This is a genomic window from Youxingia wuxianensis (genome assembly GCF_014385085.1).
In the GTDB taxonomy this organism is placed as follows: domain Bacteria; phylum Bacillota; class Clostridia; order Oscillospirales; family Ruminococcaceae; genus Youxingia; species Youxingia wuxianensis.
In genome coordinates this window covers 1-40,838 of the sequence record NZ_JACRTD010000012.1, presented here as the reverse complement: position 1 = coordinate 40,838, position 40,838 = coordinate 1, and the positions used below count along the sequence as shown (strand labels likewise).

The 40,838-nt window shown below is 52.4% G+C and carries 25 protein-coding genes, 2 tRNA genes and 1 pseudogene; 12 read left to right on the top strand and 16 right to left on the bottom strand.

Annotated features, from left to right (window positions below; all coding sequences use genetic code 11):
- Positions 1-332: 332 nt before the first annotated feature.
- The 6 genes from H8705_RS12885 to H8705_RS12860 all read left to right on the top strand — a co-directional run bounded on the left by H8705_RS12885 (position 333) and on the right by H8705_RS12860 (position 8,095).
- Complete coding sequence (locus H8705_RS12885) at positions 333-491, top strand: hypothetical protein (RefSeq protein WP_262396198.1); 159 nt, start codon at positions 333-335, stop codon at positions 489-491.
- Between the two features lies 1 nt (position 492).
- The gene (locus H8705_RS12880; protein ID WP_262396197.1) at positions 493-1,758 is read left to right on the top strand and encodes a DUF1015 domain-containing protein; all 1,266 of its coding nucleotides are present in this window, start codon (positions 493-495) and stop codon (positions 1,756-1,758) included.
- 17 nt (positions 1,759-1,775) lie between these two features.
- Entirely contained in the window at positions 1,776-2,843 is a 1,068-nt protein-coding gene (locus tag H8705_RS12875; RefSeq protein WP_262396196.1) for a Gfo/Idh/MocA family protein, read from the top strand.
- Positions 2,844-3,490: 647 nt separating this feature from the next.
- Positions 3,491-5,200 (top strand): adenine deaminase, encoded by a 1,710-nt coding sequence (ade, locus tag H8705_RS12870; protein ID WP_262396195.1) that lies wholly within the window; start codon positions 3,491-3,493, stop codon positions 5,198-5,200.
- Positions 5,201-5,655: 455 nt separating this feature from the next.
- Positions 5,656-6,729, top strand: a complete 1,074-nt coding sequence (locus H8705_RS12865; protein ID WP_262396194.1) for an FkbM family methyltransferase — start codon at positions 5,656-5,658, stop codon at positions 6,727-6,729.
- A gap of 424 nt (positions 6,730-7,153) precedes the next feature.
- A complete protein-coding gene (locus tag H8705_RS12860; RefSeq protein ID WP_262396193.1) occupies positions 7,154-8,095 on the top strand; it encodes a TIGR01212 family radical SAM protein in 942 nt (313 codons plus the stop codon).
- Between the two features lie 897 nt (positions 8,096-8,992).
- Here H8705_RS12860 and H8705_RS12855 read toward each other — a convergent pair.
- The 9 genes from H8705_RS12855 to H8705_RS12815 form a co-directional block, all read right to left on the bottom strand.
- Positions 8,993-14,320: an Ig-like domain-containing alpha-2-macroglobulin family protein gene (locus H8705_RS12855; protein WP_262396192.1), complete on the bottom strand. Its 5,328-nt coding sequence runs from the start codon at positions 14,318-14,320 to the stop codon at positions 8,993-8,995.
- 366 nt (positions 14,321-14,686) lie between these two features.
- The gene (locus H8705_RS12850; RefSeq protein WP_262396191.1) at positions 14,687-15,040 is read right to left on the bottom strand and encodes a hypothetical protein; all 354 of its coding nucleotides are present in this window, start codon (positions 15,038-15,040) and stop codon (positions 14,687-14,689) included.
- An 18-nt stretch (positions 15,041-15,058) separates the two neighbouring features.
- Entirely contained in the window at positions 15,059-15,493 is a 435-nt protein-coding gene (locus H8705_RS12845) for a cell wall hydrolase (RefSeq protein ID WP_262396190.1), read from the bottom strand.
- 799 nt (positions 15,494-16,292) lie between these two features.
- Positions 16,293-16,369 (bottom strand) — tRNA-Val (locus H8705_RS12840).
- A gap of 111 nt (positions 16,370-16,480) precedes the next feature.
- Positions 16,481-16,554 (bottom strand) — tRNA-Gly (locus H8705_RS12835).
- 174 nt (positions 16,555-16,728) lie between these two features.
- A complete protein-coding gene (locus H8705_RS12830; RefSeq protein ID WP_262396189.1) occupies positions 16,729-17,886 on the bottom strand; it encodes a hypothetical protein in 1,158 nt (385 codons plus the stop codon).
- Between the two features lie 308 nt (positions 17,887-18,194).
- A complete protein-coding gene (locus tag H8705_RS12825; RefSeq protein WP_262396188.1) occupies positions 18,195-18,791 on the bottom strand; it encodes a hypothetical protein in 597 nt (198 codons plus the stop codon).
- 527 nt (positions 18,792-19,318) lie between these two features.
- Complete coding sequence (locus H8705_RS12820; RefSeq protein ID WP_262396187.1) at positions 19,319-20,452, bottom strand: hypothetical protein; 1,134 nt, start codon at positions 20,450-20,452, stop codon at positions 19,319-19,321.
- Between the two features lie 1,098 nt (positions 20,453-21,550).
- Positions 21,551-23,482 carry a DnaB-like helicase C-terminal domain-containing protein gene (locus H8705_RS12815; RefSeq protein ID WP_262396186.1) on the bottom strand — a complete coding sequence of 644 codons (1,932 nt, stop codon included), beginning with the start codon at positions 23,480-23,482 and terminating at the stop codon, positions 21,551-21,553.
- A gap of 250 nt (positions 23,483-23,732) precedes the next feature.
- Between H8705_RS12815 and H8705_RS12810 the strand changes: the two genes are divergently transcribed.
- From H8705_RS12810 to H8705_RS12795, 4 genes are all read left to right on the top strand, one after another.
- Positions 23,733-24,545, top strand: a complete 813-nt coding sequence (locus H8705_RS12810) for a ParA family protein (protein WP_262396185.1) — start codon at positions 23,733-23,735, stop codon at positions 24,543-24,545.
- Positions 24,546-24,631: 86 nt separating this feature from the next.
- The gene (locus tag H8705_RS12805; RefSeq protein ID WP_262396184.1) at positions 24,632-25,045 is read left to right on the top strand and encodes a hypothetical protein; all 414 of its coding nucleotides are present in this window, start codon (positions 24,632-24,634) and stop codon (positions 25,043-25,045) included.
- A 1,572-nt stretch (positions 25,046-26,617) separates the two neighbouring features.
- Positions 26,618-27,907 (top strand): DNA recombination protein RmuC, encoded by a 1,290-nt coding sequence (gene rmuC, locus H8705_RS12800; RefSeq protein ID WP_262396183.1) that lies wholly within the window; start codon positions 26,618-26,620, stop codon positions 27,905-27,907.
- Between the two features lie 293 nt (positions 27,908-28,200).
- The gene (locus H8705_RS12795; RefSeq protein ID WP_262396182.1) at positions 28,201-30,147 is read left to right on the top strand and encodes an ABC-F family ATP-binding cassette domain-containing protein; all 1,947 of its coding nucleotides are present in this window, start codon (positions 28,201-28,203) and stop codon (positions 30,145-30,147) included.
- A gap of 60 nt (positions 30,148-30,207) precedes the next feature.
- On the opposite strand, the gene H8705_RS12790 is transcribed toward H8705_RS12795, so the two are convergent.
- The 4 genes from H8705_RS12790 to H8705_RS12775 all read right to left on the bottom strand — a co-directional run bounded on the left by H8705_RS12790 (position 30,208) and on the right by H8705_RS12775 (position 37,720).
- Positions 30,208-30,498 carry a hypothetical protein gene (locus H8705_RS12790; protein ID WP_262396181.1) on the bottom strand — a complete coding sequence of 97 codons (291 nt, stop codon included), beginning with the start codon at positions 30,496-30,498 and terminating at the stop codon, positions 30,208-30,210.
- A 693-nt stretch (positions 30,499-31,191) separates the two neighbouring features.
- Positions 31,192-33,438: a bifunctional diguanylate cyclase/phosphodiesterase gene (locus tag H8705_RS12785; protein WP_262396180.1), complete on the bottom strand. Its 2,247-nt coding sequence runs from the start codon at positions 33,436-33,438 to the stop codon at positions 31,192-31,194.
- 939 nt (positions 33,439-34,377) lie between these two features.
- Positions 34,378-35,697 carry a patatin-like phospholipase family protein gene (locus H8705_RS12780; RefSeq protein WP_262396179.1) on the bottom strand — a complete coding sequence of 440 codons (1,320 nt, stop codon included), beginning with the start codon at positions 35,695-35,697 and terminating at the stop codon, positions 34,378-34,380.
- Between the two features lie 757 nt (positions 35,698-36,454).
- Positions 36,455-37,720 carry a hypothetical protein gene (locus H8705_RS12775; RefSeq protein ID WP_262396178.1) on the bottom strand — a complete coding sequence of 422 codons (1,266 nt, stop codon included), beginning with the start codon at positions 37,718-37,720 and terminating at the stop codon, positions 36,455-36,457.
- Positions 37,721-38,111: 391 nt separating this feature from the next.
- Here H8705_RS12775 and H8705_RS12770 point away from each other — a divergent pair, with 391 nt between their 5' ends.
- A complete protein-coding gene (locus H8705_RS12770) occupies positions 38,112-38,972 on the top strand; it encodes a hypothetical protein (protein ID WP_262396177.1) in 861 nt (286 codons plus the stop codon).
- Between the two features lie 52 nt (positions 38,973-39,024).
- Here the strand turns inward: H8705_RS12770 and H8705_RS12765 are convergent, their stop codons facing one another.
- The 3 genes from H8705_RS12765 to H8705_RS12755 all read right to left on the bottom strand — a co-directional run bounded on the left by H8705_RS12765 (position 39,025) and on the right by H8705_RS12755 (position 40,544).
- Complete coding sequence (locus tag H8705_RS12765) at positions 39,025-39,468, bottom strand: bactofilin family protein (RefSeq protein WP_262396199.1); 444 nt, start codon at positions 39,466-39,468, stop codon at positions 39,025-39,027.
- A gap of 117 nt (positions 39,469-39,585) precedes the next feature.
- Entirely contained in the window at positions 39,586-39,711 is a 126-nt protein-coding gene (locus tag H8705_RS12760) for a hypothetical protein (protein WP_262396176.1), read from the bottom strand.
- A gap of 197 nt (positions 39,712-39,908) precedes the next feature.
- Positions 39,909-40,544 carry a manganese efflux pump gene (locus tag H8705_RS12755; protein ID WP_262396175.1) on the bottom strand — a complete coding sequence of 212 codons (636 nt, stop codon included), beginning with the start codon at positions 40,542-40,544 and terminating at the stop codon, positions 39,909-39,911.
- 55 nt (positions 40,545-40,599) lie between these two features.
- On the opposite strand from H8705_RS12755, the pseudogene H8705_RS12750 reads away from it, so the two are divergent.
- A pseudogene (locus H8705_RS12750) lies at positions 40,600-40,838 on the top strand (hypothetical protein); the annotation flags it as partial.

Genomic DNA, 40,838 nt, shown 5'->3' with positions numbered 1-40,838 from the left:
GCGCAGGGCCCCCGGCGGGGGGAAGAAGGTGCAGCGCAGGGCCCCCGGCGGGGGGAAGAAGGTGCAGCGCAGGGCCCCCGGCGGGGGGAAGAAGGTGCAGCGCAGGGCCCCCGGCGGGGGGAAGAAGGTGCAGCGCAGGGCCCCCGGCGGCCGCTTCGCGGCCGGCCCGGCCTTTGGCCGGGTGCGGCGCAGCCGCCCGGGGGCCCGGGCGGGCTTGGGGCGGCAGGGAGTGTAAGGCGGGGGCGGACTGCCCCGCGGGAGCCGCCGGGAACCGCCGGAAGGAGCACCCGCCGAAGACTCGCGGGAACTGCCCGTAGGAGCGGCGAAGCCGAATGAAAGTTTTTTGGCCAAGCCTTTTTTTCAAAAAAGGCGGGAATGAAAGTTTTTGCCGAAGCTTTTTTCAAAAAGCTGGAAGGCGAAGCCGAATGAAAGTTTTTTGGCTAAGCCTTTTTTCCAAAAAAGGCGGAGAGGGAATGGAAGGAGATAAATAACATGAGAAAGATTGGATTTTCCCCAGCGGATATTTTGCTTCCCAAAGGGGTGGATATGAGCCGCTGGAGCGTAGTGGCGTGCGATCAGTATACCTCGGAGCCGGAATATTGGGAACGGGTGGAAAACTATGTAGGGGACGCGCCGTCCACACTGCATATGGTATTGCCGGAGGCCTATTTGGGTTCTCAAAAAGAAGCCCAGCGGATAAAGCAGGCCAATGAGTGGATGGAGCGGTATTTAAACGAAGGTTTATTGGAAACGCTGCCGGAAAGCTACCTTTATGTACAGCGCACGCTGCCCAGCGGCGCTGTGCGTCATGGGCTGATTGGAAAAGTGGATTTGGAGGAATATGACTATACCGCGCACAGTCAGTCGCTGATCCGGGCGACGGAAGGCACCGTATTGGACCGGCTGCCCCCCAGGATCCGGGTGCGGGAACATGCCCGGCTGGAACTGCCGCATATTATGCTTTTGCTGGACGACATGAACCGTACGGTGATTGAACCTTTGGAGGAAGCGGCGGGACAGATGCAGGTGGTATATGATTTTCCTCTGATGGAAAACGGCGGGAAAATAAAAGGCTGGCAGTTAACGCCGGCTTTGGCCCGGCAGGTGGAGCAGGGGCTGGAAACCTTGCTGGCGCAAATGACAGCTTATGGGGATCACCGGCCAGGCGGCCAGGCTCCGCTGCTTTTTGCCGTAGGGGATGGAAATCATTCCCTGGCTACAGCAAAAGCCTGCTTTGAAAAATTAAAAGAAACTATGCCCGCCTCCCAATGGGAAAATCATCCGGCCAGATACGCTTTGGTGGAGCTGGTCAACGTCCATGACCAGGCGCTGGAATTTGAACCGATCCATCGGGTGGTGTTTGGGGTGGATCCTTCCCATGTGTTAAAAGAATTTGAAAAGTATTATGAAATATGTATTGGAGATAACGGGGGACAAAAATTATGGTGTGTCACCCAGCAGGAAGAACGGCCGCTGTATATCAGCAATCCAGCATCTCAGCTGGCGGTCGGCTCGCTGCAGAAATTTTTAGACGACTATTTGAAAAAATACGGCGGAAAAGCGGATTATATCCATGGGGACGAGACGGCCCGCCATTTGGGAAGTCAGCCGGGGAATATCGCCTTTTTGTTTGCGCCTATGGCAAAATCTCAGTTGTTTCCTACAGTAATCGCAGACGGGGCCCTTCCCAGAAAAACATTTTCTATGGGGCATGCCTATGAAAAACGGTATTATTTGGAAAGCCGCAGGATAAGATAAGAGGAAGGAAATCGGCTATGAAAGAAAAAAAGCGGGTTTGTATCGCTGGTTTGGGGCATATTGGAAAAGCTCATTTAGAAGCGCTGCGCCGGCTGGGGCAGACGGAGGTTGTGGGTATTTCCTGCCGGGAAAACGCCCAGCAGCGGGCAGAGGAACTTTTTGTTCCAAATGGCTTTTGTGACTGGCGGGAAATGATAGATACTTTAAAGCCGGACGCGGTGCATGTGTGCACCCCCAATGAAAGCCATTTGGAAATCGGATTGTACGCGCTGGAAAGAAAAATCCATGTCCTTTGTGAAAAACCGCTGGCTGCCAATAAGCGGGACGCGCAGCGGCTGGCAGCCGCCGCGAAAAAAGCGGGAGTGGTTCACGCGGTTTGTTTTCATAACCGGTTTTATCCTACGATCCGTTATCTGCGGCGGTGGATTGCCAGCGGAGAATTGGGAGAAATTATTTCCATTCATGGGGGTTATCTTCAAAATTGGCTGCTGTCTTTGGAGGATTTTAACTGGCGGGTATTGTCCAGCCAGGCGGGAAATACCCGGGTAATGGGAGATATTGGTTCCCATTGGCTGGATTTGGCGGAATTTGTGACAGGACAAAAAATTGAGAACCTTACAGTAAAGAAAAAACAGGTTTATCCTGCGCGTCGGGGACCGGATGGAAAAATTTCTCCGGTGGATACGCAGGATATGGCCAGCGTGTGTTTTTCTTTGACACAAGGCGGATTGGGCTGCGGATTTTTTTCCCAAACATTCGCGGGAGAAAAAAACCGTATTTCTTTAAAAATAGGCGGAACAAAAAAATCCGCTGAATGGGAAAACATTTCCAGCGATCTATTGACCATTGGGGACCGACAGGAAGGGACGCGTCTTTTAGGCAGAGATCCCAGACAGTTAAAACCGGTCCTGACACAAGGGATTTTAACCCCGGGGGACGCTTTGGCGGCCAGCCATGGGGACGCGTTTACCATGATGTTCGCCCAGGTGTATCAGAGGATGGACGATCCCCATGTTCAGGGGGAGTTCGCGGACTTTGACGACGGGGTTCACAGTATGGAGCTGCTCCTGCTGCCGGAAGAATAACCGGCGGGAGAGAAGGTTTTTTGGGAGAAGGAAAGCGGGCGCCGGGAAGCTGCCGGGAAGCAAGGGCCTGGAGGGGGCCCGAGGAACGTGCCCGCCGGGAAGCGAGGGCTGGACCAAGTTCCGGGAGGAACGGCTCGCCGGGGAGACTGTGCGGGGACGGCGGGCCCCCGGACGGCTTCGCCGTTCCCGGCGGGCGGCCGGGCCGGCCGCGAAACGCGGCCGCCGGGGGCCCGAGCGGGCTTCGAGCTGGAGGGCGGCAGGGAGCGTAAGGCGGGGGAGGGCCTGCCCCGCAGGAACTGCCGGGAACCACCGGAAAGAAGGGCCCGAGCCGAGACCCCGCGGGAACCACCCGGAGTCGACCAGGAAGAAGCACCCGCCAAAGCCCCGCGGGAACTGCCCGTAGAGGCGGCGAAGCCGAATGAAAGTTTCTTGGCCAAGCCTTCTTTTCAAAGAAGGCGGAGACGAGGCTTTTTTCAAAAAGCCGGAGCGGGAACCACCGGGAACCGCCCGGGAAGAAGCACCCGCCCGGAACCCCGCGGGAACTGCCCGTAGAGGCGGCGAAGCCGAATGAAAGTTTTTGCCAAGCCTTTTTTTCAAAAAAGGCGGAAAAAAGCCGGGAGGCGGGAATGGGAGGAAAGGAGAAAAAGATGAAAAGACAAGAGCTGATCAAAACGGCGCTGGGGGAAAACCAGCCGGATTTGGTGTTAAAAAATGGAAAGATTATCAATGTATTTACCGGGGAGATCCTTACGGGGGATATTGCGATCAAAGGGAATAAAATCGCGGGGATCGGCAGTTATCAGGCCCGGCGGGAAGTGGATTTGGATGGAATGTTTGTACTGCCCGGACTGATTGACGCTCATCTTCATGTGGAATCGTCTATGGTGACTCCTGGGGTGTACGCTCAGGAGGTTTTGCGGTGGGGCACCACGACCCTTATTACAGATCCCCATGAGATTGCCAATGTATGCGGAGGAGATGGGATCCGTTTTATGCTGGAAGCTTCCAAGGATCTGCCGGTGAATTATTATGTGCAGCTTCCCTCGTGTGTTCCGGCAACCCCTTTTGAACATACGGGAGAAGTGTTTACCAGCGATAAGATGAAACCTTTTCTATCGGACGACCGAGTTACCGGCCTGGCGGAAATGATGAATTATCCTGGGGTATATTCCTGCGATGAACAGGTTATGGAAAAATTAAACCTGTTTGAAGATAAAATTATCGACGGACATGCCCCCGGCGCGGACGGCAGACAGCTTCAGGCATACGCGGCGGCGGGAATACGTACAGACCATGAAAGCACCACCTACCGGGAAGCCAGAAATAAACTTCGGGCAGGAATTTCTGTTTTAGTAAGAGAAGGGTCCGCTTCTAAAAATTTAACGGATATTATTGACGGAGTATTGAAAAATCAGATTGATACCCATTTTATGGCGTTTTGCACAGATGATAAACATTTGGCGGATATTGGAAAAGAAGGAACGATTGCTCATAATATCCGGCTTGCTATTAAGCAAGGGATGCATCCGGTGACCGCAATTCAAATGGCTACTTTGCATCCTGCAAGAATTTACCGGCTGTGGGATCTGGGGGCGGTGGCCGCCGGATACCGGGCGGATCTTGTTGTGGTAAAACATTTGGAAGAAATGGATGTGCAGGCGGTTTATAAAGACGGACAATGTGTATTCGGCGGCGATATTGTTCCGCAAGCGCCCCAGATTACAATTCCCGACGCTATTTCTAATACTGTGCATATCGCTCCGTTTACCCAAAATCCATTTGCGCTGCCGGATTGGAAAACCTTGCCGGTTATTCGGCTGGTGGCGGGACAGATTATTACAGAAAAAGGTGAAATTCCTGCAAGTGAGCTGGAAAATGCCTTTAAGGAAGGCCGGATCTGTAAAGCGGCGGTCATTGAACGGCATCATGCTACGGGAAATATCGGCGTGGGGCTGCTGGAGGGCTATGGCCTTACCCGGGGCGCTATCGCTACTACAGTAGCCCATGACTCCCATAATTTAATTGTTGTGGGAGACAATGATGAAGATATGCTGGCCGCGGTAAAAGAAATCCAGCGTATTCATGGGGGATATGCGATTATCCGGGACGGCAAGGTATTCGACAGCCTGCCGCTGCCAGTGGCGGGGCTGATGAGCGAACTGCCGGCAAAAGAACTGATTTGCCGGCTGGATCATATGATCGCCGCCGCCTATGAATGCGGTGTGAATAAAGGAATAGATCCGTTTATTACGTTATCTTTTATTGCGCTTCCTGTGATCCCTCAGCTTCGGCTGACGGATATGGGCGTGTTTGATGTGGAAAATTTCACGTTCTGCCAGGAAAAGAAACTGCCGTAAGACCGAAAGGATGGTCTGGGGACTTTCAAGGGAGGTTTTTTGGCCTTTTGGGAGCGGTTTTGTCCCTGGAGGGGGCGGGTACGGGCCCCCCGGGGGCCGCTTCGCGGCTGACCCGGCTTTGGGCCGGGGGCGGCGCAGCCGTCCGGGGGGCCCTGGCGGGATTCGGGCTGGAGGGCGGCAGGGAGCGTAAGGCGGGGGGAGGACTGCCCCGCAGAAACTGCCGGGAAACACCCGGAACCGACCAGGAGGAACCGCTCGCCAAAACCCCGCAGAAACCACCGGAAGGAACCGCCGAGCCAAAACTCCCGCGGGAACCACCCGCGGAGGCGGCGAAGCCGAGTGAAAGTTTTTTGGCCAAGCCTTTTTTCCAAAAAAGGCGGGAATGAAAGTTTTTGCCGAGGCTTTTTTCCAAAAAAGGCGGGAAGGCGGAGAGCGCAGGGAAGGAGAAAACCCATTTGATTATTACAGAAAAAGAAAGCGTATGGGAACGGTTGGCCCGAAGCAAAAAACCTATCGTTTTATATGGCATGGGATTAGGCGCTCAAAAAATTATGAGGGCGATGGAGAAGTATCAAATTCCCATCGCCGCTGTTTTTGCCAGCGATGAATTTGTTCGGGGACAATCCTTTTGCGGATATCCAGTAAAAACATTCCAGCAAATAAAGGAACTGTTTTCGGATTTTTTTATTGTCGTTTCGTTTGCCTTCTGGCAGCAGGAATTGATTGATAAAGTAACTGGGTTGTCGGAACAATATGAATTGGTAGCGCCCCATGTTCCAGTGGCGGGAGAGGATTTAGTTACCCTGGACTGGCTGAAACAATGGGAAGTATCCATCCGTGAGGCATATGAACTTATGGGGGATGAACAAAGTCAAAAAGTATTTGCGGCAACGCTTAATTATAAGCTTTCCGGAAAAATTTCCTATATTTTATCTGTAACTACCCCAAAATCCCAAGCATATGAAAGGATTATAAAACCAACACAGGAGGATATCTATTTGGATTTGGGGGCGTATGACGGGGATACCATCCGGGAAGTATTGGCATATGCTCCTTTAAAAAAGATTATCGCTGTGGAACCAGACCCTAAAAACTTTAGAAAGCTATTGGCCTTTACACAGACCCGGCAGGAAGAAATCCTTCCTTTGAATGTAGGAATTTATCAGGAAGATACTCAATTGGCGTTTGCGGCCCGGGCGGGACGTCATTCCAGTTTGTCCCGGGATGGAAGCGGAAAACTAACTGCTATGCGCAGTGTTGACAGTATCCTGGAAGGCGGGCCGGTTACCTTAATTAAAATGGATGTGGAAGGAGAAGAAGGTCCGGCGCTGGCAGGGGCAAAAAATACGATCGCTCGTTATCGGCCCCGTTTGATTGTTTCTGCGTATCACCGCAGTGAAGATACTTTTATCCTGCCTTTGCAGATTGCCAGGCTGTGTCCGGAATATCGAATTTATCTTCGGCAGCATCCGTATATTCCTGCGTGGGAAAATAATATCTACGCATTAGCCCCGGCGAAGGGGTTTTAAAACCCCTTCGCTTCGCAAACTTTTTTGTTCCCCGGGAGGCGGGGCCCCCGGCAGCCGCTTCGCGGCTGACCCGGCCTTTGGGCCGGGGGCGGCGCAGCCGTCCGGGGGCTCGGGCGGGCTTCGGGCTGGAGCGGAGCTGGGAGCATAAGGCGGGGGAGGACTGCCCCGCAGCGGCTGCCGGGAACCGCCCGGAACCGACCAGGAGGAACTGCCCGGAACCCACCGGGAGGAAGCGCCGGGCCAAGCCCCCGCAGGGACCACCCGTAGAGGCGGCGAAGCCGAATGAAAGTTTTTTGGCCAAGCCTTTTTTCAAAAAAAGGCGGGGACGAAGCTTTTTTCAAAAAGCTGGAAGGCGGCGAAGCCGAAGGAAAGTTTTTTGGCTAAGCCTTTTTTCCAAAAAAGGCGGGAGGCGGGAAGGAGAAAAATGAACACCCCATTTTTGTATTCACTGGACAACAAACGATACCATACCTACAATTATTATTTAACCAGCCGGTTTGGTGAAAAAGTTTCCCGGATCAGTTTAAACGGGGGATTTACCTGTCCGAATATTGATGGAACAAAAGGGACAGGAGGCTGTATTTATTGTTCTTCGGCAGGCAGCGGAGAATTTGCCGGAAACAAAAACCGAGAGATTTCCGAGCAGTTTGAAGAGATCAGCCGAAAAATGGGAGAAAAATGGGATACCCCGAAACACATCGCGTATTTTCAAGCGAATACCAATACTTATGCTCCTTTGGAAAAATTAAAGAGGCTTTATACACAGGCTCTGGCTTGTCCGGGGGTCGTGGGGCTGAGTATCGCTACCCGTCCGGATTGTTTGCCGGAAGAGGTATGCGATTATCTTCAGGAACTGTCCCAGCAAACCTATGTAACGGTAGAATTGGGATTGCAGACAATTCATAACGCCACAGGAGAAAAAATTAACCGATGCCATACCTATGAAGAATTTTTAAATGGATATGAAAAACTGCGCCGGCGTAATATTCCTATCGGAGTGCATTTAATCAACGGCCTGCCGGGAGAAACCCCGGAAATGATGGTGGCTTCCGCGAAGGCTGTGGGACAATTACAGCCCCATCTTATAAAAATTCATCTGCTTCATGTGCTGGAAGGCACTAGGCTGGCACAAATGTATCGGGAGGGAAAAGTTCCTCTTTTAAGCTTATCCCAGTATGTCCAGATCGTATGCGATCAGTTGGAATGGCTGCCGCCGGAAACGGTTCTCGGCCGGCTGACGGGGGATGGGGACCCGAAGGCGTTGCTCGGCCCTTTCTGGAGTTTGAAAAAACTGGTGGTTCTCAACGAAATTGACAAGGAGCTGCTTCGGCGGGACAGCTGGCAAGGGAAAAAGCTTTCCAGCTAGAACCCGCCCCTGCCGGGGATTTTTCCGGGACCGCCGCTTCTTTGCAGGCGGGCCTTACCCCCGCGCCCTGGCCGTTGGCGGGCTTACCCCGCTTTCCGGCCCGTCACAGGCAGGCTTTTTGGGCTTTCCCCATCGCCAGCGTTGTCAGCGGTTTTTACCCGCGTTCCGCCCCCGCGACAGCGACAGCGGCGGGGCAAAACGGCGGGGGCGTTTTGCCTTACGGTTTTTCCTTACGTTTTGGTCGTATGGTTTTCTCCTCCCTTAATTTCGCTAAACTTTTCTTTAACGAAATTATCTTTATTCCCCTTCGCCGCCCCTGCGGGCGGTCCTGCGGGGGCTTTGGCCCGACGCTTCCTCCCGGCCGACTCCGGGCGGTCCTGCGGGGGCTTTGGCCCGACGCTTCCTCCCGGCCGACTCCGGGCGGTTCCTGCGAGAGTTTTGCCCTGGCGCTTCCCTCCGGTGATTTCCCGGGAGGTTCCCGCGGGGCTTTGGTTCGGGTGCTTCTTCCTGGGTCGGTTCCGAGCGTTTCCCGGCAGTCGCTGCGGGGCAGGCCCCCCGCCTTACGCTCTCTGCCGCCCTCCAGCCCGAAGCCCGCCCGGGCCCCCGGACGGCTTTGCCGTTCCCGGCGGGCGGCCGGGTCAGCCGCGAAGCGGCCGCCGGGGGCCCGTCGTCCCCGCACATTCTTTCCGGCGAGCGCTCCCCCGGGGGTTCGGTTCGGGGGCTTTTTTCCGGCGGCTTCCCGGCACAAAGGCCCCGGCTCTTTCACCGCCAGCCCCTCAGCCCCGCCAGCCCCGGGCCCTCCTGAAAGCTTCCCCTTCGCCCCCTTCCCCTCCTGAAAAACACACCGGCCCCGGCTCCCAACAAAATCTTGGGAGCCGGGGCCGAAGCTTTTTTTCCTTACAGGGAAGGCAGTATGGTAACCGTGCCGCCCTCCGATTTTGCCGCAATTCCATTGACGTAAGGGGTCCCGTACGCCCCTTCCAGTACAAATTCTCCCGGCAGAACACAGTTCATATAGTAGGACAAGGTATATTCGGAAACGTCCGTATATCCCGCGTTTTCCTTGGCTTCCTCCAAGCTCATCCCGCTGTCCAGCCAGCGCTGGACACGCTCGTCGATCTCAAATTCAGTGTCTCTGTCCAAAAATACATACCCGCTTATCTGCTGGGCGTCGTTTTCCAAATATCCCCAGCAGTTTTCAAACCAAGGCTGTCCGTCGGCGGGAACCGGCAGATACCGCATCCCCGCGGGAACCAGATCCTGGATTACATAACATCCGGAAGGCGCGTCCTCTCCAAAATGCAAAGTCAGATCCACCCGAACCTTTTTCGCCACCTGATAATTGTCTCCCCCCACTGGTGTCAGGGTTTTGGTAATGCTCAGGGCGTCCTGGCCGGCAAGGGTTTGCGGAACATAATCCACATAATGAATACAAGCCATCACTTCCCCGGAAAGCGCCTGGAAGTTGGCGTTTTCAAACTCTTCCCCAGACAATGCGATGGGTTTTACTCCCAGCTCTCCTAAGGTCACTTCCTGGGTTTTTCCCTCCCGTACATAGGAAAACTTGGCTTTCATCTCCCCTTTGGGCGGGGTAAAGTTCTCAAGATAGGCGAGCATTTCCAAATTAACCAGCCCGTCGAAAGCATGCTGTGACCGGCCTTCTCCCTGTTCACACAGATAAAGCATCAGTCCGTCTGCGTCCTCATGGGAAATCAGCGAGGTAAGCATCAGCGCCGCCCCAGTGGTTTCCAGCATCTCTTCCCCGCTGCCCAGGGACATATATTTTAACTGGCCTTCTGTTTTCAGGGAAACCTGGGCCACTTGGGTATAGATATTGTTGGCCCCGGTAAAATCTCCCAGCATCGCCAGCCCCGCTCCTAAATACAGCTTTTGAGCGTCTGAAAGGCCGTCCTTCGCAAGCAGCCGGTTAATATCCAACAACACCGGTTCCCGTACCGCCGCCAGTCCCATATACGTCATAACACGATCGTCCGGCGTCGCCGCTGGATCCCGCTGCATCTGCATCAGATACGACCGGGCGCTGGCGCTGTCTATCAGCTGAGGAGCGGCTGCGAGCATTTTCGCGGTAATGGCCGCCGCCCCGTCTGAGGCCCCTAAGATCCGAACGCCTCCTTCGTCTGTCTGGATATTGTTCAGCCGGTAATCCTTGCTGACTATTTTTTGATCCTCTTCCTCCAGCAGCCGGTTATACAGCACCTGCGCCTGATACGCCGCGGCAGTCACTTCCGTGCGCTCTCCCCGCTGGGAAGAAAGCTTCTGTATTCCCTTCATATAAGGGGCCAGCCGCTGATCGTACACCTGGATGGCGACTGGATAGTTCAGCGTCTGCACCTGGCTGATTTCTTCCAGAGGAATATTTTTAATCACCGGCGCGCTCAAGCCCTGTTCCAGCACAGAAAAAGCACATTCCATTCCATCGCGGGCGTCTCCCAGCGCCGCCTCCACAGACAGCCGGTACTGCCCTGGCTGCCTTTTCCCAAAGGAAAACGCCGCTGGGGAGGAAATTTCTCCCTGCCGGGTGATCTGTTCTATTTCATTTCCGTTCATATCCAGCAGTTTGGCGGTATATTCCACCTGGCCGCCGGTTTTTGGCTGGGCGAGGACTGGCTGGGCGCTAAAGACAATATCATCCCCCGCCAGATAGTTTTCCGTATACAGCACCCGCACAGAAAACGGCAGGGTTGCCGGGACGGATGCGGTGGTGCTGCCCGCCCGCAGATCCTGGGTCACCGCCGCCGCGGTGATCCGCCAGGAAGTAATTTGGTCTTTTAGTACTAGTTCTATAGTGCTAATCCCACTCTCGTCAATACTCACAGGAGCGAAATAAGCTGTATCCGCGAAGTCTTTGCGCAGTTCTCCGCCGCCGCCTCCCATACCGCCGGTTTCCGGCTGGGCGGCCTGCAGATTATACTGAGTATAGGACACATTTTGTACAATCTCCGGGTAGAAAACCCCTTTGTACAGCTGGTTTGCCAGGTCCAGCTCCTGGGGAGCCAAAGCGAATACCGCTTCGTCCACCACGCCGATACACGCCTGGGCCGCCACTGGATTTCCCTGTAAATCGCTGGCGGTGACAGTGACTTTCGCCGTTTCCCCCGGCTGATAGCTTTCTTTATCCAATTGGACTTTTAGTACTAGTTCTTTGGTGCTAAAATCAAACTGTCGGTCGATTTTGGGGAGCCGGTACACATGCCGGCCGTCAAAATACGCCCCCGCAATCGTCACATTGGGAATATATTCCTCATCAAAGGTCAGTTCCTGCTCTGGGCCAGTGTAAAATCCGGTTTCCAAAATATTTTTCTGGAGCAGGGAATACAGCACTTTCCCTTGGTTTGGCACCGGCACGCCGTTGTCATACAGTCCCAGAGTAAATTTTTCTCCCGCTTTTTTCGGCAGGGGATTTCGTTCTTCGCTGTAGCCATAATCCCCGTGATTGGTTACCGGAACAAAGGAATAGCTGTGCAGGGCGGTATTCCGGTAATCATACCGGCCGGTATAATAAAGGCTTTCCCTCACCATTTCTCCCGCCTTGCCGTCGGTGGCCGCCGCAATCCAGTAATAGGTGTCCGCTGTGTTTTCATAAGGCAGGTTTTTCAGTTCCAGTATTCCGTTTTGGGTGGTGCGCTGGATAACGTCCGCGATGGTTTCCACCCGCTGGGCCCGATACCGTTTGATGGTCTTTTTGTTCACCGGGTCATAATAGCTGCCGATCTCAATCTGCTGATACTGGACTTTGGAAACAATCACAGTAACCGGCACATCCACCGGCGCGCCCGAAACGGTGTCATAGATGGTTTTTCCTTCCTCCAGGGCATAAAAATCCTTGGGAAGCTTGGAGGTATCCAACTCATTGGTATATACCGTCAGCTGGGAGGGATCCTCGCTTTCCAGCTTCATGGCCACTTTGGAATAGAGAACCGGCACCTGGATGCTTTTGTAAAAGTACACATCCTCCGGATCCCCGTTCCCTAAGGAGGCGTACTCCCGGGAAGGAGCCCAGGACGGCGCGTACCGCAGGTTTTCCGGGTCCATCGGGTCCCAGCCGTCCTCCCGGCGGTCATTCCCCCGCCGCAGGGTCAAAACCCCTTTCCCCTGGCCGTCCAGGGTGACGCTGGGAACCGCGGGCTCCTGGAGCGGTTCCTCCTGGGCCGGTTCCTCCTGGGCCTGCTGCTGGGTCTGCCCGTCCGCCGGTTCGTCCGTGCCGGGGTTTTGTTTCTCCGACGGGTCGGTCTGGGCCTGCTCCTCGGTCAGGGGGGCTTTTTCCTCCCCGTCCGCCGGTTCGTCCGTGCCGGGGTTTTGTTTCTCCGACGGGTCGGTCTGGGCCTGCTCCTCGGTCAGGGGGGCTTTTTCCTCCCCGGCAAGGGTCCAGCCGCCGTTTATTTCCACGCGGATGCCCGCCGCGGGAGTGCCGTCGAAATAATCCGCGGAAATATGAAAGTCAATGGGGTCGTTTGCGTAATAATAAGGCTTTTCATGGTCCACAGAGATAACGTAAGAGGGCTTGGTATAGTTTTGAATATTCATCCCCTTGGAGTAATAGGTATTGCTTCCGGCGTCATACCAGCCGTCTTTGTCCTTTTGGGGGAAACTGCCGTCGGTCAGTTCCAGGGAATACCAGCTGCTGCGCAGGCCGGAAATTTTCAGTTCTCCCTGGAAGGTTCCGTCCTTTTCTACCGGCACCCGCACCTTGTACGCCGGGTTCTCACTGGACCCGATCAGGGCGGTAATGCTGGAAGGCAGGGGGAAGATATCCTTTCGGGGTTTGACTACCCCCCAAAAGGCGATGGTATCGTCCGGCTGATAAATTTCCCGGTCGGTATACACCGCCGTATAATATTTTTCCGTCAGCGGCTGTTTTCTTGCAGAGGACAGCTGAACCTTATCCACCCAGCCAGCGGCGCTTTCTCCGGGAAGCTGGATGGACAAATATCCCTCTTCCATCTCCCCGCTGATCAAACGGACCGTTCCGTCCCCTAAGCTCTGCCCCTGCAGGCTGGCTTTTCCATCCAGACTTTCAAGACGGATCTTGGCGTCTGGCACCGGCTGTCCGGTCAGAGGATCGTTGATCCACAAGAGGGTTTCTCCGTTGGCGCTTTGGGTATATACCGACAGGTTTTGAATTTGGATCAGTTTTTGAACAAACTGTTCCCGGCCGTTTCCGGCGTCGCCGGAAATAGTGGCCACATAATATCCCTGGGCCATATTTTCCGGCAGGACCGCATATAAACTACTCCAGTAGCTGTCCCCCTGCCCCAGCAAGCGGGCGTCAAATTCCGCCGCCGCCGGCAGGTTCTCGGTTTCTACCAGATAATCTTTGATCTCTCCATACCGGTTGTTGGCGTATTCGGTATAGCTGCGCAGTTCCTGTTCATATTCCTTCACCGAAGGAAATTGATGCAGGGTAATATGGAAATTGGCGTCTAAAATATCCTCATATCCGCAGCGCAGTTCTACCGCCAGCGGGTCCCCTGTCAAAAAGCTTTCGCTGAACGGGCCGTTTAACCGCAGACGCTGATATTCTTCTTTGCCGGAGCTTCTGCTTTGGGTGGTGAACGAGAAAATATAATCCTCTTTCAGCTCCATCCCATTGGGGGCTTTCAGTCCCGCTTTCACCCTCACCCGATACGCGGTATTTTCCTCCAACGCCTGGGCGGGCTGAAAAATACAGGTGTATTCCGCTGTTTGAAACTCCCCGTCCACAGGGGGTAAAATTTCAAAATATTCCCCTAATTCCACCCCGGCGGCATTAAAGGTAATTTCAATTCCGCTGTCCGGGTCCACATAAGAAGCTCCCCCATAAGGGTAACAATCGCTTACAAGCAGATCGCTTTTGGTCTGGAAAGCAAACGACTGTACCGCTTTTTCCTCCTGTCCCATCAGCTGGAAGGTATATACTGTATTTTCCGCCAAAGGCTGGGCAGGGGTCAGGGTCCATGTTTTTCCCGCCCCGGTAAGTTCATATTCCACCAAAGGCGAAATTTGCAGCATTTGGCGCAGCTGCTGCTGGGATACCCGGTAGCCGCTGGTAATTTCAAAAGCGCTTTCCGGCAAAACGCCTGTTTCCTCCTGAGAAAGAGGGGTGATGTGAATAGAGGCGGGCAGTTGGTCTCCTGTAGGCCGGCTGTGCAGATAGAAAAGCACGCCGCCGGCAAGGATCGCCGCCGCGAAGATCAGTAGTAAGATAGAGAATGATTTCTTTTTCATTTTTCCTCCTTCTTCCCTGTTTGGTTTAAAAAGGGAAACACAAGCTCATTTTTTTAAAACGGGCAGTTTGCCTCACTCTGGTTATATAGTTGCCTTTCTTCGGCAATTTACTGCGTTTTTTCCTGTTTTTCGGGGTTTTTCGGGGGATTTCGCCCTTTTTTTACCGGAGAGTTTGTCAAAAAAAACAAAAGTTTGTCAAAAAAAGGGGTATATTGTTATTATACTATCTTTTCACAAATTTGTCACTTTTCTTAAAAAGGGAAAAGCCGGAGGATCTCACCTTCGGCTTTTGCTTTTTATGGTCATTTTTGGGGGCTTTCCCCCGGCGGGAGGGTTGGCTGAGCCCGGCGGGTTTTTTGGCCGGGGTTACCCGTTCCACCGCCCGCCCCCAGAAGGGATATTTCCACCCATCCCCGGGCGCTGCTGAGGCAGATTTTCCGGACGGCTTCTCGTTTCATATATAGTGGCGAATTTTAAGCTGTAAATATCGCAGATAGTAACATTCCCTGTATCCGGGTCCTCCAGACTGATAAAGTTGTTTCCCACCACATAGATAATCCCGGATTTTACGACCAAATTACTGGTCCCGATTAAAAATTCACAGGTGACATAATAGCCGACCGCTTCCTGCAAAGCATGAGAAAAAGATTCCCGATAAAATTCATTCATATTTTCCGGCTGGGAACTGCCGGTAGCTGTATTCATTGTTTCCTGCGGCATAAAAAAACTATTCTCCTTTCAGGTATCAGCATACGCTGATGTGGGATTATAAAAGCAATGATCTCCAATCCGTGTTACAAAATAGCCGATACTGCTTGGGAAATTCGCTCGGCAGTTGGGAGAAAAAGGATTATAAAACCATAGCGCTTCCCCTAAATTCATCAGCCGGTTTCCGGCAGTCGCCCAATCCGCAATATCAAAATGGATCTGCTCCGGGGACATATTATAGATGTTCTGCGGATTATAACGTCCCCGCTCGGTTTCAGATGCACATACAAACTGCCCCGGCTGCAGGATAATTTTTCGGATACTTCCCTGACCTACCCGGGCATATTCTCCATACGGCACCACTACCCGGTTCATAACCACACTGGCTACCGCTTTCATTCCGTTGTCCCCTTCTCCTCCGGCTTCACATTGGATCAGCCGGGCGAAAAGTTCTCTGTCCGTCATCCGTTTTCATCCCTCCTCCCTTCCTACTTATTTATATGAACCCCTTTTTCTCCCTATTACTTTTCATAAAAAAAGCCCCCAGGGAATAATAATGTTCCCTGGGGGTATTTTTCCTTCCGCCTTCTTTGAAAAGAAGGCTTGGCCAAGAAACTTTCACTCGGCTGCGCCGCCCTCCGCGGGTGGTTCCCGCGGGGTTTTGGCCCGGCGGCTCCTCCCGGTGGGTTCCCTCTCCGCCTTCTTTGAAAAGAAGGCTTGGCCAAGAAATTTTCACTCGGCTGCGCCGCCCTCCGCGGGTGGTTCCCGCGGGGTTTTGGCCCGGCGGCTCCTCCCGGTGGGTTCCCTCTCCGGCTTTTTGAAAAAAGCCTCGTCTCCGGCTTCTTTGAAAAGAAGGCTTGGCCAAGAAACTTTCACTCGGCTGCGCCGCCTCTACGGGCAGTTTCCCCGGAGGTTTGGCGGGTGCTTCTTTCCGAGCGATTCCCGCGGAGGTTCGGCGGGCCCTCCTTCCGGTAGGTTCCGAGCGGCCCCCGGCAGTTTCTGCGGGGCGGGTCCTCCCCCGCCTTACGCTTCCCGCCGCCCTCCAGCCCAAATCCCGCCCCGCGCCCGGGCCCCCGGCGGCCGTGTTTCGCGGCCGGCCCGGCCGCCCTCCGGGAACGGCGAAGCCGTCCGGGGGCCCTTCGTCCCCGCACATTCCTCCCGGCGGGCGGGTCCTCCCCGGTTCCTCCCCGCCGCCCTCCGGTTCTGATCCCGTCCTCCACCGCAAAAAAAAATCGGAGCAAGCGATCTATCGCTTACTCCGACGTGGTGGAGACAGAGGGGCTCGAACCCACGACCTTACGGATGTGAACCGTACGCTCTAACCAGCTGAGCTACGCCTCCTTATTTTTCCCCCTGCCGCAAAGGGGAACCATATGCTTTTTCTCTAGGAAAACACACGGCAAACGCCCCGGCAAAAGCGAGGCGTTTGTCCCCGGCGCCGCTGACGCGGTATGGAGCAGGCAACGGGAATCGAACCCGCGTCGTATGCTTGGGAAGCACAAGTGTTACCATTACACCATGCCTGCTTATCCAGTTTTTCTACGCTTAGATATTATACCTCCCTCAAGAAAAATTGTCAACTCACACCCGGCTTTTTTTCCATGAAAGAAACCTGTCCCTTTCAAAAATACACCCCCGGCGTGGAGAGACGCCGGGGGCGCGAATCATTTTTTTAAAGAAACCCGAAGTTTACTTTTAGATTAGAATCTGCCAGTGCCCGGATTTTCTTTTTCAGGAACAGGAGTACCATCTACCAGAGCGGTTTCTTCTACTGCTTTTTCACAGATAACATATACGCCCAGGGTACGGGTTCTGGTCAGGAAACCATCGATGTCGTTGCCGTCTTCGTCGGTTTCTACATACTCAAATTTGCTGGTTACGTCAACAAATTCGTTGTCTTTTACTTCGTAGATAGCTACGTCGGCAGGATCTACGTCATCGCCGAACTCTGCTGGCATATACAGATAGAAGCTTGCACGGCTGGTGCAGGGAATTTCTACCGGAGCCGCACGGAAAGCGCGTACTACTGCGTCAGTGCCTTCGAAGTTTTTGTTGTTGATGCTGTCGCCGATGGCCAGTTCCCAAGAAGTGGTCATTCTCGGATAGAAAGCGTCCGGATCATCGTTGGCGGAGAACTCCAGCTTAGCGATGGTGTTGTTGTTGTCTTCCCATTCCAGGCTGTTGTCTTCGTTCTTTTCTGCTTTCGCATAGTAACCGGAAGCGCCCACAGTAGCGGTATCGTCCAGTCTCATTTCGCCGTTTTCAACATAGAAAACAACGTCGCCGGTCAATTTCGCGCCTTTTTTGATCGCGTAGCCAGTTTTACCTTCAATGTTTTCTTTGGTGGTGAAGGTGTACTTCAGCTCTACTTTGGTTTCTTCGTCGGTCAAATCTTCGTTAAGTTTGATTTCGATGTAGTAAGCACGGCCAGTACCAGTACCTTCCGCGGTAGCTACTTTTTCTTCTACCCATTTAACGGATTTAACTGCTTTGCCGCCTTCTTCAAATTTCTTGGAGAAGCGAACCAAGTCTCCGTCGGACAGGATATCAGCCAATTTCGCGGTAACGCCGGTTCCGGTAAGCGCGCTGTCATCCGCCGCTACAAAGCTAGCGGTAATTTGGGATACCGGGATGTACAGGGTGATATCGGAAGTCGCATTCTGGGTGCCGCTGGCTAAAACGTCATCCTGGGTGCCTTTTACATACAGTTTACCAGTCGTCAGATCGCCTTCTACAGCTAATTTGTCATTGGTAATGGCAGAGATATCATCCATGGTATCGCCGTCAGCTGCGAACGCTACTACGCCCAAAGAAAGAACCATAACTGCGGCAAGAACAACCGCGAGTAACTTTTTCATGGGAATTTCCTCCTCATAATTTGAAATTTCATCATCTTTGAAAACCAAGGTAGGCCTCTCCAACTTCTACCTTAATTTATTCATAATTATACCATCTTTCTTTCACTTGTCAATAACTTTTGAAACTTTTTTGTAATCATTTTGTAACTTCTTTTGGTGATTTTACACATTGTAATATTTTGGAAATTTCTGGAAATTAACTTTTCTTCCAAAAATTTCCATTTCTCCCCCTTTCCCCTTTATTCATTCCTTTGTATATAAAAACAAGCCGGCAAAAGGGAAACACCCTTCGCCGGCCTTTTTCTTTTTTACGCGGGGATCTCTGTAGTGACCTCGCCGTCTATGAAATATAATAAAATCGTATTCCCGAAAATTTCTCCTCCCTGGGGCAGCACATACTCCCCGTTTCCGCAGATATTTTCCAATGCGGTAAAGGTAAAATCAAACTCAATCGCCGCTTCCTGCTCTATGTCCCTTCCAAGGCTTACTTTAATATACCACCCCGGCAGGCCCTCCGGCCCCTGGCTGACTATAGAAATATCTTCTGTCAGGTACTCCCCTAAGATAATATCCGCTTGAAATTCCATCAAGCTCTCATCCCGCAAAATCTTTGCCAATACCCAAGGACTGAACAGTTCCGTCCCTGGATACACCAGTCTCCCCTGCTCATCCGATCCATTGGCCGCCGGCAAATTGTCCTCCAAACTGGAAATGGGCACATAAACCGCCCCGTCTGTATACACCGCTTTCTCCGGCTGGGCAAATTCCCGGCCTAAAAAAATGCTGTCAATTTCAATATCCTCCCGGGGAATTTTTTCAATCGTTTCCCCCGGCGCTGCCGCCGCGCCTACCGATAGTCCCAGCAGCAAAACTGCGGCCATCACCGCCGCTAACACTCTTTTCATTTTTCTGCGCTCTCCTTTCCGCCTTCTTCCGCCTTCTTTGAAAAGAAGGCTTGGCCAAGAAACTTCCATTCGGCTTCGCCGCTTCTACGGGCGGTTTCTGCGGGGTTCCGGCGGGCCCTCCTCCCGGTAACTTTCCAGTCGGCTCCCCTCCGGCTTTTTGAAAAAAGCCTCGGCAAAAACTTCCACTCGGCTGCGCCGCTTCTACGGGCGGCTTCTGCAGGGTTCCGGCGGGTGCTTCTTCCTGGTCGCTTCCCCGGCGGACTCCCGGTTCCGGGCAGTTCCCCCTTGCCGCCGCCAAGTCTTTGGTTTTAAAAAAACTCTTTCTGATAATTATATCTCCTTTTAAAATCCCCGTCAATTCTCCCCGCCAATCTTCCACACTTCTCCCCTTTTTGTTGCTCATTCAACGGAAAAAGGCGAGCCGTGGAGAGACGGCTCGCCTTTTTCAGGTTTCTTTAAAAAAATGATTAAAACTAATTAAACCGCTAATAAGGAAGGATCCCTATTAATGGATTAATCCAGAAAAATTACCGGCCAGTGCCCGGATTTTCTTTTTCAGGAACAGGAGTACCGTCTACCAGAGCGGTTTCTTCTACTGCTTTTTCACAGATAACATATACGCCCAGGGTACGGGTTCTGGTCAGGAAACCGTCAACGTCGTTGCCGTCTTCGTCGGTTTCTACATACTCAAATTTGCTGGTTACGTCAACAAATTCGTTGTCTTTTACTTCGTAGATAGCTACGTCGGCAGGATCTACATCATCGCCGAACTCTGCTGGCATATACAGATAGAAGCTTGCACGGCTGGTGCAAGGAATTTCTACCGGAGCCGCACGGAAAGCGCGTACTACTGCGTCAGTGCCTTCAAAGTTTTTGTTGTTGATGGTGTCGCCGATAGCCAGTTCCCAAGAAGTGGTCATTCTCGGATAGAATGCATCCGGATCATCGTTGGCGGAGAACTCCAACTTAGCGATGGTGTTGTTGTTGTCTTCCCATTCCAAGCTGTTGTCTTCGTTCTTTTCTGCTTTGGCATATACGCCGGAAGTACCTACGGTAGCGGTATCGTCCAGTCTCATTTCGCCGTTTTCAACGTAGAACACCAGGGTAGCGGTGGCTTTGGTGCCTTTTTCAATCGCTGAACTATTTGCGAGATTCATGCTGACATTCTTTCTGAAGTTGAACCTTAATTCTACTTCTACTTTGGTTTCTTCGTCGGTCAGGTCTTCTTTTAACGCGATTTCGATAGCGTCGGTACGAACGCCATTAATTTTGTATTCGTCGCGTTTAATGGAAGCAACCGCTTTGCCGCCTTCTTCATATTTTTTGGAGAAGGTAGTGATGTCGCTGTCCGCCAAAGCCGCCTGAATTACAGCAGCGGTGCCCGCAGACACAGCGCCCCCGTTTTCAAGGGTTATCGTATCAAAGGCGGTCATGGGGATATAGAAGGTGTTGTCGGACGCAATATTTGAGGTAGCGTTTAAAGCTTGAGTAATACCGTCATCATAAACAACGTCCGCCTCCGTAATTTCCATATCAAGTGAAGGCGTATAACTAGCAACGCCAGTCATGTCGTCCAGCACATCGCCTTTAGCGGCAAAAGACACTACGCCCAGGGAAAGAACCATAACTGCGGCAAGAACAACCGCGAGTAACTTTTTCATGGGACTTTCCTCCTCATAATTTGAAATTTCATCATCTTAATTAAAAAAACTAGCTCTCCTCTAATTTCCTTAATTTACCATATTATACCTAATATTCCCAGCCCTGTCAATGGGGTTTGTGATGTTTTTGATACGGTTTTGTAACCACTTTGTAATTATTACCCCACATTTTACACACTGTAATATTCTACCGATTTTCTCCCCTGCCCCGGCCCCCTCTTTTAGTGAAACTGCGCAAAAAATCCCCGGCAGTGAGAACACCGCCAGGGATACACGACCGCCGGAGGATGCGCGGGGGGCCCCCGGCGGCCGCGAAGCGGCCGGCCCGGCCAAAGGCCGGGAACGGCGAAGCCGTCCGGGGGCCCGGGCGGGGGCGGGATACGGGCTGGAGCGGGGCGGGGAGCGTAAGGCGGGGGACGGCCTGCCCCGCAGAAACTGCCGGGCGCCGGCCGGGGAGCTGCCGGAAGGAGAGCCCCGTCGGAACCTTGCGGAAACCGACCAGAAAGAAGTTCCCGCCAAGCCTCCGCGGAAACCACCGGGAACCGCCCGGGAAAAAGCACCCGCCCGGAACCCCCGCAGGAACCACCCGTAGAGGCGGCGCAGCCGAATGAAGGTTTTTGCCGAGACTTTTTTCAAAAAGCTGGAAGGGGAACCAGCGGGAACCGCCCGGGAGGAACCGCCCGGGAAGGAGGGCCCCGCCGAACCCCCGCAGGAACCACCCGCAGAGGCGGCGAAGCCGAATGAAAGTTTTTGCCGAAGCTTTTTTCAAAAAGCTGGAAGGGGAACCAGCGGGAACCGCCCGTAGAGGCGGCGAAGCCGAGTGGAAGTTTTTGCCGAAGCTTTTTTCAAAAAGCTGGAAGGCGGCGCAGCCGAATGAAAGTTTCTTGGCCAAGCCTTCTTTTCAAAGAAGGCGGAGACGAGGCTTTTTTCAAAAAGCTGGAGAGGGAACCCACCGGGAGGAGCCGCCGGGCCAAAACCCCGCGGGAACCACCCGCGGAGGCGGCGAAGCCGAATGAAAGTTTCTTGGCCAAGCCTTCTTTTCAAAGAAGGCGGGAATGGAAGTTTTTGCCGAAGCTTTTTTCAAAAAGCTGGAAGGCGTCACATCTCCTTAAAAAAGCTGAATTTCGGGTGATAGGCATACTCTATTTTCGCGTAAGGGATACCGTTTCGGTTTTTCAGCAGCACCAGCTCCACTGAACGGGGCGTTTTATTTTTCGCGGCGTTGACGTCAAACCCGTTCTCCCCTGTTCCATACAACTGAAGCCCCAGCAGCACGTCAGAGGAATATTCCACCGCCCCGGATTCCTTAAACGCTTCCATGGTGACGGCGCTTTTATAATTTTCCCGGTTGAAGCTGGAAATCGCAATCACTGGGATATCAAAATCACGGCTGATCCGTTTGAGTTCCACTACCGACCGGTCGGTATTCTGTTTGTCTGTGGATTTTAAATCCGCAGGCTTTAAAATCTGCAGATAATCCACCACTACCACCGGCCGGACTTTGCGCAGACGAATATGCTGGGCAACCGCTTCCCGGATCTCCCCTACCCCAATATCAGAGATCCCTTCCCGCAGATAAAGCCCCTTCCCTACCTGTTCATATTCCTCTAACGCCCTTTTCAGCAGAGCGGTTTTTTCCTGACTTCTTCCCTGCTCCGCTTTTAATACCTGCCGGGCGGTAAAGGCAAAATGACGTTCGGCCGACGGGTCCTGCTGGTAACTGATCCGGGAAACGCTTTTTGCCATCAGTTCCAATTTTCCCATCTCCAGAGAAAAATACAGGACGTCTGTTTCCTGCCGGGCAATATAATCCGCTATCTGTAAAATATAAGACGTCTTTCCCAAACTGGAAATCGCTCCTATAATATACAGCCCAGCGTACAACCCTCCGTCCAAAAGCTCGTCCAGCCGGGGAAACCCAGTGGACACGGCTTCCCTGGAGGCCCGGCGCAAAGAGGCGTCCATCAGCTCGCTGATAGCGTTGGCCGCATTGGTTTTTTCATATTCCCGCAGTTTTTCATCCCCGGCGGACAGGGCCGCCTGACGCAGGGCTTCCGGGTCCTGAAGAAAAAGCTCGTTGCAATCCTTTGCTCCCAAAGGCAAAATCAATTCTCCGCAGGGGATGCCCAGCTCCTGCAGCTGCTCTTTTAACTGGGCGTTCATCCGGCGGCCGCTTTCATCATTGTCCCCGGCGGCAATCATTTCATAACTGCCGGCGGCGGCGGGATTTTCTTTGCACCGCTGGATAAATTTCCCTACGTTGGCCACTCCGCACAGGGCCATGGCCTGAAATCCCATCTGTTCCAGGCTTAAGGCGTCAAAGATAGCTTCCGTAATAAACAGCCAGCCTCCCCTGCCCTCTCCCCGCAGATAATCCCCGCCGAAAATTCCCATAGGACCTTTGCTGTTTTTATACCGGGGCTGGAGGTCCTGGGCGATGGCCCGGGCGCAGTAGCTGACGCATCTGTCCCCGTCGTACACCGGCAGCCAGGCCCGGCCTTCCTTTTGGAACAGATGGTATTTTTCGCACATCTCCTGGGTGATCCCCCGACGGGAAAAATAGCTCCCGCCGACGCCTACCTGCTGTATGTATTCTTCGATGGTTCCAGTAAAATCGGCCGCGGGCGCGGCCGCCTCGGCGGCCGGGGCCCGGCGCCGCACCGGCGCCGGGACAGCGGCAATTTTATTGCCGCCGCCCGCGGGCAGGCTGCCCCTCTCCCCCATACCGAAGTCAGCGGGAAAGATTTCCCCGAACAAATCGCAGGCTTTTTTCACCTGGCGGGGGAAGGTATCGCAGTCGGGATAATCCCACGCGATGAGATTAAAAAGGTCGTAGCTTTGAGCGCAGCGGAAGCAGTAAACGGACATCGACTGCTCATAAAAGTGCATACTGGCGTTTTTATCCTCATGGGCGGGATTGAGGCAGCGAAAATTTTTCTTCAGGCTTCCCACCTGTTTTTCCCGCAGGTACTGGGGCAGGCAGGCGCGCAGGCGCTGGATGAGGGGCACAAACTCCTTAAAATCGGACAAGATATTTCCTCCTTTTGTGAGAGAATGGGGCCGGGGGATTTTCCGGGCCCGGTATATTAGATTATATATTAGAAAATATATTAGCCAACTTATTAATTAATATATTATAAATTCCAATGGTTAATATAATTTGATTTCTATTAATTAATCTATTTTAAAATAGACTATTGCATCTATCTTTTAATGTATGCTATAATGTATAAAACAATATGCCTTCTAATCTATTCCTTATTATGAAAGGAGCGTCCCTATGGGAAAAATTATTACCTTCGGCACCCTCAAGGGCGGCGTGGGCAAAACCATGCTCTGCTTTAATATCGGCGGGATCCTCTCCCAGCTGGAGCGCCGGGTGCTGGTGGTGGACGGCGACCTGCAAGGAAACCTTACCAATAATATGGGGATCGACCGCACCAACCCCGATCTGTTTACCACCTATGATATTTATAACATCGAAACCCCCCAGCCCGCTCCCCAGCAGCTGATCTTACAAAAACCCATCGACCGGCTGCCTAATCTGGACATGATCGCCGGATCCATCTTTTTACATAAAGCGGAACTGAAAATCGCTTCTGTGGCGGGCAGGGAACAGATCCTTTCCAATTATCTGCGGGATCATCAGGAGTTTTTCGATCAATACGATTATATCCTCATCGATACCAATCCCAGCATGTCCATTGTCAACCAAAACGCCTTTTTAGCCAGCGACGCCATTCTGCTGGTCAGCGATGTGTCCATGAACGCTATCGAAGGAGCCCAGCTGTTTATTGCCTTATGGGAGGACGCCCGCCGCCGCCTGCGCAAAGAGGATAATATCAAAGGATTTATTGTCAATGACTTTGACTCCCGCAACCGGCTTTCTTCTGACTTTTTGGAATACCTGCGCACTGCCCAGGATGTGGAAGATGTGCGGTCTTTGATGTTTCATACGGTGATCCCCAGAAATATTAAAATTACCGAGTCCGAATTAGCCGCCGTCCCCATCAGCATCTATGATCTTCGTTCCAAAGGCTGCGACGCTATCGCCGCTTTGGTGGATGAAATGTTTGAACGGGAGATTTTGTAGTTTCGACAAATTTCTAATAGAAGTTCTATTACTATTTCTATTAGCTGATCTATTCGTTTTATTCTTAGAAAAAAGGAGAGCTGGCCATGCCATCCAAAGTAGAAAATAAGTTTACCAAAGGAATTTTAGAGCGTCAGGCCAAGGAAGCGAAAGCCGGAAAGTCCGCCGCGGCGGGTTTGGCGCAAAGCGCCAAACTGCCGCAGGCGCCCGTTCAGACTCCTGCCCCTGAAACCAGCCCCGCCGTTTCGGGCGCCTACGGCGACAGCGGCGAAGCCGCTGCCGCCGCGGCGGTGCAGGAGAAGAAACCCTCCCGCAAGAAAACGGCTCCCGCGGTAGATCTAACGGAATATATCGTCCGGGAACCGGGGCGCACGGCGAAGAACAAAACCTTTTATCTGGACACCGCCGTCATCGAAGGGATACAGCAGGCGGCCAAGGCCCAGCAGGTAACGGAAAGCAAACTGGTCAACGATATTTTAAAGAAGATTTTGGGCCTTTAGTGTAAAGTGTTTTCCTTTTACAGAGGTCCGGGTCCCCGTTGGTTCCCAACTAACCGAAAGTGAGTACCTCTTTGAATTTCAAAAGAAGATTACCGGTACTTTTCTTTGTTTTTCTCTGTTATTCTTCTGTTATCTCTTGTTTTCATTTTTCAGGAAAATGCCGGTAAAAATCCCTGTTGGGGAAGAGGGGATTTTCCCCCTGGTACCAGCTAACCGAAACTGCGTACCCTTTTCTTTTAAAACTCGCGCGTACGCTGATTTTCTTTGTTTTTCGCTGGATTTCTCGTTTTTTCTTTCCTTCCTCCCCCAGGGGAGGGAAACTAGATATAGTGTAAAGGCGTTCGCTTGCATCCACAAGTTCTAGTGGGGGCTTTCAGAAGGTACCCACTTTTTGAAAGGGAAGGGGCTTTCCCGGGGAAGGGGAGCGCCTCCCAGGGAAAAACGGGACCTTTCAGCGCCCGGCCGCCGGGGGACTCCAGCGCCCGAAGCGCCAGCAACCAAAGGGCCGAACCCTCGAAACCGCCCCGCCGAGCACCCGGAGAACCGGAGGCCAAACGCCCATCCCCAAACACGGAAGGCCCAGCCCCCGGAGGCCACAGCGGAAAGAACCAAAGGGGCCAAACGCCAAAAGGCCGAAGGGGCGGCCCAAAAAAGCCGGAAGCCCTGGAAACACAGCGACCAAGCACCAGAAGTCCAAAGGGCCGAGCCCCGAAATCGCCCCGCTCCAAAATAGACTCCCAAGCCAGGTCCCCTGTTTTGGGAGAGGGGGGAGGGACTATCCGAAACTGGGTACCTTCCTTCTTATTTTTTAAATTAGCTTTAAAAAAGCAGGGGTTTTCTTTTGTTTTCTTTGATTTCCGCCGGGTTTTGGTTTTAAGGAAAAGGGTTCCTTTTGCCAAAGGAAAGGCCCGAATAATGGGGGTTTTCCTGGTTTTTCCGGGAACGGTACCCAGATTTGTAAAAGGGAAGGGGAAAGGCTATCCGAAACTGGGTACCTTGTCCTTTTCCCGGCCGGCAGATAAAATTTCCGTCCGGGGGAGCCGGACCGGCGCCGGAAGCGCCGGAAAAAAACACTTCCCGGCGGCAACACGGCCTCAAACCGCCCGGGCCCGGAAAAGAAAGCTGCCCGGTAACGCCCGGACCCAAACCCCCCGGGGCCGGAAAAGAAGCCGCCCACAGCGGGGCCAGGAAAACGTATCCTTTCCCGTTAATTTTATAGTACCACAAAACCGGCAAAAGGGAGCTAGCCAAAACTGCCCCCGCCTTTAGGGGAAACTGACCGCCTTGCAAACCGAAACTGGGAACCTCACTATCCGAAACTGCACCTTTCTTCCTCTTTCCCCGCTCCCTCTCCAACCCAGGCGGCAAGGGGGTTTCCTCGATTTCCTTTCGGTATTTTCGAAAGCTGTATGTACTGTAGGTACTGTAAGTACATATATTTTAAGAAAAAGGGGCTGCTTTTTTATCTTCGCAGCCCCCTTTTTCCTGTTTGCTTAAAAAAGGACAAACCTTGTAGGAAAAAGAGAAAAATGCTATAATTACGCTGTTTTAATAAAAAAAGGAGGATGTTTAATGGATACACCGTTTTTTTATCTGCTGGCGGGGATTACCGCTCTGAGTATCTGCTGTACGGCAATTCTCCTTTTTTTTCTGATAAAAAAGAACCGATCCTCCGTTTCCGCTCGTTTGCTTGAACAGGAATTGGAGCGGACAAAACAGGAAATGATTTCTGCCGCCAGGCAAGCGGCGCAAACCGGCGCTCAAATGACGGCTGAACTGCAGCGGCAGGGGACGCAGCATCTTTCTATCCGGCAGGACAGCTTGCAAAAAAATGTCTTGGATCTTATGGGGAATATCGATTTAAAATTAGGATCGTTCGTCCTGCAAAACGATCAAAAATTAGAAACCATCCGACAGGAAATGGAACGCAGACTGAACGCTATCCAACAGGACAATCAGCAAAAATTAGAACAAATGCGGCTGACAGTGGATGAAAAATTGCAGCGAACCTTAGAAACCCGTATCGGACAATCTTTCTCTTTGGTCAGTCAGCGGCTGGAACAGGTGTATAAAGGTTTGGGAGAAATGCAAACGCTGGCCGCTGGGGTAGGGGATTTAAAAAAAGTGCTTTCCAATGTGAAAACCAGAGGAATTTTAGGAGAAGTACAGCTTTCCTCTATTTTAAAACAAATTTTATCCCCCTGCCAATATGACACAAATGTTATGACAAAACAACATTCCCGGGCGTTTGTAGAATTTGCTGTAAAACTGCCGGGAGACGGAGAAACACCAGTGTATCTGCCCATTGACGCTAAATTCCCCGGAGACGGTTATACCAACCTGTTGGACGCATATGACAAAGGGGATCCTCAGGGGATTACAGAAGCAAAAAATGGATTGGAAAAACGCCTGCGGGCAAGCGCAAAGGAAATTCGGGAAAAATATATCGATCCGCCGTACACGACGGATTTTGCGGTTTTATTTCTGCCTTTTGAAGGATTATACGCGGAAGCTTTGCGGCTGAATTTATTGGAGCCGCTGCAGCGGGAATACAAAGTAACCATTGCCGGACCGACGACGATGGCCGCCCTGCTGAACTCCCTGCAGATGGGATTTCAAACCCTTGCTATCCAAAAACGCTCCAGCGAGGTGTGGGATGTGCTGGGGGCGGTAAAAACGGAATTTGACCGGTTTGGGGAAGTATTAAGCGCCGCCCGGCAGCGGCTTCGCCAGGCGGACGACGAACTGGACCGGCTGGTAGGCGTGCGCACCCGGATGATCCAAAAGCGCCTGTCGTCTATCGGCGGCGGGGAGCAAAGGAACGGCGGGGAAGAGGCGGCCCTTTTGGAAGAAGAGCGGTAATCGGGCGGCGGGCCCCCAGCGGCCGCGAAGCGGCCGGCCCGGCCAACGGCCGGGAACGGCGAAGCCGTCCGGGGGCCCGGGCCCGAGCGGGCTTCGGGCTGGAACGGGACAGGGAACGTAAGGCGGGGGAGGACTGCCCCGCAGGAACTACCGGGAGCCGGCCGAAACCGACCAGGAAGAAGCACCCGCCGAGACCCCGCAGAAACTACCCGTAGGGGCGGCGAAGCCGAGTGAAAGTTTTTGCCAAGCCTTTTTTCCAAAAAAGGCGGGAAGGCGGAAAGAAAGGAGAACCCATGTTAGCATCCTTAGAAAATGTAACAAAATCTTTTGGGGATCAAACGATTTTCCAAGGGGTAAGTTTAAAAATAGAAGAAGGGGACCGGATTGGTCTGATTGGGGTTAACGGCGCGGGGAAATCCACGCTGCTGGAAGTTTTGGAAGGAACACAGGAGTTTGAAAGCGGCCAGCGCAGTATTCAAAACGGCTTGGCTATTGGTTTTTTGCGCCAAAACAGCGGGCTTATGGGGGAAAATACCATACATCAGGAAATGCGGTCGGCATTTTCCGCTTTGCTGGAAATAAAACAAAAGCTGAAAACATTGGCTGCCCAGCTGGAAACGCTGGACAAGCAAAGTCCTCAGGCAATGGAAATTACGCAGGAATATGCCCGGCTGCAAACGTATTTTGAAGCCAACGAAGGATATTTAATCGATATTAAAATTAATACAGTGCTGCATGGTATGGGTTTTGGCAGCCGGGACCCGTCGACTCCTGTAAAAGCGCTGTCCGGCGGGGAAAAAACCCGGCTGGCTTTGTGCAAACTGTTATTGCAGGCGCCAAAACTGCTGATATTAGACGAACCTACCAATCATTTGGATTTTGCTTCGCTGGATTGGCTGGAAGAATATTTGGAAGGATATAAGGGAGCGATTGTCGTCGTTTCTCATGACCGGTATTTTTTAGATAAATTAGTGACAAAAATCTGGGAACTGGATCGAAAAGAATTTTTTTCCTATAAAGGAAATTATACCAAATATACACAATTAAAAGAAGAAAGATATCAGCGCCAATTAAAAGAATATGAAGCCCAGCAGGTGCAGATTGCTGCCTTAGAGGATTATATTGCCAGGAATAAAGTACGGGCCACAACAGCACAAATGGCAAAAAGCCGGGAAAAAGAATTGGAACGGCTGCCGCGGATCGCAAAACCAAAACCGCCTGTCCCGCCGGCAAATATTCGGTTTTCTTTTGAAAAAGAACCGGTAAAAGAAGTTCTTCATGTGACAGGGCTTGCTTTATCTGTAGGGCAGGGAGCGGAAAAAAGACAGTTGTGCAGCAATTTGGATTTTGATCTTTTGCGGGGACAAAAAGTAGCTTTGGTAGGCGCCAATGGAGTGGGAAAATCCACCTTCCTAAAAACTCTGATGAATTTGCTTTCTTTGGAACAGGGGAAAATTGTTTGGGGCAAACATGTAAAAGTTTCCTATTTTGAACAGGAACAAACAAAATTACATCCCAATAAAACAGTCCTGCAGGAATTATGGGACCGGTATCCAAAGGCGTATGAACAGGAAATTCGTACGGCTTTAGGAGGCGTGCGGTTTTCTGGGGATACGATTTATAAACGGGTGGACGCGCTGTCCGGCGGAGAAAAAGCCCGTTTGAAATTTGCGATTATGATGCTGGAAAAAGGCAATGTTTTATTGCTGGACGAACCCACCAATCATTTGGATTTAGCAACCAAAGACGTATTGGACCGGGCGCTGATGGAATATGAAGGGACGATTTTAGCGGTAAGCCACGATCGGTATCTTCTTTCCCGAATGCCGACGAAAATTGTCGAAATGACCCCGGAAGGGTTTTTATGGTATGACGGGGGATATGAGAAGTATAAAAACCGGCAGGCGGCGGCCATTGGCGCAGCCAATGCCGCGAAGGAACCCTTCGCGGACGCCCAAGGCGCCGCCGCCCCGGCTGGGACAAACGAATACTACCGTTCCAAAAAACAGCGGGCGCAGCAGGTGGCCAGGAAAAAGCGGTTTGTGCAGGTGGAGGAAGAAATTTCCCAGTTGGAAGAAGAAATCTCCCAAAAAGAAGGGCTTTTGGCGTCCCCGCAGGTGGCCAGCGATTATGAGCAGGTGGCTTTGCTGTGCCAGGAACTGGAAAGTCTGCGGGAAACGCTGGCCCAGCGGATGGAAGAATGGGAAGAGCTGGGCCGGGAGCAGGAGGAGACGGTTTGATCCTTCCCGCTTTCTCCCGCCTTCCGCCTTCTTTTTAAAGAAGGCTTGGCCAAGAAACCTTCATTCGGCTTCGCCCTCCAGCTTTTTGAAAAAAGCTTCGGCAAAAACTTCCATTCGGCTTCGCCGCCCCTGCGGGCGGTTCCTGCGGAGTGTTGGTTCGGGCGCTCGCCCTCCAGCTTTTTGAAAAAAAGGCTTGGCCAAAAAACTTCCATTCGGCTGCGCCGCCTCTGCGGGTGGTTCCCGTGGGGCTTCGGTCCGGGAGCTCCTCCCGGTGATTTCCCTTTCCGGCTTTTTGAAAAAAGCCTCGTCTCCGCCTTCTTTAAAAAGAAGGCTTGGCCAAGAAACTTTCATTCGGCTTCGCCGCCTCTGCGGGAGGTTCCGGCGGGGTTCTGGTCCGGGGGCTCCTCCCGGTGATTTCCCTCTCCAGCTTTTTGAAAAAAGCCTCGGCAAAAACTTCCATTCCCGCCTTCTTTAAAAAGAAGGCTTGGCCAAGAAACTTTCATTCGGCTTCGCCGCCCCTGCGGGTGGTTCCTGCGGGGTTTTGGTCCGGGGGCTCTCCTTCCGGTAGCTCCCGCGGGGTTTCGGCGGGTGTTTTCTTTCGGCGTCTCCCGGCAGTTTCGGCGGGGCAGGCCGCCCCCCGCCTTACGCCCCCTGCCGCCCTCCAGCCCGTATCCCGCCCCGCGCCCGGGCCCCCGGGCGGCTTCGCCGCTTCCGGCCAACGGCCGGGCCGGCCGCTTCGCGGCCGCCGGGGGCCCGCCGTCCCCGCACATTCCTCCCCGGCGGGCAGCTCCCGCGGAGTGTTAGTTCGGGCGCTCGCCTTCCGGTGGTTCCCGCGGGATTTCGGCTTGGCTTTCCCGACCCTCGCCGCCCGTCCCCGCCTTCTTTGAAAAGAAGGCTTGGCCAAGAAACTTCCACTCGGCTTCGCCGCCTCTGCGGGTGGTTTCCGCGGGGTCTCGGCGGGTATTTTCTCCCGGCTCAAAACAAAACCCCCCGGAGGAATTTATAAAATTCCTCCGGGGGGTTCTTCGTTTTCTCCAGGAAAGCTTACTTCATATATTTTTCACTGAACTCCTGGGCGCAAATAGGTTTGCTGTAAAAATATCCTTGCCCGTACTCACAGCCAAACTCCGCCATTCTCTGTGCGTTTTCCTGGGTTTCAATTCCCTCCACGACGGTGGTGATGTTTAATTTCTGCGCCAGCAGTACAATCTGTTTTAATATAGTCCATCGTTTTTCATCGTTTTCCTGGGCTATGCCGCGCAGGAAAGACTGATCGATTTTTAATTCGTCCAAGGTTAATTGAGATAATGTGTTTAAAGAAGAATATCCGCTTCCAAAATCATCCATGGAAACTTTAAATCCAGCGCAGTGAAGCTGTTTTATCCGCTCGTTAAGGGCGCTGAGATTTTGCGCCGCCATTCCTTCTAAAATTTCCAAAACAATCAGGGAAGGGGAAACGCCGTATTTTTCAAGGATTTTTGTCAAATTGTCCACATAATTTTCTTCCATAAACAGCAGCCGGCTTTGGTTGACAGAAATGGGGATAGGCGCGATCCCCCTGTCCAGCCAGCTTCTGATTTGTTTGCAGGCTTGTTCCACCATATATAAATCCAACCGGACACAAAAACCATTGGTTTCAAACAAGGGAATAAATTCCCCTGGGAAGAAAAAGGTTCCATCCTCTGTGTGCCAGCGAACCAGGGCTTCCGCTCCAGCGGCAGTCCCGTCGGACAAGCGGATTTTCGGCTGGAGATACAGTTTAAATTCTCCGTTTTCCAGCGCTTGTTCCATATGACTTTCCATATAATGAACCTGCAGTTCCTGTTTATGGATATCCTCATCATAAAAATGAATACGGGTATTGACATTTTGACGGATATGCTGCTGGGCTAATAAAGCTTGATGGGGATCGCCGCCGATAGCCACGCCGCAGTAAAGATTAAGATCAAATCCATCGCTTCTTTTCCGGGCGCCGGCCCGGATGGAAGAGATAATTTCATGTAATCTGGCGCTGATTTGTTTCGGATCGGTATCTTTAAAAAACAGATAAAACTGGTCGGCGGTTTCCCGGCAGTAAAATTCTTTTTCTTTCATATGAGAAGCAAATTGACTGCTGAGATAATTTAATACAAGATTTCCATCCTTTGTGCCGAACAATTCGTTAATAAATTTAAAATTGCGCATATTGAAAGCAATGACGCTGTATTTTTTGGACTGTTTTTGGTAAGCGGAAAGACGCTGCTGAAAATAAGCGAAATTCTGCGCGCCGGTGACTTGATCATAATAAGCTAATGTATACATTTTATGATAATGTTTGCGGATTAAAAAATAACCGTAAGCCAATAAGAAGCAGGACAGTAAAAGCATCAGAAAAAAGCTAATTCCCATCAAAAGGGATATTTGGCGGCTGTAAGAAACTCCGCCCCACATCGTATCCACACACATTAAATACCAGCCATTGATATTTAACGGCTGAAGATAAAAATGATAGGATTTATTTTCATAACGAAATTCAAAAAAGCCCCCTTGTTGGTTTTCCATAAGTTCTAAGGCGTTTTCCTGGTCCTGTGAGGAAATATACGGCCCGTCAAAGATGGTAGTATATTCGTTGATATAAGGAACCAGGGAATTGGGGGAACGCACTAAAAATGTGCCGTCTGAACTGATCACATGAATAAAGCCGTTGCCGCTCATAACCGCTTCACCATTGGCAATTTCCTGAAAAATGTCCAAATGAGTGCTGGCGGATAATACCCCGGCAATTTCTCCCTCCTGATAAACCGGCACGCTGTAAATATAAATCTCTTTCTTGGTAATCTCGCTGAGAAAAAAACGGGAGATCACATTTTCCCCGGCAAAGGACCTTTCGACGGCCTCCTGCACGGCTTCGTCACAGGAAGCAAGGGGATAATCAAGGATGGTTTCTTTTCCGGAAGGGTTCATCATTCCCTGGCCGTCTGGGGTAAAATAGGCCATCCCCACAAAATTGTTATATTCATTGTTAGCGGCGGCAATCCAGTTCATAAGATTGTCCTTATCAAAAGAGAGAACCGGACTTTTTGACAGAAGAACCGCTAAGGTATGCAGGGTTTCAAAATCCTTGTCAAACTGTTTAAAAATGCGGTTTTTATACTCCTGAGCCTCTGTTTTTATCCGGGTATGAACGTCCTCATGGGCATACCGGGCCACGGAAGAAATAATTCCGGCTCCCCCAATCAGCAGTACCGCGCCCACCGCGCAAACAATCACCGAAAGCCGCAAAAGCCGGCGCCGTATGGTATTTTCTTCCATGTTTTCTCTCCTCTCTGATAGACGATGGCCATTTATTAGAAAAAAGAATAAACTTTTTGCAGAGGATCTTTTGTCTGGGGATCGGCCGCCCGCCGCAGGTTCGACAAAAACCGGCAGGGCGCGGCAAAAACCGGCAGGGCGCGACAAAATCCGGCAGGGCGCGGCAAAATCCGGCAGGAACCTCCACCAACCGGCAGGAACCTCCATCAACCGGCAGGAACCTCCATCAACCGGCAGGAACTTCCACCAACCGGCAGGAACTTCCACCAACCGGCGGAAAAACCCAGCGGGAAACCCCAAGAACCGGCAAAAAACGACAAAAAGCGGGATACCGCTTTCATTATAACACATCCGCCCAAGCAAATCCATATTTCAAACGGGGATTGCCAAGGTGGGAAGTTTTTCCGGGCCGCCCTGCCGAAAAGGGGGAGGTTCGGGCCGGGCCGAAGAACCCACCCGCCGGGCCCGAACCGAAGAACCCACCCGCCGGGCCCGAACCGAAGAACCCCCCGCTGGGCCCGGGCCGAGAACCTCCCGCCGGGGCTGGGCCGAGACCCCCCGCCGGGGCTGGGCCGAGAACCCGCCGCCGGGGCCCGAACCGGGAACCCACCGCCGGGGCCCGAACCGAGAACCCACCCGCCGGGGCTGGGCCGAGAACCTCCCGCCGGGGCTGGGCCGAGAACTCCCCGCCGGGGCTGGGCCGAGAACTCACCCGCCGGGCCCGAACCGAAGAACCCCCCGCGGGGCTGGGCCGAGAACTCACCCGCCGGGGCCCGAACCGAGAACCCACCGTCGGGCCCGAACCAAGAACCCACCCGCCGGCCCCAAAACAGAAAAAACCAGCGGCGCCGTTTTTTCACGGCGCCGCTGGAGAACCGCCGCTGTACGGCGGGGGAAAACAGAGACTGTGCGGGGAAGAGCCGCCGGGCTTTTCGGCTGCTACTGGACAATTCCAGCGAAAGAGAGATATAGCGCGGCGCAAAATTCATCGGTCATCAAAGCCGCCACCGGCAGCAGATTAAACGCCCGCTGTTTGGCCAGACAGTCGTTTATCACCTTGGCCAGATAGATGGTGCGAATACGCCGGTCCGCCAGTTCCAAAGCGTCGGAAATGGCGGCGGCGCCTTTTTCCTGCCAAATATTCATGCTTTCCAGCGCAGGCGGCAAAACCACTTGTTGGCTGGCTTCTTTCAGCCGTTCGTTTAAAATGGGAAGGGTATATAATTTACAAAAATCCAATCCGAAAATTTCTGCGGAACATTCCAGCCCGTCCAATACAAAGCCCTGTACGGAAACTGGAGAAGAAATGCGGTTGGAAATGCGCTTTTTCATGACGGTATACGAAAGATCATTTAATCCGGGCAGACGGTGGTTTGGACCGCGAAAACCAAACAGACGCATTTTTTCCGCGAAATTGGAATAATATTGTTTGCCTGCGCTGAGGACAGTTCCTTTTGGAAAAGCATAGGCATAACCGTCGTATACTTCATAAGAACGCATGGTATCCAAATAACCCAGACGGATATTCTGCCGGGCATGATCCCGGTCAAATAATAATAAAGAACCTAAATTCCAAAAACATTGAATTAAACGAATATCCGCCATCTGTGTAAATTTCTTATACGGACGTACAACCCCGGGAGCGTCCATATAGACGGCAATCACCTGTTTGGCCCCTTGATCAATGGCCATTTTAATGGGCATATTATCATTAAACGCCCCGTCAATATAGCGTATTCCATCAATTTCATAGGGCTGGATGGCGGGGAAAAGGGCGCAGCTAGCCAGTAAATAATCAATTAGCTGCCCTTGGGGGATTTCTTCTTTCCATAAATACCGAGGTTTTAAAGTAGGCAGTTCGGTAGTAACCAAGCCTAAAGCAAGGGGAGATTTTCGAATAGCGTCTTCGTTTAAATATTGCTCCAGCAATTTTTTTAAACGGCCGCAGTCAACGCCCCCTTGTTTTAAAAACTCTTGAAAGATCTGTTTGGCCGCTGTCAAGGTTTTTATGGAGTCAGGCAAAGTTTCATCTAATTTCAGATCAAATACATTGCTGGTTTCCAGTTCCTTCCATAAATTTTCCGCCAGCTCAAAATCCCCTTGAGCAATGGCGGCGGCGTTTAACGCTCCGACAGAAGTGCCGGTAACCATGGAAAAACGCACGTCCAATTCCTGCAGCGCTTTCCAGACGCCGATTTCATAGGCGCCCCGGCTTCCTCCGCCGGAGAGCACAAAAGATGTCATTGGTGAAGTAGTCATAGGTTTACCCTCTCTCATTTTTTTTACCTGTCCTTTTTTCAGAAAAGACATTTTATGGGAGATTTCGAATAACTTATAAAATGTAAGGTCCGGGTTGGCTTTTTTGTACCGAGGGGAAAAATTAAGCCAGGAACCTGGGAAAAACTGGAAATAACGCCCCAGCCAGCGGTCCTGGGAGGCATTCCAGAGACCGCTGGCGGAGAAGGGGCGTGCAGCAGTCTTGGGGCAACACCCTTTGGAGGCTACCAAGGGGCGCCTGCAAAGACCGTGCAAGCGAAAGAAAGTGTTTGCCGCGCCTTTTTCCGAAAAGCCGAAAGGAGCTTATGGGGGGCGTTCGCACCGAGGTTCGGGGAGCTTGCGGGAACCGCCGGGGAGGAACCGCCGGGGGAGGAACCACCGCAGAAACCGCCCGGAACCGCCGGGGGAGTACCTGCCGAGACCCTGGGGGGACTTCCCGCAGGGGCGGCGCAGCCGAATGAAAGTTTTTGCCGAGGCTTTTTTCAAAAAGCCGGGGGGAGCTGCCCGCCGGGGAGGAATGTGCGGGGACGGCGGGCCCCCGGCGGCCGCGTTTTGCGGCCGACCCGGCCAACGGCCGGGAACGGCGAAGCCGTCCGGGGGCCCGGATCCCGCAGGAACCACCCGTAGAAGCGGCGAAGCCGAGTGAAAGTTTTTGCCGAGGCTTTTTTCAAAAAGCCGGAGAAGTTTCTTGGCCAAGCCTTCTTTTTAAAGAAGGCGGAAGGCGGGAGGCGGGAGAGGGTTAGTTTTTGGGCTCGGCGTAATCAATAATCAAATGGGTAATGGCGTTGCCTTCTTTGACTTCCCTAAAAGAAGTGATATATTTTTGCTGGACAAAATAGGAAAGAATCGTACAGGTATATTTCCGGATACGGGCTTTCCTTTTTTTATCCGCGGTTAATTCTCCTAGTTCTGAGTATATGGTTTTATACAGGATCTTATCCCGAAAGACGCTGTTTTTTGTGTTTTTCATGGCTTCAATCCGGCCCAGCAGATAGGTTTTTAAGGGGATGGTGGTGCTGTTGTTGTTCAGCGGGGCTTTCAGCAGATCCAAGGGCACGGTCGTGATTTGATTTTTCAGTTTGGCGTAGCTGTACAGCGGGGGAGTATCAATAATCTGATACATTTCGGATTTTTTCCCATTGACGGTACCGCTGTATTTATTCAAGGGCAGAAGATAGCCTTCGATAGAAAACTGATCCACCTGGGCGTCAAATTCCTTATGGATCATATGGGCTTTTACTTCATTGGTCAAATCAATAGTAATGGACAGCCGGCGCATGGTGTCCAATTTGGTTTTCAGTTCTTCCACTAAATTTTCATCCACTGTAGGATTTTTTACGCCGGTCATGGCTTGATAAAGCATCCCGATAGTAAAGCTGCTGTTGCCGGATTCCAAAATAGACACCACTCCATTGATTAAAGAACGGTCATAAGTAGTCAGGCTGATATTGCCGTCAATTTTCATATGTTCCGGACAATCAATGGAAACAGAAGTTTTAATAGGCGGTTTTTTCCGGTTGGAAACCACCACCTGATTTAATTCCTGCAGCGTGGCTAATTTATTAGAAATAGGGTCGATAGGCATTACATAATTTTTAGGGCGGATGGCTTGTATGGCCGGGGCGATGCCCGCCAGTTGGGTAATTGCGTCTCCCACGTCAGGTTCAATCTGAGAAAGGGAATCCACTTCCTGGGGACTGACGCCGCCCATTAAGAATAAAAACCGGCGCATATCTTCCGGTACGGACATCAGGAAATTATAATAAGCGCTGGTGGCGCTCATCACCCCGTCCATCACTTTATTCCGGTCAAAATCCGGCGCGTTGTTTTCACTGCTGCTTAAGACGGCGTTGAGTTTATCCACCTGATCTAAAGCGGCGCTGCATTGGCTCATATATTCCCGGACCTGCTTTACGCCGTAGGTTTCCACCAGCTGAGGAAGCAGTTCGGATAATTCCCCGGAATAATCCCGCGGGATCGAAGGGTTGGCCATAAAATAGTTCACCTCTCCTTTTGGACCGACAGCATAGGACGCGCCTATCCGAGTGGTCTGCTTAAAGTAGTACCCATTAATTATACTAAAATTTCTCGTTTTTGTCACCCTTTCCAGTGAGAGAAAAATGAAGGTTTAGGAAAAAAATCCTTTCACTAATGGTGCAAAAACCGCCAAATGATGCAAAAAAATGCGGCAAATTGGCCTAATTTTAAAAAAACTTTGAAAATTTCATAGGAATGAACAAAAGCCATCGATTTTTCAAGGGGGATTTTGTCGAATATATTGTCGTTTTTTGTCATAGGGGGAAGAAAAACCACAGAAATATTTGTGGAAATTTTTAGGAAGGCAGTGTATAATAAGGAAAGAAAAAAGACCGCCAAGGGGGGGAGTTTTTTAAAAAATGATTTGCTTAAACTGCGGGTTGTCTTTGGGGGAAACAGCGGATCGCTGCCCCAGATGCGGCGCCCCCGCGGGAGCGGGGAGGCCCGGAGCTTTTGCCCCCCGGGGCGGGGGAAGCGGCCGGACAGGGGAGTTTTCCGAAGCCTTTGCCCCCCAGGGCGGGGGAAGTGACCGGACGGGAGAGTTTCCCGGAGCCTTTGCCCCCCAGGGCGGGGGAAGCGCTCGGACGGGAGAGTTTCCCGGGGCCTTTGCCCCCCAGGGCGGGGGAAGTGACCGGACGGGAGAGTTTCCCGGAGCCTTTGCCCCCCAGGGCGGGGGAAGCGCTCGGACGGGAGAGTTTCCCGGAGCCTTTGCCCCCCAGGGCGGAGGAAGTGCCCGGACAGGGGAGTTTTCCGGCGGGTTTGCTTCCCAGAGCGGGGGAAACCCCCGGACAGAAGAAGCCCCCGGACGGGGGAGATCTCCGGCGGGCAGATGTACCTTTGCTTTGGTGCTGGGAGTGAGCGGGTGTTTTCTGATTTATGCGGCGCTGGTACTGCATTTGATGGGGCTGTTTGGCTGGGGGGTGACGGTCCTTCCGAAAACCACCCTGGGCTGGTGGATCGCCACGGTTCTTTGGGCGGTGATCCCTACGGTTTATGTGGTGTGGACGGCGGCCACCGGAGCCCGGCGCACAGGGATCGGCGCGGACTGTGTGTGGCTGGGGATTTTTTCCGCCTGGCTTGCGTGGATGGGACAAAGCCTTTGGTATTTTGGACCGGACGGCCTGGGCAGTCCGCCGGTTATTGTGTATTTAGTTTTGAGCGGAACGTTTCTCGCAGCAGCGGCAAGCGCGGGAGCCGTTCTTTGGAAAAAGGAAGAATAAAAAAAGAGCGCAGGGAAAATCTTTTTCCCTGCGCTCTTTTATATATATTCTTTTAAAACTCTTCCATATCCTGAGGAATGTCCAGATTATCGCTGTTGGGGTTGGAAGTAATCATAATTTCACCCATCAGGTTGGCCCCCGGATCAATGGCGATGTTGCTGCCGGTAATATTGCCGATGATCATGGCGCTTTCCCGCAGGTAAATTTTTCCCCGGGAGACCACGTTCCCACGGACTTTTCCGCCTAAGGTGATACTGCCTACGTCCAGGTCTCCAATCAACAGGGTGCCTTCATCCATGTGTACAAATCCGCCGGCGAAAAGATTTCCTTTCCTCTGGCACTGGATTAAATCAATATCTCCCGCCTGCACGTTTCCTGGAATTTTTCCAGCGACAGTTAAATTTCCTTTGGCTTGGATATTGCCTTTTACCCGGCCGAAAATATGAACGTCCCCGGGAGCGATAATCTCCCCTTGCACGCTGGCGCCTTTGGCAATACAGGTAACTTGAGGGGCTTCGGTTGCTTTTTCCAGTAAAATAGGGGCCTCTACCGGGATAACGGAAGTATCCTGCGATGGAGGTTCGGGCGAAGGTTCTTGAGAGGGTTCCTTCTCTCAGGAAGGAGCGGTATTTTCCTGCGCTTGCTGAGGGGAGGTTTCTTCTATTATACTGGCGGAAGAAGAATCCATAGGAATGATATTATTTGTCAGTAAGTCGATAAAAGCGTTTTTCTTCGTCATTTTATTAACTGTCTTTCCCCAAATTTTCAAAAGGAAAAAGGCAAATCTTAAGAAAATGGAAAGAAGATTTGTCTTTTCCTTGATAATACTATAAAATTCCCTAAAAAGGAAGCATTTTCCTCAAAATACGACAATATTTTTATGTTTTTTCTGCGTATGGAAATCAAAGGGAAAATAGTGTATACTTAAACGTGGTTTTAAGAAAGAAAAAATCGGGTGATCCCAAGACCAAACAACACCAGTCCGGAAAGAAAAGCAACTGTTGTTTTTCCTGGAAGTTTTTGCGCCAGAGTCTGGCCGGCCAACTGCCCGAAAGCGACGACCAGCCCTTGGGATAACCCTATGGCAACAGGCAGAAAATGCCCGGCGGTACCGGAAAGGGAAATCCCGACCCCTGCCCCTAACATATCCAAAGACAGGGAAAAGGCCAATAAAAACGCTTCCTTTAGATCAATGGAACCGGAACAATCCAAATCCCCTGTTTGCGGGTCCCGCAGGACCATAGCGGTGGTTCCCAGAAAAGAAACGGCCGGGGGATCGGCGTCGGTTTCTTTTCCCGGGGGCGGGGCAGGGGATTTTTTAAACGCGCCCAGCATGACCCACAGTCCCATCAAAACCAGGATCCCCGCCCCAAGCAAAGGCGCGGCGGCGGGAGAAACCAGACCGCCCAGCACAGCCCCCAGCCGCAGGGAAACCAGGGCAAAGACAAAAGAAGTCAGCGCGATGGCGCTTTTGGCTTTCCAGCCGATTTTTATTTTGCGCAGGCCAAAGGAAATTCCCGCGCTGAACCCATCCGCGCTTAAAGCCAGCGCGGTGAGCAGCAGGTGAACCATTGGTTTTCCTCCTTTCGCTGTTCTTCCCTTATTGTATGTGGGGAAGGGGGGCGGGGTGAAGGAGAGCTGTTTGAGGGTCTGCGGGGCGGGCCGGAGGGAAGAAAGTGCGGCGCAGGGCCCCCGGCGGGGGGAAGAAAGTGCGGCGCAGGGCCCCCGGCGGGGGGAAGAAAGTGCGGCGCAGGGCCCCCGGCGGGGGGAAGAAGGTGCAGCGCAGGGCCCCCGGCGGGGGGAAGAAGGTGCAGCGCAGGGCCCCCGGCGGGGGGAAGAAGGTGCAGCGCAGGGCCCCCGGCGGGG

Bases quoted from the DNA above. Each gene is read 5' to 3' on its own strand.
- H8705_RS12780 (WP_262396179.1), bottom strand. From the start codon at position 35,697: ATGACTACTTCACCAATGACATCTTTTGTGCTCTCCGGCGGAGGAAGC.
- H8705_RS12805 (WP_262396184.1), top strand. From the start codon at position 24,632: ATGCCATCCAAAGTAGAAAATAAGTTTACCAAAGGAATTTTAGAGCGT.
- H8705_RS12875 (WP_262396196.1), top strand. From the start codon at position 1,776: ATGAAAGAAAAAAAGCGGGTTTGTATCGCTGGTTTGGGGCATATTGGA.
- H8705_RS12770 (WP_262396177.1), top strand. From the start codon at position 38,112: ATGATTTGCTTAAACTGCGGGTTGTCTTTGGGGGAAACAGCGGATCGC.
- H8705_RS12790 (WP_262396181.1), bottom strand. From the start codon at position 30,498: ATGAAAGTTTCTTGGCCAAGCCTTCTTTTTAAAGAAGGCGGAGACGAG.
- H8705_RS12845 (WP_262396190.1), bottom strand. From the start codon at position 15,493: ATGACGGACAGAGAACTTTTCGCCCGGCTGATCCAATGTGAAGCCGGA.
- H8705_RS12860 (WP_262396193.1), top strand. From the start codon at position 7,154: ATGAACACCCCATTTTTGTATTCACTGGACAACAAACGATACCATACC.
- H8705_RS12850 (WP_262396191.1), bottom strand. From the start codon at position 15,040: ATGCCGCAGGAAACAATGAATACAGCTACCGGCAGTTCCCAGCCGGAA.
- H8705_RS12795 (WP_262396182.1), top strand. From the start codon at position 28,201: ATGTTAGCATCCTTAGAAAATGTAACAAAATCTTTTGGGGATCAAACG.
- H8705_RS12880 (WP_262396197.1), top strand. From the start codon at position 493: ATGAGAAAGATTGGATTTTCCCCAGCGGATATTTTGCTTCCCAAAGGG.
- H8705_RS12810 (WP_262396185.1), top strand. From the start codon at position 23,733: ATGGGAAAAATTATTACCTTCGGCACCCTCAAGGGCGGCGTGGGCAAA.
- H8705_RS12820 (WP_262396187.1), bottom strand. From the start codon at position 20,452: ATGAAAAAGTTACTCGCGGTTGTTCTTGCCGCAGTTATGGTTCTTTCC.
- ade (WP_262396195.1), top strand. From the start codon at position 3,491: ATGAAAAGACAAGAGCTGATCAAAACGGCGCTGGGGGAAAACCAGCCG.
- H8705_RS12825 (WP_262396188.1), bottom strand. From the start codon at position 18,791: ATGAAAAGAGTGTTAGCGGCGGTGATGGCCGCAGTTTTGCTGCTGGGA.
- H8705_RS12755 (WP_262396175.1), bottom strand. From the start codon at position 40,544: ATGGTTCACCTGCTGCTCACCGCGCTGGCTTTAAGCGCGGATGGGTTC.
- H8705_RS12885 (WP_262396198.1), top strand. From the start codon at position 333: ATGAAAGTTTTTTGGCCAAGCCTTTTTTTCAAAAAAGGCGGGAATGAA.
- H8705_RS12785 (WP_262396180.1), bottom strand. From the start codon at position 33,438: ATGGAAGAAAATACCATACGGCGCCGGCTTTTGCGGCTTTCGGTGATT.
- rmuC (WP_262396183.1), top strand. From the start codon at position 26,618: ATGGATACACCGTTTTTTTATCTGCTGGCGGGGATTACCGCTCTGAGT.
- H8705_RS12855 (WP_262396192.1), bottom strand. From the start codon at position 14,320: ATGAAAAAGAAATCATTCTCTATCTTACTACTGATCTTCGCGGCGGCG.
- H8705_RS12830 (WP_262396189.1), bottom strand. From the start codon at position 17,886: ATGAAAAAGTTACTCGCGGTTGTTCTTGCCGCAGTTATGGTTCTTTCT.
- H8705_RS12760 (WP_262396176.1), bottom strand. From the start codon at position 39,711: ATGACGAAGAAAAACGCTTTTATCGACTTACTGACAAATAATATCATT.